Raw genomic sequence first — 57,671 nt, forward strand, 5'->3', positions numbered from 1 at the left:
GATAGGGATATTAGTGATACATATTTCAATAAAATGTGCCAAAGAATTAAAGCTATGAATTATTCAGGAGAATCAATAATAATTGTGACTGGACCATCGTTAATTAGAGAAATTTGCATGTTTGCGCCAAATTGGCCAGTTGCTACACCTAAACCTTGCATTTCAAGGGATTGATTAAAGGCTTCATAAAGTGGGATGGCCACTTCTGGTCGAGCCGCTTTAACAAAGCTTGGACGGTTGCCTTTTTTAGTATCCGCATATAAGGTAAATTGCGAGATACTTAAAATCTGACCATTAACAGCCGCAATATCTAGATTCATTTTTCCTTCGGTATCTTCAAAAACACGTAATTTTTCAATCTTGCGTGTTAGATAAGCCACATCTTCTAGCGTGTCATCTTCATGAATTCCTAGTAAAACCATGAAACCTTGCTGAATGGCCCCAACAATTTCATTATCGATTGCGACACTTGCTTCTTTGACTCTTTGAATTACTGCGCGCATAAAATAATTATCCTCTCGTTCGCTCAACGCTATAAACGTCTGGTATTTGTTTCAGCTTCGCGACAATCTGTTGCAAATGCTCTAAGTTTTGGATGGCTACCGTTAAACGAATTGTCGCATTCTTATCTTTATCCAAACGAGCCTCAACACTGGAAATTTTTCTAGTTTGTGTATTAACGACCTGTAAGACATCATTTAGTAATCCTGAACGATCAAAACCATAAATTTCTAAGTCCGCATCATATTCTTTTTTACTATTTCCCGCATCTTCCCACTCAACTTCAATTAAACGATCTTGATGTTCGGGTGAATTGACAATATTTGGACAGTCTGCTCGATGAATAGAGATTCCGCGCCCTTTTGTGATATAGCCGACAATTTTATCCCCTGGAACAGGGTTACAACAACGACTAATTCGAATTAACAAGTTTTGCACGCCTTGAATAACTACGCCACCTTCATGACGAATTTTCATTTTCTCCGATTTCTTTTCCACCGGTTGATTCATCATATCCTGAATCTTTTGTTTTTCTTTTTCTTGTTGGATTTCTTTTCGTTCGTTTTCAGTCATTCGATTAGCAAATGTCAGTGGGCTTAGTTCCCCATAACCAATTGCTGCATATAAATCTTCCTCTGACTGATAATTATAGCGGCTAATTACTTCTTGTAATCGGGTTTTAGTTAAGATTTCTTTCGGTACAAATCCCATATCTAGTAGGCACTTCACAACCGATTCGCGTCCTTTTTCGATATTCTCATCACGATCTTGCGTTTTAAAGAAACGACGAATTTTATTTTTGGCTTTACTTGTTGCCACTAGTTTTAACCAATCGCGACTTGGACCAAATGAATTGGCTGAAGTTAAAATTTCGACGATATCCCCATTTTTAAGTTTGTAATCCAATTGAACCATCTTGCCATTAATTTTGGCACCAACGGTTTTATTCCCGACATCGGTATGCACATTGTAAGCAAAATCAAGTGGACTTGAACCTTGTGGTAACTCAGTAACATCTCCTTTTGGTGTGAAGACATACACTTTGTCACTAAAGATATCACCTTTAACACCTTCCATGAATTCAGAGGCATCATAGCTTTCATCTTGTAATTCTAGTAATTCTTTAAACCAACCGACATGTTGGGTCATTTTATCCGGTTTTGCTTTCTCAATCACACCTTCTTTGTAGGCCCAATGAGCCGCGACCCCAAACTCGGCAATTTCATGCATTTCATGTGTCCGAATTTGGATTTCAACTGGGTTGCCTTGTGGCCCAATAACAGTCGTATGAAGTGACTGATACATGTTGGCTTTTGGCATAGCGATATAATCTTTAAAACGACCGGGCATTGGTTTCCATTTCGTATGAATCGTCCCCAAAACTGCGTAACAATCTTTAATAGATTCGACAATGACACGAATTGCTAAGAGGTCATAAATCTCATCAAATTGTTTTTTCTTATCAACCATTTTACGGTAAATTGAATAAATATGTTTCGGACGTCCATAAATTTCAGCATAAATGTCCAATTCTTCTGTAGCAATGCGAATTTCTTCAACGGCCTCTTCAACATACGCTTCACGTTCTTCACGCTTACTCTGCATTAGATGCACGATGCGATAATATTGATTTGGATGAAGGAAGCGTAAGGAACGGTCCTCTAGTTCCCATTTAATTCGACTAATCCCTAAACGATGAGCCAAGGGTGCATATATTTCCATTGTCTCTTGGGCAATTCGTCGTTGTTTGTCTTCACGTAAATGACCTAATGTCCTCAAATTGTGCAGTCGGTCAGCTAATTTCACCATGATTACGCGTAAATCTTGTGCCATTGCAATTAACATTTTACGGTGATTTTCAGCCAATTGTTCCTCATGTGATTTGTATTTAATTTTTCCTAATTTTGTTACGCCATCTACAAGCATCGCAACATTTTTACCAAATTCTGCTTCTAGATCTTCTAGAGTATAATCCGTATCTTCAACCACGTCATGTAAAAAACCAGTCGCCACTGTGTGAGGATCCATATGAAGTTCCGCTAAGATTCCTGCTACTTGAATCGGGTGAATAATGTACGGTTCCCCTGATTTGCGAAATTGGCCTTCGTGGGCTTTTGTCGCAAAATCTAGCGCTTTTTGAACAAAAGCCGTATGTTTTTCACTCATATAAAATGAAACGAGTTTGATGACATTTGGCCCCGTTAAAATAACTTCTTTTGCCATTTGGAACCCTCCTTAGTAAAAATGTCTGGGAAGCTCCCAGACACCATTTCATCTATTTTGTCTTGTTTACCGTTTAATTATACAAATTTTAGTCCACTTTTTCAAATTTGTTTTCTTATAAAAGTATTCGTCTATTGCAATTCAAGTTGATAACTAGCCGCTCCTAACAAATAGAGCGGTGCCGTTTCACAACGTAGGATTCTTGGTCCTAATCCACATAAAAAAGCCCCTGCTTGAGTAAAAATTTCAATTTCTTTCGGGGTAATCCCACCTTCAGGCCCAAAAATTGCTAAGACACGCTGACCAGGTTGGAGCGATTGGAAAGCTTGAACTAATTGACTTTTCTCGCCTTGTTTGGCTGATTCTTCATATGCTACAAGTATCTTATCGTAGGTCGCTAAATGTTGATAAAAATCAGCATTATTTGAAAACAAAGTCACTGCTGGTACTAATTGACGATGCGATTGTTCCGCTGCTTCTTCGACAATTTTTTCCAAGCGCTGTTGTTTTTTGTGTAACTTCTTGTCATCCCATTTAACGACTGAGCTAATCGCTGGAAAACCAATTAGGGTATGCGCGCCAAGTTCGGTTGCTTTTTGGAAAATTAAATCCAATTTATCCCCTTTTGGATAACCCGATGCAATCGTAATGTGGACTGGTAGTTCTTTGTCTTGTTGTTCCTTCGACAGCTCTTTTAGTTCCACATGACTTTCAAATATTGCAGTGATTTCAGCAATAATGGACACTTGGTTTTTAAAAGCTAAAAAAACTTGATCCCCCACAGCCATGCGCATGACACGAATCATATGGTGGTAGTCTTCACCTTCTGCTTGGTAGAGGGCTTTATTTTCATAATCCTCATTAATAAAATAGCGTTGCATTTATTCGTCCTCTGGTTTTCCTAGAATAATCGCATACCAATCTTTTTGTTGTAAAACTTCTTCAACGACAAAATCTTGTGCTTCCATCGCTTCGATTACTAAATCTTTTTTATCTGCAATAATCCCTGAGACAATTAATTTCCCTGTTTGTTTCAGTAAACGCCACGCATCAGGAATCATTAGTAAAATAATATCGGCTAAAATATTGGCGACAATAATATCGGCTTCGACTGTTACATCTTTCAATAAGTCATTGGCTGAAACGTGCACGTCTTTTGCTATCGTATTCAAATCCATATTTTCTTGCGCGGCACGAACGGCCACTTCATCTAAATCATAAGCATAAACATCTTTTGCACCTAAATATTTACTCGCAATACTTAAAACGCCTGAACCTGTCCCAACATCAAGTACCGTTTCGCCGCCACGTAGGCTAATTTCTAATGCTTGTAAAGTTAAATTAGTTGTTGGGTGCGTTCCTGTTCCAAAAGCCATTCCTGGATCAAGGGTAATAATTTTTTCGTTTTCATCTGTTGCCTGATAGTCTTCCCAGCTGGGTACAATCGTTAAATAACGTGTGACACGGACGGGATGGTAATATTTTTTCCAGGCAGTTGCCCAATTTTCATCTTGGACCTCACTCACCGTCACTTCATTTTTACCGATTGCTAAACCATACTCAGGTAATTTATCAATTTGACTCGTAATAAACGGTAAAATTTCCGGTAAGAAAATCGTTTCTGGGAAGTAAGCCATGACTAAAGCCCCTTCTTCTAAACCAGTATAAGATTTTTTGTCGAGTAATTCCCCGTAAGCATCACTTTTAAAATTTTCAATATCTAAAGTATCTTCAATGGCTACACCACTGGCACCTGATTCCATTAAAATATTAGCTATAGCTTCAACCGCTTCACTAGCTGTTTCTACTTTTACTTCATTCCACTTCATTTTTTGCTCTCCTTTTAATAACTTGGGTATGGGATAAATTGCTCTTGACCCGCATATTTCGCAACACACGCTTCATAACGTATTTTTTCAAAATTCAATTCAAATACTTCAGACTCTTCATCTTCTAAAAAGTCGAGTAAAGCGCTTTGGCCATCATCTAAAATTTCTTTAATGTAATCAACTAAACCAAGCAACTCTTGTTTTTTCATACCTTTTTTCCCTTCAAAAGGTAGGCAAGCTAAGTAATCTTCCGGATCAATCTTTGATTTACCTGGGTTATATAATAAAATACCATCCTCAAATTCAATCACTTCTTCAGAAGAGCCGATTCCTTCGGTATCATCGATTAACCATTGTTCTTTGTTTTCTGCAAATAGTAAAAATACTAATTCAATGGTATGATTTTTCGCATCCCAATCAATTGCAACATCGTAATCGGTTAATTTTTTATTTAATTGTTCATCTAGAAAAGTTAACATTGTTTCTTTCGCCATGACTTTTTCCTCTTTTCTTTATTTTATTGGCAATGTTGACTGTTTACTCGTTCCTATTTGTCACGAATTTATCCATCCATCCACTATTACTTTTATGATACACAATTCCTTGTCATTACGCTATGCCCAACGACTGACTTTCTCAAAAATTACAGTCGTTTAGCGCCATATGTTATACTCTTTTTAACGAATTAATTCGAAAGGTGGATTTCCATGCAAAAACCTCTGGCCTACCGAATGCGCCCGAAACATTTAGAAGAAGTTGTTGGCCAACAACACCTAGTCGCTCCCGGTAAGATTATTCATCGGATGATTGAGGCTAAAATGCTATCCTCAATGATTTTATACGGCCCTCCTGGAACGGGTAAAACGAGTATCGCAAGCGCGATTGCTGGTTCAACCCGCTATGCATTTCGTATATTAAATGCCGCAACTGACACGAAAAAAGATTTACAAGTTGTCGCTGAAGAAGGAAAAATGAGCGGAACGGTGATTTTGCTACTCGATGAGATTCATCGCCTCGACAAAACCAAGCAAGATTTTTTGCTACCTCATTTAGAAAGTGGTCGGATTATTTTAATTGGTGCCACAACAGAGAATCCTTATATTTCAATTAACCCCGCCATCCGTAGCCGAACACAAATTTTTGAAGTCAAGCCTTTGACAGAAGAAGACATTATTCAAGCCATTAACCATGCCTTAAAAGATAAAGAAAATGGATTAGGCAACGAATCGATTCTAATTGAAGACGATGCGCTCTTACACTTATCACGGGCGACAAACGGCGATTTACGTAGTGCACTAAACGGTTTAGAATTAGGCGTTCGTTCAACACCTAAAAATAAAAATGGCACAATCGTCATCACATTAAGCATTATTGAGGAATGCATTCAGCGTAAATCTTTGACCCATGATAAAGGTGGCGATGCCCATTATGATGTGATCTCTGCTTTCCAAAAATCAATCCGCGGTAGTGACGTTGATGCAGCCTTACATTATTTAGCACGTCTCGTTGAAGCTGGCGATTTACCCATCATTTGCCGTCGCTTACTCGTGATTGCCTACGAAGATATCGGCCTTGCTAATCCTGGAGCTGCATCAAGAACCGTCAACGCGGTCTTGGCCGCCGAAAAACTTGGATTCCCAGAAGCAAGGATTCCTTTAGCAGAAACGGTCATTGATTTATGTCTATCGCCAAAATCAAATACCGCCGTTATCAGCATTGATGCAGCTTTAGCCGATATTCGCAAAGGACATGCTGGTTTCGTACCAAGTCACCTGCAAGATAGTCATTATCAAGGTGCAAAAAATCTAGGACGTGGCATTGGTTACCAATATCCACACGATTTTGAGAATGCTTGGGTTAAGCAACAGTACTTACCTGATAAACTAAAACATGCTCGTTATTATTTACCAAAAGCTACCGGTAAGTATGAACAAGCACTCGCTTTTCGTCTAAATCAGATTAATGAATGGAAAAAGAAATAAACAAGTATAACGCTTCCAAAATCAGAGGGTCGCGGTTGCGTGTTTTTGTTTCCTATGATATTATGTAAGTGGGAAATCTGTAATGTGCGAGTTATCCCTCTTTAGTGTTGACCGAACATTTTTATTGATATATTGGGATCCGTCCGGTGTTCAAGTTAGTAACATGCCTTTTCACTTGGTAGTTCAATGCTTTGACCGTGGAACCCACCTGCTATAACTTGCGGGATCAATACTCCGGGACAAGAAACGGCATTGACGGAAAACCCATCTTTTTTCAAATGAACCTCTCATGAAAATGAGAGGTTTTTTATATTCCAAACGCTATTTAGATAGAAAAAAAAGAACGATAAGATGACTGCTTTTACGTCTTCCATCGTTCTTTTTTATAAAATCTGAGCATTTCAAAAACAACCTAGATTTTTCGGTGTTTGTGAAGCATGTTCTCGGAAATAAGCATAACCGAAAAAAATGAAAAAACCATTTTTTCGGTCATTTTACTTATTTCTCGAACCTGAGCGCTTCAAAAACAACCTAGATTTTTCGGTGTTTGTGAAGCATGTTCTCGGAAATAAGCATAACCGAGAAAAATGAAAAAACCATTTTTTCGGTCATCTTACTTATTTCTCGAACCTGAGCGCTTCAAAAACAACCTAGATTTTCTCGTCTTTTTCTGAATGGATCGAGGTGAATGAAGTCATTTTTTCGAACATGAATAATACTGCCACTAAAATTAAAATCGCAATTGATAAGTAAACTGTTTCAATTCCTCCGCCATGTTCTAATAGCAATTCTCTTAAAATAGCAGTCATACTAATTAATACAAGATAGCGCACTGGGATATGATGACCTTCTTTAATATAACGTAACAGCATTAAAATAATTTCTAAAAAGATAAAAATGGTCGTCATCTGCTCAATAACATAATTGGGGTCCCCTTTTAAATTAATCATTAGTACATGTTGTGTAATTTTAAAAACACCTTCGCCCATCGCAATTGAAACAGCTAATACCAAGATTCCAATCATTATATCAACAGATAATTTAATGATTTTTTCAAATTGTCCAAATACTTTCATTTCTTCACTTACCTTTCAATCATCCTTAATCATATTTTTAAAACATAGCTTTCAAAATGATTAGGAAATATTTGATTCCCATCCATTCATCTTCTATACTAAAGTTACTACATTTTGAAAGGAATATAAATAATGATTTTAGGAATTTTAATATTAATTGGTCTCGTTCTTTTAGTTTTTAGCTTTTTATTGTTTAAAAAACAAGTGATTTTTCTGACACTACTGGCAGATGACAGTCTTGCTAACAAACAATTTTTACAAGTATATAGTATGATTTTTCTCGGTTTAGGAATTACCGCATTTTTACTAATTCCTTTTGCTGACAAGGAAATGACACTTTATTTCTTAGCTGTCATGATGCTCGCTTCGGCGACTTTTAGTTACCAATTTTCAAAAAAAATAAAATAATTATTGTCTAGTTATTTGGCATTTCATCTGAAAAGGTTTACAATAAAGAAAAGGATGAAAAGGATGTGGTTCTTATGTTACAACAGTATAATCGAATTATGGTTGCCGTCGATGGTTCTCAAGAGGCGGAATTAGCTTTTAAAAAAGCATTAAACGTTGCAAAACGAAATCAGGCGGAGTTATTACTACTACATGTAATTGACGCCCGTGCCTTTCAAACAATGACCTCCTTTGATACAATGCTGGCTGAACAAGCAACAGACATGGCCAAAAACTCACTTAAGGAATACGAAGAAACGGCTCAAAAAGAAGGCGTTGATAAGATTAAAACCTTAATTGAATACGGATCTCCAAAAACGGTCATTGCAAAATACATTCCTGATGAATACAATATTGATTTAATCCTATTAGGTGCAACTGGTTTGAATGCCGTGGAACGCCTATTTATTGGTTCCGTTTCTGAATACGTCATTCGCCATGCTCCGTGCGATGTTTTAGTTGTTCGTACCGATCTTGACAATCATCTACCTAAAGAAGAAGAGTAATTAAAATAAAAAAGAAGAAGTCCAATTGGGCTTCTTCTTTTTGTATTAGACGTCGACACTATAATCTTCCATAATTCGTTTTAAACTAAAACCACGACCATTCACTTCACTCGCCTCTAAGCTAACAAAAAAGGCTGCTTCATCAATTGCTAAGATTGCTTCTTTGACTTGAACAAAATCACTTTCAGGAATGACTGCCATGATTAGTTTACCCGGTTCATTTGTATAACCGCCCTCAATTGGAACTAACGTAACCCCTTTATCCAATTCTTTGATGAATAGTTGATGAATGTCTTCGTATTTTTTTGAAATAATGAATAAATTTTTTGAACGGGACATTCCGACTTGAATCCGGTCGACTACTCGTCCAATAATAAACAGACTAATGACTGAAAATAAAACGGAATCTTTTGGAAAAGCAAATAATGCAGTTGCTATGATAATCCCGTCGACTACAAAAACAGCTACACCTAAAGACATATTGGTAAACTTATGGACAATTTGTGTAACAATCGCTGAACCACCCGTTGAAGCATTCCCACGAAAAACCAAACCTAAACCAACTCCGGTTAAAATTCCGCCATAAAGTGCTGCTAGAAAAATGTTATTTGTTAACGGTGGCACACTTGCTGTCATCCAAATAAAAAAAGGATTAACCAAACTACCATAAATCGTTTTTAAACCGACTTCTTTGCCCAGTAGTAAGAAACATAAAGCAAGTAGTGGCACGTTAATCGCGTAAAGCGTCATGGCCACATCCCAACCAAATAAATCATTTAAGACTATACTCAAGCCACTGGCACCACCGGCCACGATTTGGTTTGGTAAATAAACAATGTTAACGGCTAAAGCTAAAATAAACGCGCCAATCGTTACATAAATCGTATCTTGAATTCGTTGTTTCATTTGTTCCTTTTCCAATCAAACTCCTCCTTAAAGTATCCTTAACTGTTATACCATATTGTTTTTGATTAGGAAAGAAAAGGTTTATAATAGGTTAAAGGAGATGGTTGAAATGAAAAAGCTTTCATTATTACTTGTCTTATTCGTTTTTAGCGCTTGTTCCCGTCCCGCACCCACCCCACCAACTGAATCATCGACCGCTACTGAATCATCTTCCATGACTACTGAAACAACAACGACCAAGCCATCATCAACTTCAACTGTCGAAGAATCAACTACCAAACCAAGTTCTGAAAAACCGGAACCTCCTACTAGTAGTTCTGAAAAACCAATCTCTGTTGACAACCGTGCAAATCTTGTCGGAACATGGGAGCAAGACAATCAAACATTAACGATTGATCGCACTGGTAATTGGGAACTTGAAGGGGCAATTAACAGCTCTGGAACCTTTACTGTTGGTGCCGATTTTGATCAAACAAAAATGATTAAGCTTTATGGCTTTAACGAAAACATTGGTGGTATTGGCACTTACTTTATTGCAAACTTCAATGGCGATTCATCTAAAATGGGCTTTGGTTATTTAGGCCAATTCACTCGTGCAACTGATTTAACAAGTGTCGTTAATTCTGGTGCTTATCAGGAAGATTATCAAACAGACGCTGTTGATTTTTCTCGAAACGTTTTAGGTACTTGGACAATCACTGAAGGCACAGAATTCCATAACACCTGGAATTACAATCCTGATGGCACATTTGAACTCTTCTCTCAAGGTCTTGGCGAAGCTCGTACCGGTACCTATAGTGTCAAACCATTAAAAAATAATTGGGTAGATATCTCTTACGACTTTGATGATTCTGACGATACTTACATAACGGCTTACCATCTTTCTGATGGCGTAATGTGGGAAGAAGAATTTGAATTCATTCGAATCGTTCGTAACACCGATCCAGCTTTTCCATAAAGAACTCTCGATAAATAAATGAGGTGCTTCTTGGTTCATCCAAAAAGCACCTCGTTTTTATTTTTGATTGTATTTAACTAAGCGTAAACCATTAAAGATGACAATTAATATCGATGCCTCATGAACAAACATTCCAGAAGCCATATAGATGAATCCTGCGAATAAACCGATAAATAAAAAGGCTACGGTCGCTAAGGCAATTAAAATATTTTGGCGCATATTTCTAATTGTTGCTTTAGTTAAGCCGTAAGCATGGACCAACTCTTCAAAGCTTGAACGCATCAAAACAATATCGGATGTTTCTACAGCCACATCTGTTCCAGATCCCATCGCAATCCCGATGTCTGCTAAAGCAATCGATGGTGAATCATTAATACCATCACCAATAAAGGCTACGACATGACCTGTGTCTTTTAGCTTTTGAACTTCCCGAACTTTGTCTTCCGGTAATAATTCGGCATGAACTTCATCAATTCCTAATTGTTTTGCAACAGCTTGAGCAGTCACTGTATGATCCCCTGTCAGCATAACGAAGCGTTTAATTCCCATCTTACGAAGACGTGCCAAAGCTTCTTTTGCTTCTGGTCGTATTACATCTGAGACCCCAATAATAAACTGTAACTTGCCTTCTATTGCTACTAAAACAATTGAATTTCCTTGTGATTTAATCGCATCAATTTTTTTAGCTTCTGAATGAGAAATTGCAACCTCTTTTTCTTTTAATAATCGTTCATTTCCTATTAAAACTTCTTTTTTATCAACAATCCCTTGAATACCTCGACCTTCAACCGTCCGTGATTGCTCTACCATAAAGCTTTTTGTTTCTCCTAAATAACTAACAATCGCTTGTGCCAACGGATGATCGGATTCTTTCTCGATGGCGGCTAAATAAGCTTTCCCTAACGGATCTTCTTGTCCTACGACACTGAAAGTTGTCACAGCCATTTTTCCTTCGGTTAACGTGCCTGTTTTATCAAAGACCATCGTATCGACTTGATTCATTCGGTCTAGAACTTCGCCACCTTTGATTAAGACCCCATTTTTCGCGCCATTACCAATTCCTGTCACGTTAGAAACAGGGACACCAATCACAAGTGCTCCTGGACAACCAAGTACTAAGACGGTAATTGCTAAACGAATATCACGTGTAAATAAATAGGTTACGAGTGCAAAAATAATCACAGCCGGCGTATAGTATTTTGAGAATTTATTAATAAACTTTTCCATGACTGATTTGCTATCTTGTGCTTCTTCAACTAATTCAATAATTTTTCCAAAAGTCGTATCTTCGCCAACTTTTTCGGCTTCAATTTGTAATGTGCCATTGGTTAAAATCGTGCCGGCAAACACTTTATCACCAAGTTTTTTCTTCACCGGAAAAGATTCACCGGTCACGCTTGCTTCATCAATAAACCCTTCACCAAAAAGCACAAAACCATCGACTGGCACTTGGGCCCCCGTTTTAACAAGTAAGCGATCGCCTTCATCGACAAAGTCAATTTCAACTTCTTCTGCTTCTCCATTATCATCAAGGATTAGAGCTGTCGTAGGTGCCATCGCAATTAAATTTTTGACCGAATCACGCGTTTTTTGAATCGTTCTTCTTTCTAAATAAGCACCAAATAAAAATAAGAAAGTAACAATGGCTGATTCATGATATTCCTGAATAAAAAATGCACCAATGACAGCAATTGAGACGAGTAGCTCGATACTAATTACTTTATTTTTCAAACTTTGAAAGGCTTGAACCATAATCGGGAAAGCCCCGATAATCGAAGCGATAATCATTGTGCTTACAGCTACTAATTCTTGATGAAAAATATATTCACTTAACAATCCAATAGTGACTAACACACCACTTGCGATAATAATGCCATTTAAATACTTTTTAATAAAACGTTGAAGTTTCATTCTTAACCCCTTCTTTCCTTTTCTTATCTTTACTATAGTCGATACGAAAAGAATTGAACTTGATAGCCATCAAGAACAGCAAAAAGAGAACGATGACATTCGTCACCATTCTCTTTTTGCTCATATGAACTTTTTAATTGCTACACGGGAAGATAAAAATATTTTTTAATCTGGGCGAATAATAGTAAAGATCTCACCTAGTTTACTGTAATCATGTCCTGCTAAGCGGCTAACGGGTGCCAATTTACGGGGATTAATTTTACCTTCTTCATAGACTTCTTCATCAATCACATAATTCTCAATATTTAAAATGAAGAGATCCGCCGTAACCGTCTCGCCTTTTTTAATCTCAATTTGCTGATGAACCGTCACTTCATAACGAACCTTCGCTTCTTTTAAAGCGGGCGTTTTTACACTTTTTGAAGGGACCAAGGTAAAATCAGCTACCGTTAATTCACTCTCATGAGGTCCTAGTGTCACTGCTGTTTGATTGGCTTCGACGACATTGGCTTCATCTAAAATATGAATCACTCCTTCGCCTTTTTCACGTAAGTTTCTAGCAGTATCTTTTTCTTGTCCATTTTTACGTTGAAAAGAAATCGAAACCATCACCGGATCAGAACTAACAATGTTAAAGAAACTAAAAGGTGCAATATTTAAAGCCCCTTCTGAAGACTCGGAAGTAACAACAGCCACTGGACGAGGAATAATCGAACCAATTAATAATTTATAGTTTTCTTGTTGTGTTAATTGATTGGAAGAAATAACTTTCATCATTAAGCCTCACGTTTCGTATTGAAAGGTTTAACTTGGCTTTCAATGTATGCACGGTTTGGTTCTAAGAATGGTGGTAAAGCTAAACTCTCTCCTAATGTTTCATATGGTTCATCTGCCATAAATCCTGGAGCATCCGTTGCAAATTCAACTAAAACATGTCCAATTCTGACATACAATGATTCAAAGTAAAAACGCTCAACGTGGCCGGAATTGCCAAAACCAGCGCGATCTAACTGTTCTTTCCAAGCATAGATTGCTTCAGTATCTTTCAAACGAAGAGCAAAATGATGGACTTCACCATAGCCTTCACGACCATTTGGTGTTTCTTTATCTTCGACTAAAATGACTTGAGCACCATTTCCACCTTCACTAACTTCTAGCAAGTAACGATTACCTTCTTGTGCGATTTCTTTAAAAGTAAACAACGCTTCAAAAATTTCTTTAAAGTCCTTAAAGTAACTAATCGTAATTTCAACAGGACCTAACCCGTAAATAGCAAACTCAGTTGGTACCGGGCCTTTTTTCCACGGGATTCCCGGACGCATACCGTGATTATTTTCATCTGAAATTAATTGATAATTTTGATCATCAAAATCAGAAAAATGTAACACTTTTACTCCAAATTCTTCCGTAATTTCACCATGAGTCACACCAAACTCTTCAAAACGTTTTTTGTAATAGACTAAACTGGCATCATTTGGTACACGGAAACTGGTACGGGTAATCGCATTGTTTCCTTTAATCCCTTTTGGAATATTGGGAAAATCAAAGAACGTCATCGCTGTCCCTGGTGTGCCTTCGTCATCCCCGTAATAAGTATGGTACGTATGAATGTCGTCTTGATTGACACTTTTTTTAAGTAGCCGCATGCCTAAAATATTCGTAAAGAATTCATAGTTTTTTACAACATCACTTGTAATAGCTGTTACATGATGAATTCCTAATGGTAGTTGCTCTTGCTTCACATTATTCAATCTCCTTTTTTTCTTGGGTTACTTTTCTAAGTAAATTTTTTAGTTGAACTAATTCTTCTTCTGTTAAATTTTCAAAATTATTTTCGATACGACTCGCATGTTTTGGAAAAATATCACTCATTAGTTTCTTTCCTTCTTCTGTAATCTCAGCATAAGTCACACGCTTATCTGCCTGACAAAGCTCACGTTTTACATAACCTTTTTTTACTAATTGGTCAATTACATACGTCGTACTACTGCTTGCAATCAAAATTTTATTTTTAATTGTTTGGATTGTTTGACTCCCTTTGTGGTAAAGTAATTCTAGGACTGAAAACTCTGTTAAGTTCAAGTTATAGCAACTAACATCTTTACGAACCATATTCTCAAGTGCACCACTTGTTCGTAAGATAGCGATTAACGCCTGTAAACTCTTATCTTGTCGATTCATTTGATGATCGCTCCTTCGTTTATTTTATTTCGAATTCGAGATAATTGTACTGTATTTTTTTAACTTACTCAATAAAAATGCTCAAAAAGCCTAAAGAAAGAAAGTTCCTGTTTTTCTTTCTTTAGGCTTTATCTTTGTATTTAATTTTGCTTACCTTTAACCGTAAGCGTTTTCTTATTATCTATTTTACAGGATTTTTTTATAAATACTAGTCTTTTTGACATTTTTAAAGTTTTTTATTTTTAATTAATAGCATACTACTGAATATTAAAATAATTGAAAGCAACAAACTAATTAACATACTTGGGACCAAATCGACAAATACACTTCGATCAATTAAAATCGACATATTCTCCCCAACTAATGAGATTGGATTCCAATCCTTAACGACTTCAAATAAATTTGCCAAGTATCCTATAACAATTACGGCAATTAAAACAAGTAACGCTTCAAATTGATTTTTGGTTAACGTTGAAGAAAATACAATTAAACAGGTTAAAAAGCAGCCGAAAATTAGTAACGGTAGTAGTGCGAGCCATGGATAGGCACTCTTATCATCTGGAAAGTAATACAAAGTGTACCCATACGTAATTCCAAACGACAGAAAAACACTCATTAACCACTGTAAATAAATAATTATAGCCTTACTTAAAATAAGTATCGGCCGTTTCAGACCTTTTGTCACTAAGGGGATCAATGTTCCTTTGGAAATCTCTTGATTGACACTACCACTAAAAATAATCGCAAACAGATAAATACCCATTTGATTCATATTTTTATAAAATTGCATCCATGAATCGATTGAAGTTGGCTCTGTAATAGGAAACGAATCGCCAAAACTCATTTTTAGAATTTCAGGCGTGAGCTTTGCAACTAAAGGATTCATGATACCGAATATCGTAAAAATAATGAATAATAAAAATATTTTTTTCGTGCGCCAAGCTTCGAGTAACTCTTTTTTTAAATAAGCTGTAAAAATCCTCATTTCGTCACCTCCAAATAAATTTGTTCCAATGAAGGTGCAATATGTCGCAGACTTTTAGCTGTTAACTGCTGTTCATCTAGTTGTCGAATTAAGCGAGCAAAAGCAGCCTGATAAGAATCTTGATAACGTATAAAGACTTGTCCCTCATCTGAAGCTAGTACTGCATTCGACTCTTGACTAATAAAACGTTGCGCGGCTTCATTATTTTCAAAAATAATTTCAATTTGTGCTTGAGCGTATCGTTCTTTTAATTCTTCTAATGTGCCGATAACTTGTAACTGGCCATGATGTAAAATCCCAACTCGATCACAAATACGCTCAACATCACTTAAGATATGCGTTGAAAATAAAACCGTCACCCGACCTCGTAATGACGCCAATAAATCAAGAAATTCATTGCGTCCACTCGGATCAAGAGCCGACGTGGGCTCATCACAAATTAAAAATTCTGGTTCATTTAACAGCGCTTGGGCAATGCCGAGACGTTGCTTCATCCCGCGTGAATAACCTTTAATCCTCCGGTCATTATTTGCTAAACCAACTAATTCCAACATTTCCTCTACACGTGTTCGACGTTGCTTTTTATCAATCTTGGTAATTTCAGCACATAGCATTAAATATTCCGTGCTATTCATATAATCATAAAATTCTGGAACATCCGGTAAATAGCCGGTCATTTGATTCGTTTTTGTTTCGCCAAAATGCACTTGCTGTCCATTAATGTAAATTTCACCAGCAGTCAGGTTATCCAGACCTAAAATGAGTTTCATCAAAGTCGTCTTCCCCGCACCATTTTCTCCGACAAAGCCAAAAATAGAGCCTTTAGGAATCGAAAAAGAAAGCTGATTCAGGACTTTTTTAGTCCCGAACTGTTTTGAAACTTCTTTGATCTCCAAAACATTCACTCTGACTCACCTCGACCAATTACAAAATAAATAACTGGACCAATGATTTGGAACACAATCACAATAACTAACCAGAAGGCCTTGTTACCAAAGCGATAGTTCGGATGCTTTAAAACATGCCTAACTGCTGTAATCAACAGTGCCAGTTCTAAAATGATTAATGGAATAAATAAGGGTAAATTGTCTAGGAAAAATTGTGTGTTATTCATTTAAATGCTCCTTTAGTGTTTCAATTTTTTTGTAAAACGGTTCATTGTGGTAAGGAATAAAAACTGGATGCTCCAAAACAATTGCAAATAACTCTTCTTGAAGGTTCTCAGATTTTCTCGGAAGTTGTTGGCCTAGTTCGAGTTGTGCCAGCCATGATTCGATTTGATCAAAATATGCATCGCCATGTAGCTCTACCGGTAAGCTTAACTTCGCTACAACATGGGAAAAATCCGTTAGAATCTCCTCCACTTTGTCTCGCTGTTCAAATTGTGCAAAACCAACTGCTGCAGACAATTGGAAATTCACCCAAATAATCGGGTGAAGATGACTTAAATCAAACGTATCGGCTACAACTTTTCCACGATGATAGGTTGTTTTAAATTTTTCAAAGTCGTTTAATAACAGTTGTAAATAATTAGTAAAGCCGCTCATCATCACGTACAAATATTGAGCAATCGCACTTTGAAGTGTTGCAACACCCCTATCTAGCTCCCCCTTTTGTTGAAAAGCACTCGCTATTAAACTTTCAGTTGGAAAATAAGCCGGTACGTGTTGTCCCAGTAGCGTTAATACTTCATCTGGTCGTTTTAGAGCCAACAAAGTATACGCTTCGTAATTGGTTGCTTGATTAATTAAATACGCATCTTTTGTATTTTTCTTAACATGTAAAAATAAATGTCTCGCTTCATCAATATAGACATCTGCTTTTTCTTGGTCTGAAACACTTGGAAAATAATCATAATGATTCAAAATAAACAAACCCATTTGTAAAATAAATGGATAGCACGAGTAGTAACGACGAACAAACCGGCGAAGTTCATGCAAGACTTCCTCACCACTTTTATTCACTAAATTGTTTTGTAATAGCTGATAAATCCGCTTAATCTCATCTGCCGTCAATTGTGAATGGTAGTCCAATAACTGATCTAAAGTAATATCAAAAAAAGCCGCTAATAGTGGTAAAAGAGTAATATCCGGATAGGTTAAATCATTTTCCCATTTTGAAACCGATGCCTTAGAAACACCAATGAAATCAGCTAATTCTTGTTGAGTCATACCTCTTTCTTTACGCTTTTCGCTAACAATCCGACCAATTTTCATCTGCTCACATCCTATTTTTCTTCATTATAAAGTTTTTCACTTGAAACATCAAAGGAGTCTTTGTTAACTTTCAGTAGCAAAAGTTTCATTTTAAGATACAAAAAAGAAACCACTCGATACAGTGATTTCTCTCATAAAGCTATTTGATACTAAAAAATTTTTTCTTCTCGACTCTTTGATCAAGGTAAGTGACGCCAATTCCTGTAATCGCACTTAGCATCGAAAAGACTGGCGACAACAAACTAAAAAAGACAAATGGGAAATACGTTAGTGTCGGAACACCAAAAGTACTGGCAACAAAACTTCCGGCAATTCCCCAAGGGATTAAGTAATTAATGACCGTTCCCCCATCTTCCAACACACGACTTAAAACAACTAAATCAATTTTCTTTTCACGGTAAACTTCTTTAAATGCATTTCCCGGTAAAATCACCGATAAAAATTGCTCACCAATAAAAAAGTTAATCCCAATTGATGTTAATAAACTCGCGACAATTGTGCCAGAACCTGATTTAATTTTCGTGGCAACCACACCCATCACGGTCGAAATCAAGTTGGTTTCCATCAATAGGCCACCTAATGACAGGGTTAAAATAATTAAAGAAACAGTCGGCATCATACTAGCCAAGCCACCACGTGAAAGCAGTAAGTCAATTTGTTGATTACCTGTCGTTGAAACAAACCCGGATTCAACAAAAGTTGCGATTTGCGTAATGGGTGTTTCGGGTGATTGAACAATAATAAATAAAATCGCAATCCCAACGTTCAATAAAATCGTTAAGATAGCTGGGATCTTTTTCCAAGCACAGAAAAACATAAATAAAATTGGGATAAAGGCCCATAGAGAAACGCTAAAATTACTTTCTAACACGTGAACAACTTCATTGATTTCCGATAATGGCGCAGACGTTTCAGAGACGCCTAAAACTGAAAATAAAATTAGTGAAACAATAAAAGCTGGAATCGTAGACCACAACATATTTTGAATATGTTTAAATAAATCCACCTCGGCAATCGCTGCCGCTAGATTAGTTGATTCAGAAAGCGGCGACATCTTATCGCCGAAAATAGCTCCAGAAGCAATCGCTCCGACAAGTAAAGGGGGATGAATCCCAAGGGTCGTACCAATCCCAAAAAAGGCAATCCCGACGGTCGACATTACGGTAAAAGCACTTCCAACTGCACTCCCAACAATCGCGCAGACGATAAAGATTGAGGGTACAAACCATTTGACACTAATTAATTTAAAACCGTAAACCATCAAAGTTGGAATGATCCCCGCTTGAATCCAGACGGCAATCAACGCACCAATTAATAAAAATATAAAAATCGGAATAATTCCTGGTTTTATTCCTTGAACAATACCTCGATTGATTTGATCAAACGGCACCCTTTTAATCACTGCATAAACCATTACAATCGCAATTGACGCTAAAATCGCGATGCTTGGTGAGACTTTCATCACGATAACTCCTAAAGCAATACTCGCAATAATGACTGTTAAAACAAGACCCGCTTCTAACACACTTGGTTGATTTTTTTGTTTCATTTCTAATTCTCCTTTGGATTTTTATTCGTAATTTATAATAAATTCCAAAAGAAACGATAACGAATGACTCCCCCACAACTCACTACAGTTCTCTCCCTTTTTCTCCCAAAAATAATATCGAAATCTTCCTTAACCCTCGTATCAGAACGTTGTAAAAATAACCTTGATTGAGTCGTAAAAATAACCTAAATAAAAAAGTCCTTAGCTAGGGTTGCTAGCTAAGGACGAATATCATTTCGTGGTACCACCTTAATTTAAAAATAGTTTTCCTGTTTTCCTCAATGTTAATTGATTTAATTGTATACGATACTTTGTAATTCAGTCAGTAAATTGTGTTCGATTTTCAGCAACCATCGACTTTCTAGACAGGGAATTTAAGACTTACTGGAAGTAAAGCCATTTATATTAATGGACGTTTCTGCTACTATACCAAGTTCATTTCAAAAAAGCTAGCTTTTTTTATTTTGCCTTTTTATCTAATAATCGATAAACTAATGAAAAGGAGTGTAAGCATATGATTCCACAAACGATTTTAAACTATTGGTTTAAAGAAATACCTGAAGAAAATTGGTTTAAAAGTACGGAAGCATTAGACAATCAATTGCGTGAACGCTTCGCAGAAATTCATCAGCAAGCTGCACAAGGTGAACTCTATACGTGGCGTGAAAATATTCACGGTCGCTTAGCAGAAATTTTAATTCTCGATCAATTTTCGCGGAATATGTATCGCGATACTCCAGGCGCATTTGCTTGTGATAGTATGGCATTGGCTTTAGCACAAGAAGCCATTAAACAAGCTGATTTATCCGATTTGACGACTACTGAAAAAGGCTTTTTATATTTGCCATTTATGCATAGCGAATCACTCGTGATTCATCAAGAGGCTGTCCGCTTATTTAGCCAACCAGGCCTTGAAAACCAACTACATTTTGAAAAATTGCATCTCGTCATTTTAGAGCAATTCGGTCGTTATCCACATCGAAATAAAGCTTTAGGACGTGTATCGACACCAGAAGAATTAGCTTTCTTAGAAGGCGAAAACTCTTCATTTTAATCATCTAATAAAGACGCACAAAAACGATAAAAAATATCGACTTTGTGCGTCTTCTTTTGACTTACTATTTAAAAAAAGTCAGATAGATAAAATAAGCGGCAACTAAAAATACGATGATTCCAAGTGTCGTTTTCCAACTACCTTGGTAATAAGGATCACTTAAGTTTCCACGTTCAAAACGATCAACATCTTCAGCTAAAGTCACAATCGGTGGACTAGTCTCACCTTTAACCTTTTTCTTCATCTAGTCTCCCTCATTTCTCTATCCTTGACCATGAAACGAGCTATTTAGTACTTATGTTAAACAATTTCGAATGTTACTTCTACGTTGTTTCTTAACGCTTTAGAATATGGACAAACTTGATCGGCTTTTTTCGTAAGCTCTAATGCGCGCGCTTCGTCAACACCATCGATATGAACTTCTAAGACAACGCCAATATGGAATCCTTCTACATCGTCGGCATATAAACTAACGCGAGCAGTAATTGTACTTGGATGAACATCTTTTTCTTGATCCATTACAAGTTCCAACGCCCCATTAAAACAAGCACTATAGGCTGCTGCGAATAATTGTTCAGGGTTTGTTGCATTTTCAACTTTCTTGCCTGGAGAGGTTACCTTGTGCTCAAAACTATGATCTGGAGAATGAACTTCACCTTCACGGCCACCAGTATTGATGATTTTTGTTTCATAGACTTTCTTCATTGATAATTCCTCCTAGTTTCTCTTTTTTAGAAAAAGCGCTATCACCTCTTCTTACTCTACTGTACACAATATATTTTTAAAAAACAAAGATTTCGTCTTCATTTTTATCGGGCTTCTGCGATTAATTTTGAAAATACAGGTTCTTTGATGACTGTTTTTAACACATCGGCCAAACCGTTATCAAAATCATTATCGTTCGGGCGCAACGTTTCTGTTTTACACAAATAAAAACCCAATTTATGATATAAGACAATCGCTGGATAGCTCCACGTTTGGGTGTGTAACATCACATCTTTTTGCGGTTCATATTTTGGAAATAGCGACATCACTTTGGCTACGACACTCTTACCAAGTTGTAAACCTTGGTAATCAGGATGGACACTAACCCAATGTAAGATTGGTTGATATTCCCCAAATTTATTTGCCAACCAAGCCGTGGCTGTAGCGACAACTTCACCGTTCGGAGCTTCAATAAAGACTTGACGCTGATCCAAAATATTTTCAGCGATTGAAAATTTTTGGGCCAAAGCTTGATAGCGATCACCGCTTGGTAAAAACTCCGATTCAAATCGTTCGCGTGCTGCTTCAATCGTTGCAAATTCATCGACAAGTGTTTCTAATTTTGCCCAGTTTTCTTGATCCCCTTCTTGATAAAAACGATAAGAATAGCCGACTGGTAAGCTTGGTACTTGTATTTTTTCAATCTCAACTGCATCAATTTTCATATAAATACTTTTAAATGGTACTGATTTTTGTAGCATCTATACTCACTCCTTTGCTTGTAGCTTTTTATTCATTATATCAAAAAAACGAACGTCCGACAGATTGTCTACATTCGTTTTTGTTCTTATTTATCCAATTACCGTTAACGCTGCTGCAAAAAGAATCAATCCTAATCCAACAATCGTCACATGCATTTCCTTTTTGGTTTTTGGCTGTTTTAAAAAGGATATTCCAGTTAAAGTACCTACAACAACGCAGACTTGAGATAAAACAAAGCCCGTGGCTAATCCATTCATGTTTGGTTGCGCAGAAATTAGATAGGTTAATGCTGCAAAAGCAAAAAGAAAGCCCGAAACGATATTACCATATGAAACGCGCTCGGTAAAAACGCGACGTCCCTTTAACGAAACAACCGCACTATAAATCAATGCGACAAATAGCATGCCCATCGTTTGTGGTAAAAAAGCTGTCATACCATCAATATTTGTTGCTTGTGGTGCCGCTGAATACGTTAAATAACCAATCTCACCTAATGCTAAAATCAAAATTGCCTTCTTCATAATATTCGTGCTTTCTTGATTCCTTTTTTTCATCCAAACAGTTAAGGTTACACCAATAATTATTAGAATCAATGCCATTCCACCTAAAATTCGTTCACTAGTTGAAGGCCAGTTCCCTAAAAATAAAACATCCCATAATGAAGCGCCCATTAATTGAAAAGCAGTTGTCACTGGTAACGCTTTTGAAGAACCAACCAAAGCAAAGGATTGGAAAGTTAGTATTTGCGCCAGGGCCCAACCAATTCCTGAGACAATCGATAAGACTAAGTCACTGCCAGTTGGTATAGCCGTTTTAGTAGCTACCGCCACAATTAAAGCAAAAATAAACGCACCTAAAGTTGTTCCAAAAATTTGATGGACTGGTCGACCGCCAATCTTTGATGCGACAGTTGGAAAAAATCCCCAACCTATCACTGGACACAATCCTATCAGTAATTCCGTTGTATTCATTTTTATTCTCCTACGATAAATTCTTTTTTCTTCAAGGAAGAATCATAGCATAGGAAAGTTCACTTTTTAATCGATGGAAAAAACAGCCAGTCGGTTGAAATCCGTCTGGCTGTTTCACTATCATTATTTACTTTTTCCAAAATAATAAACTGGAATGCCTAATAAGGTCAGTCCAATCCCAGCTAAAACTAAATATGGCTGGGTAATCGTCGTCATAACCAAAATAAAGAGCCCACCAAAAATCGCAATTAAAGGTGTTAATGGGTATAGTGGCACTTTATAGGGGCGTTTTAATTCAGGATGTTTTTTTCTTAAAATAAAAACAGCTAAAAAGATTAGTAGACTAAAAAACCACATAACGAAAACAAGCATATCAGTTAGTAAGTCAAAACTACCAATCACAATCATCCCACAACCAATCCCCAGTTGAAGAAGTGTCGCAACTAGCGGCACATAAGTCCGACGTGTTAATTTGGTCAGCATTGCACTAAAGCGAAAGTCATTTTGTAAAGCTAAGGCATAAGGCACCCGAATTCCAGTCATTGTATACCCGTTTAATGCTCCATAAACGGAAATTAAAATACCGATTGTTACAATTTTCCCGCCAGCTTTACCAAATAACATTACTGCTACTTCTGAAGCAGCATTTAAGTTACCGGAAACCTGCTCTACAGGTAAAAATTTAAAGAATGCAAAATTAATCAACCAATAAATCAGCGTCACAAAACTTAACCCTAAAATAATTGCTCTTGGAAGATCTTTCACGGGATTTTTCATTTCCCCTGCAACGTTCCCAACATTCAACCAGCCGTCGTAGGCAAATAACGTTGCTAAAAGTGCTCCACTAAAACCGACTAACCATGATTGATTGTCCCCTGTTTTTAAATTGACCAACGAAACATTGACGTCACCTGCTGTAAATAAACCAAAGAGAACAATCGCAAAAATTGGTAACAACTTGATTACTAATGTCAGTGACTGCACTCGTGCGGCGACACGTGTACCTAACAAATTAATACTAGTCACACTAATCGCCGTTACAATCGCTGCTGGCACAAGTATATTTGCATCCAAATGAAACAAGTTAATCAGTTGCGTTGCAAATATAATACTCAGTGCCGCAATGTTGGCTGGAAAATAAATGATTGATTGTGCCCAACCGAGTAAAAAAGCGGGTAATTTACCGTAAGTTGCCTCAATATATTGAATCGCGCCACCTGTTTTAGGAATGGCAGTTGCCAGTTCCGCAACTGTTAATCCCCCACAAATCGTTAAGAAGCCGGCTAGTAACCAAGCAAATAATGCCAGTCCTGCTGACTGTGTATGTGACGCAACGGCAGCTGCTTTAAAGAAGACCCCCGCACCGATAACCGTTCCCATGACCGTCGATAAAGCACCACTCAAAGAGATTTCTCGTTTTAATTTTTTCGTTTCCAATTCATCACGCCACTTTCACTTCAAAATCGATTAGACAAAGTATACGCAAGTTTAATCAAAATTACCATTAGAAATCGATTTTTTTCAGCCAAAATATATCATTATCAAGTAAGCTCTCTACTGGTCCTTTTGATTGAATCGTCTTTGTTTGGCTTCTTTATCCAAACGTTTGTGGGCTTTTTTCGAACCCCGTAATAAATCTTTTTCTTGTTTTCTTTCGTGAAAATCGCTAAAAAGTTGTTCCAAATCATAATCTTGTGGATAGAGCACTTCTCGACCAGCAAGTAATCGTATGCGACGGCGCAATACTTCTTTTATTTCACCATCAACATAGATTTGGACATTTTCTTGTTCATCGTCTTGAAAAACGAGACCGACTTTTTTACTTTCTGTTAATTCAACCCGGTCTCCTTTTGTGTATAAAACAAGCGTTTCGTTGCTTGTATTCAACGGTTTTTGTGCCAATTTAAATGTTTGACGGGTTGTTTCAAACGGCGCTTTGTTGATGTAGCTTTGAGCTTTTTCTATGACATTAGCAGTTAAATTCATCTTTTGAGCAATCCACAGTGCCTGACTTTCTCCAACTTGGCCGACGATTAAACGATAGAGTGGTGACAATGTCTCTTGATCAAATGCCATCGCTGCTGGAACAAAATCCTCATGTTCTTGTGCAAAACGTTTCACTTCACCGTAGTGAGTCGTAGCAACGATAATCGCCCCTTTTTGATACATCTCACCCATGATTGCAATCGCAAGCGATGCCCCTTCATTTGGTTCTGTTCCACTACCGATTTCATCAAATAAGACAAACGTATGACGGTTGATTTTAGGTAGCATCTCGCCAATATTTTTTAAATGTCCCGAAAAAGTACTCAAGGCATTTTCTAAGTTTTGCTGATCACCAATATCAACAAAGATTTGATCGAAAACGGCCAATTCCGTTCCTTCTTTGGCTGGAACTTGTAAACCAACCATCGCCATTAGCGTTAAAAGACCAATCGTTTTTAAGACGACTGTTTTGCCGCCCGCATTAGCACCAGTAATGACTAATCCTCGGTAAGCTTCTCCAATCTCAAAATTTAATGGAATCGCATCGCTTGGTAAAAACGGATGGCGTCCACCAATCAAGTGGATGCGTTCTTCCTTATTGACTTTTGGCGTAACGCCGTTGATTTCTCGACTATATTTCCCTCTAGCAAAGATACAATCTAAAACGGTAATCGTTTCAATCGCTTGATCAATCACTGCTTCATTTTCAGCTAAATAACCCGTTAACTCCGCTAAAATTTGATATTCTTCCATCGTTTCTTCCATCATCAGTTGATTGAGTTGTTCATTTAATTTTGAAACCGCACTTGGTTCGATAAATGCGGTTTGCCCTTTGCTCGATTCCTCAATCAAAGTCCCTGCCACTTTGTTTTTATAACTGGCCTTGATCGGTACGGTATAATGTTCGCCTTTTTTGACAACCATACTCTCTTGAATCATTTCTTTATTTTTTCCATGGCGAATAAATTTCATTAACTTCTCTTGAATTTCTTTTTGGAGTTCAATCTTTTTGCGACGGATTTTTGCCAGTTGAGTCGTTGCGGTATCGACAATTTTTTGATTACTAATTTTCGCTTCAATTGCTGTTTCAATTTCCATTAAATCTGGTAAGTAGCGACTGTAAGCATAGAGCGTTGGTGTTTGGTATTGATTTTTCTCAAAAAATTTCATAATTAAACGGCTACTACGTAAAAAATCACCACACTCAACTAAATCTCCTGGGGTTAAAATTAAACCCTTTCGGACTTGATCCATTAAGACAACAATCCGACTTAATCCCATAAAAGGGACATGTTGATTACTGTCTAAAATTAAGCGCGCTTCTTTTGTTTCAATTTGACGTTTTTCAACTGTTGCTAAATGGCTTTGTGGTAACCATTCACCAATGATTGCTTTACTATGTTCGCCAATCGCTTTTTCTTGAATTTTTTCAATCACTTGATTGTATTGTAATTTCATTAATGTTGTTTGATTCATGGTTCTTTCTCCCCTTCATTATTAAAAGAGATACCTTCAATCCCGTTACGTCGTTTCTACTATGTCCAACCTAGAAAACACAAAAAAACGATAGACTGATGCTCTATCGCTTAGAATCCAATGGTCTTCGTTCATCGATAGGTATCATAAATAAGTACACCAAATAAACTGGACAAAATCCATTTTTTTGGCTATTCAACTTATAATTTAGATACCTGCTACACTCACAAAATTGTCCCCATTTACTAGGTTTTATTTTTTATTTCTCTCATAATTTAACAAGATTCCCTTTGATTGTCAAATTTCGGTTCCAACACTTTCATAATAAAATTAGACAAGGTATAATAAGACTATCAATTAAAAGTGAGGTTTTTAAATGTCTTTATTAACGATTAAAGATTTGTCTTATCAAGTTGATCAGCAACAAATCTTAAAAAATATCAACTTAACTGTTGAAGAAAATGCTTGGTTAACCATTACCGGTCCATCTGGGGGTGGCAAAAGTACGCTACTAAAAATCATCGCTTCCCTACTCACACCGACAAGTGGGTCAATTACTTATCAGAATAAAGATCAAGAAGCTTATGAAAAAACCACTTACCGCAAAGAAGTTTCTTATTGTTTTCAAAATCCGACTTTATTTGGTGAGACTGTCTATGATAATTTACTTTTCCCATTTACCATTCGTGATCTGCCTTATGATGCTTTAAAAGTTAAAAAAGCTTTACAACTCGTTGCTTTAACCGAGGGTTTTCTTAATAAAAAAATTACAGAAATTTCTGGTGGTGAACGCCAACGTGTCGCATTATTGCGTAATTTACTATTCTTACCAAAAATACTACTACTCGATGAAGTCACAGTTGATTTAGACAGTGAGAATAAGCAAATCGTCCATGAACTACTCGGAAAAATTCACGAAAGTGGTGTTACGCTGATTCAAATCACTCACGATGTCGAAGAATTAGCAAATGCTACTCATATGGTGACGATTCAAGAAGGAGGCGTTTTAAATGAATCAATTAGCGGTCAATAATATATCTTTACTGTTTTCATTTGCACTTGTGATGATTGCCGTTTTGATTAGTCAAAAAGAAAAACTTGAATTAAGTAAAGACATCCTCTTTAGTGTCTTACGGGCGGTCATTCAATTAACTATAGTTGGTTACGTCTTGAAATATTTATTCCAAGTCAATAACGTCGTTTTAACAGCTAGTATGAGTTTCTTTATTGTATTAAATGCTGCTTGGAATGCCCATAAGCGGAACCCGCATTTTATTAAAAACTATTGGGACTCCCTTTTAGCTATCGCTGTCAGTACTTATATTACGATGGGAATTTTAATTTTATCCGGAGCCATTCAATTTATTCCTTCGCAAGTGATTCCAATCAGTGGGATGATTGCTAGTAACTCCATGGTTGCCATTGGTTTGTGTTATCGAAATTTGTCCTCCAAATTCCATGATCAGCGCCAACAAGTACTTGAAAAATTAGCTTTAGGCGCGACAATCAAGCAAGCCTCTCAACCCATTTTACGAGAAAGTATTAAAGTCGCGATGCAACCTACAATCGACTCGGCTAAAACGGTTGGGCTTGTCAGTTTACCTGGGATGATGTCTGGTCTGATTTTCGCTGGTGTTGACCCAGTACACGCAATTAAATATCAAATTATGGTGACCTTTATGTTACTTTCAACAACTAGTTTAGGATCGATTATTGCTGGTTACCTCGGTTACAAAAAGTATTTTAACGAGCATTTACAATTTGTTGACGCCCATAAAAAGGAGTCTGAGGTATGAGAATTTTTCTAATTGAAGATGATTTCACACTAGCTACTCTAGTTCGTCAAACAATTGAAAAATATGGATTCGAAGTACACCTTGCTACAAATTTTCAACGCTTAGACCAAGAATTTACGTCTTTCAAACCCGATTTAATTTTAATGGATATCAACTTGCCCTATTTTGATGGCTTTTATTGGACGAAAAAAATTCGTCAGTTATCAAACCTACCAATTATATTCTTATCAGCTCGTGAACACCCGATGGACCAAGTTATGGCAATGGAGTATGGTGGCGATGATTACCTTGTTAAGCCCTTTAACAACGATATTTTAATTGCAAAAATTAAAAGTCATTTACGACGGGCTTATGGTGAATATGCGATGAGTAAAGAACGAACAGTCACTTTTCACGAACTAACATACTTTCCCGAGCGTTTAGAAATCCATTATCAAACGCAAATAGAGTTATTGACGAAAAAAGAAGGCGAGCTTTTAGAGCTACTAATTGAGGAATCGCCCAGAATCGTCCCGCGTGAAATGCTGCTAATGAAATTATGGGATGATATCCGCTTTGTTGATGATAATACACTCTCTGTGAATATGGGACGTTTACGAAAAAAACTTGAAGATTTAGGATTAGTCAATTGTATTGCAACAATTCGCGGCAAAGGTTATCAGCTGAATTGGCAGGTGGATTAAATGGCTTTTTACTTTAAAACTCATTGGCGTCCCTTTTTAGCATGCTTGGCCATCATTAGCTTTGTAGCGGTTATTATTGGATTAACCGATGCACTTGCTTGGAGTCTTGTCCTTTACTTTTTAGGTATTTCAAGCTTTTTATTCTTACTTTTGTTTGTCTATGATTATTATACCAAACGACATCTTTATCGTTTCCTATCCGGTGAAACACTGACGATGCTACCGGGTGATAGTAGTCCTATTAGTCAACAAATTCAAAGTCAGTTCGAAATTTTACGAAAAAAAGAAGAAAAGCAATTCACCCTGATGACTAAGCGACGCGAACAACAAATTACTTTTATGAATTTATGGGTCCATCAAATGAAGACCCCTTTAAGTGTCTTGGAAATGATGGCTCAAAATCACCAACTTTCACCAACCGCGGTTTTAACAGAAACACAGCGACTCAAAAATGGACTGAATATCGCTCTAAACGAAGCGCGTTTAAGTACCGGCTTTCAGGCGGATTTTCTTTTAAAACAATTATCTTTAAAAGAAGTGGTCACGTCTGCCATTAATACGCAAAAAAGTACGTTTATTCAACGGAATATTTATCCTGTTCTTACAATTTCTGATGATTTAATTGTCATTAGCGATGAAAAGTGGCTGGCTTTTATGATTGAACAAGTCTTGACTAACAGTCTAAAATACTCCCATTCCGGAGAGAAAATTGAAATAACTTCTAGTGAGACAAATGAAACCGTTGTGCTTTCCATCACTGATTATGGTCTCGGTATCCCACCTTCTGATTTACCAAGAATTAAACGGGCCTTTTTTACAGGTGAAAACGGCCGAAAATTTGGTGAGGCAACCGGTATGGGGCTCTACCTTGTCAATCAAGTTGCTGAAGGATTAGCGATTGATTTTCAAATTCAATCAACGCCATCATTGGGAACCAAGGTGACTTTCACTTTTCAAAAAATCAAAAAGTAGCGTGGTGAATGACTTACCACGCTACTTTTTCAATCTTACATCTTTGTAAGCTTGATGTTCGCCAAAACAATGGCTGAAAGCTTCGCGACTTGATAAACTTGGTTTAAGCATGATACAAGGAGGAGAAATATGTCATTACTATCTGTCAAACAACTTACAAAAAATTACACTGGTGAAGTTACCGTCGAGGTCTTAAAAGGTATTGATTTAACTGTTGAAAAAGGTGAAATGGTAGCGATTATGGGGCCTTCTGGTAGCGGAAAAACCACTTTGCTAAACTGCATTGCGACACTTGATCAACCGACGACTGGTGAAGTATTGCTTGCCAATGAAAATCCGCATCTCTATCAAAAAAATCGATTAGCTGATTTTAGACGTCATAATCTCGGTTTTGTTTTCCAACAATATAACTTACTAGCTCCTTTAACCGTGATTGAGAATATTGTCTTGCCACTAACTTTAGATGGAGAAAAACCCGCTTCAATGTTAAAAAAGGCCGAAGATTTACTCAACGAACTCGGAATTTCTGCTTTACGTGATAAAAGAATCTATCAATTATCTGGCGGAGAAATGCAGCGAGTCGCGATCTGTCGAGCCTTAATTCATAATCCTATGTTGATTCTAGCGGATGAACCAACTGGAAACCTTGATTCAAAATCGGCTGATGATGTGATGGGCTTACTCAGTCAGCTTAATTTTGAGCGTCAAGTCACGACCTTAATGGTGACACATGATGCTTTTGCGGCTAGCTATTGTCACCGTGTCGTTTTTATTAAGGATGGGCGCTTTTACAATGAAATCTATCTAGGAGAAAATCGGGATGAATTTTATCAAAAAATTCTAACAGTATTAAGTCACTTGGGAGGTCGTAGTCATGAGCTTCTTCAAGCTGATTATTAATAATGTTTTACGCTCTAAACGCATTTATGGTGGCTATTTTTTAAGTAGTAGCTTCTCGGTGTTTGTTTTCTTTTTATTTGCGATTTTAAACTTTCATCCGCAATTAAAATCGGGTTTAGGTGGTAGTAGTGATACCGTTACACACTTAGCAACGATTGGAATGACTGTCAGCCAAATCTTAATTGTCGCTTTATCATTTATCTTCTTATGGTATTCCTTTGGGATTTTCTCAAAATCACGAAAACGCGAATTAAGTATTTACGTCATGCTTGGAATTAAGCCACGTGATTTACGCTTGCTTCTTTTTGGCGAAAATATGGTGATTGGCACAGGCGCGATTTTTACAGGAATTACGCTTGGTGTTCTTTTTATGAAAGCTATTTTAATTGTGATCCAAAAAATTCTTAGTTTACCAAACGGTCTTGACTTTTATTTTCCTATTCTAGGAATATTCTTAACAATTGTTGTCTACTTTTTATTATTTTTATTGGTTAGTTTCTTATTAACGTTAAAAATTGAGACGGCAAATCTGACACAACTAGGTAAAAGTGATGAAATGCCTGAAAAAACACCAAAAGCAAATCCTTTTCTAGTGATTCTTGCTTTTTCTTGTTTAATTTTAGGTTACGGTTCTCTTATCTACTTTGTAAAATCGATTAATAACAGTAACCTCTTTGTTCTATTTTCTTGTGTCTTTTTTACCGTTGCAGCGACTTTTTTATTTTTTCATCAAGTCAGCGTCTACTATTATTTATGGAAACAAAAACAAACAAACTACTGGCAAGGCAAAAACTTATTATTAGCTGCAACGGGTGCTTATCGTGGAAAAGAGAACGCTAATTTATTTTCACTCATTACTTGTACGGCAGCTGTCGCACTTGTTGGTGTTTCAGTGACGGCCAGTTTAGGTAGCACCCAAGCAAATACACGGAACAATTTACCAGTTGCTTTTTTAATTCACCATCCTTCTGCTCAAGTTACTCTACCTGAAAACGAACAACCCATTATTAAAATGGGGAAAGAAATTTTTAACGATTTGCAATCAGCTGGCTATCAACCAACTTATGAAAAAATCGAGAGTTATTCTCTCGGGATTTTAGATGAGAATGAAAATATGCTTGACTACGTCTCTTTGATTTCTGCTTCTAGTTATAATCGAGTAGCGAAACAATTAGGTTTAGAAACCTTAAATCCTGAGGAAAATCAATTACTACAAACAGCAGCCAACTTAAATGAAGGTGCGCGCATTCGAAAACAAAGTCAAACAGAGACAGTCTTTTTAGAATTTAGCGATCAAGCTTTTTCCCTAAAAGAAGTTCCGACTAACTTTTCATTAATTTATTATCAAAATACCGTTATCGCACCGGATGCCGTTATAAAAGAAATGAAGAAAAATACAGATCCCCCTTTTTACCCCGATATTTATCAATTAATTGATTATCAGGATTGGGATGATCAAAGTGCGCTCAATAAGCAAATTGTCGCCAATTTAAATCAAAAGAAAGCTGAATTCGAAGCGAACTTTGATAAATATTACGATCAAGATCTTGACGAGAGTACCTGGAATAAGCTTTATCAAGATTTCTTTGAATTCGAGTCCCTTTACAATACTGTACTCAAAAAACGCCAAGCCAATGGTTTTATTTTAATGATTGGATTACTTATCGGTGGTGTTTTCTTTTTATTTGCTTCTTCCATTCTTTACTTCCGTTTATTCGGTGATTTAGATAAAGAAGGTCGTTTCCATCGAAGCCTTTATCAAATTGGACTACCACCAAGAATCCGACATCAAATTGTGACGAAACAATTAGTTACAATGTATTTCTTACCGATATTGATAGCAACTTGTCATTCAGCGGTTGCCTTTTGGGGAATCGTCCAACTAGTTCAAGTCAATATATGGTACTATTTTTCAATCATTATTACCGTTTACTTAACGTTACAACTGATTCTTTTTGGTATTTCTCGTTGGCGTTACCTCAAGCACCTTGATTTACGCGCGGAAAATCCACAAGCCTTCTAATTAAAACTAGAACAACCGAGAACAGACTTTTTAATTAGTCTGTTCTCGGTTGTTTTTAGTTTTGATAAACTCCGTCCAATGCTTGTAACATCTGATAGGTTTTTTGATACGCTTGGCAACCATCCGCAGGTACTTGATAGTCATTCGTCAATTTTCTTAATTGTCTGATTTCTGGTGCTAACGCTTCTTTCGTTGCCTCTTGTTGGACTTTTTCTTGCACCTTCAAAAATACTTCTCGTACTTCTAATAATTCTGGGTGATTTTTACCATGAACTTTCGCAATTGTTTTGGAGTATTTATCTAACTCTGCAAAATTTTCTACGACAAAATTTTTTAAATTTGTTGTCATTTTAATCCCTACTTTCTTCTTTCCTCTAGTCTACTGTCTGAGCAAATTTTATGAATTGATTTGTATCAAGTTACAAACTTTCTATTCTTTTAATTCCCTTATAAGCGTAAGTTTAGTACAATTCATAATACAAAGGAGGTTTTTTTGTGACCATAAAAAAAAGAATTTACTCTCGTTATGCATTCTTCTTACTACTTTTAATAATTATTTTTTACGCTTCTTGGCAGTGGTTTCAGGCTATCTCTACAAACTATTCTCTAGTATTCAAAGAGCAATACCCGCATTTATCTACTAGCTTAATACCAAAGACTCAATACAAAATTCCTGATTTAGAAAATACACTCACCATGGACGTCAAAACACATAAGCCTACGAACGCAGAGAACATGATTCCTCAAGGTTTGGCATTTTCGAACGATTTCCTTTTTATTTCAGCCTATAGCGCTGATAAAAAGTACAATTCCGTTATTTATGTCTTAGATAAACATTCTGGATCACATAAAAAGACAATTGTTCTTCCTGATTTGGCACATGCTGGGGGCCTTGCCTATGATCCGATCAGTAATAACTTGTGGTTAACAACCGAAACAGCCGATGAAAAAGCAAAAATCGCAGCATTTTCAGTCAAACAAATCAAAGAATATGATTTTGAGCATGCAAAACAGCCGCTTGCCTATCGTTATGAAATTCCGTTAAAAGATTTACCAAAAGCTTCTTTTTTAGCTTATCATGAAAGCAACTTGATTGTTGGTCATTTTAAAAAGGACAATGAAGGCACACTTGTTAGTTACCCATTAGATAATAGCGGACTTCCTCACCAGGCAAAACAAAATAATCCTGAAGAGACACGTGGTATTGATTCAAAAAAAGAAAAAGTAGAAATCGTTGAAAAGATTCAAGGCGTGACTTTTTTCAACAATCAAATTCTTTTCTCTCAATCATACGGCGAGTCGGACTCACAACTTTTTTTCTTGAAAAATAATCTTGAGAAAGACCCCATTTCTTATAAAGAAGAAGATTTCTCCTCATCAATAGACTTTCCACCTTATATGGAACAAATTGTAGTAGAAAATGAGAAGCTTTTCGTTTTATTTGAATCAGGTGCAAGCGAGTATCGAAATCAATCAGATGTCATACCCATTGATGAAGTAATTGTATTTGACCTAACGAAACTAAAAAGATAGGACTACGGCATTAGCCGCATTCCTATCTTTTTAGTTTGTTACACGTAATAAACTTGTTAATCAACGATTGCTTACATTCAATCAATTTCTCAGGCTAAAACAACTTTTCTACACTCGTTTTTAAGATGCCATCAACTTCACTAAAATGGCTTTTTGCGCGTGTAACCGATTTTCAGCTTCATCAAAAATCACGTGGGCATACTTTTCAAAGATTTCTGTTGTAATTTCTTCCTCGCGATGGGCCGGTAAGCAATGTAAAACAATCGCATCCGCACTGGCTACATCCATCACCAACTGGTTGATTTGATAGTTGGCAAAAGCTTTTTTACGCTCTTCGACTTCTGCTTCGTCTCCCATTGATGCCCAAACATCGGTAATTACGACATCCGCTGCTTTAGCTGCTTCTAAGACATCGGTTGTTTGTTCAAAATGAGGATTCCCCGCAACAAAATCCGCAATTTCTGGATGCAATTCATAACCTGTGGGTGAAGCTAATGAAAAACGCATGCCTAATTTTAAAGCTCCGACGATTAACGAGTTTGCCATATTATTTGGATCCCCAATAAAACAAACTTTTAAACCTTCAAACGAACCTTTGTATTCACGAATCGTTAATAAATCAGCGAAAATTTGGCAAGGATGTGAAAAATCAGTTAAGCCATTGATCACTGGAACACTGCTATATTCGGCTAATTCTTCGACAATCGCATGGCCAAATGTCCGGATCATAATACCATCGCAATAACGCGAAAGTACACGTGCGGTATCTTGAATCGGTTCCCCACGTCCCATTTGTAAATCATTTGAGCTTAAAAATAAAGGATGTCCGCCTAATTGATACATACCCACTTCAAAAGAGACGCGTGTTCTCGTTGATGATTTTTCAAAAATCATCGCTAACGTTTTACCCGCCAAATGAGGATGTGGAATGTTATTGGCTTTTTCATATTTTAATTGATCCGCTAAATTTAATAACTCAATAATTTCTTCTTTTGATAAATCGAGCATTTTTAGTAAATGGTTCATCGACTCACTCCTTCATTAATCTGCTAAAACTTTGGCTAAAATCGCTAATCCTTGTTTAAGTTCCTCAGCACTAATTGTTAGTGGAGGTAATAAACGAATTTTTTCTTTGGCTGAAAGTACGATTAAACCTTCTTCCAAGCAAGCATCGATTACTTCTGCTGCCGTTTTACTTTCCAACTGAATCCCCAACATCAAACCAATGCCATCGATTTTTTTTACTTCTGGCATTTTTTCTAGATGTTGTCGTATTAGCTGTTCTTTTTGTTGAACGCTTTCTAGTACTTGTAGTGTTAGTTTATCTAAAACCACTTGCGCACCTGCACAAACCACTGGATTACCACCAAAGGTTGTGGCATGATCCCCTGGCTGAAAGACATCGGCTAATTTCTCATTACATAATACCGCACCAATTGGAAGGCCGCCACCTAATCCTTTAGCTAAAGTGCTAATATCTGGTTGGACTTGATAATGTTCGCTGGCCAACAGTCTGCCTGTTCGGCCAATTCCTGTTTGAACTTCATCTGCAATCACTAAGATATCTTTGGCTGCACAAAGCTCAAATAACGTTTGAACATACACTTTGTCTAGTAAATGAATGCCACCTTCACCTTGAACGAATTCAATCATCACCGCACAAACTTGATCATCAAGTTTACTTGTTAAATCAGCTAAATCATTGGCTACCACATAATCAAAACCAGGTGTGAAAGGATCAAAAGATTGATGGAAAACATCTTGACCGGTTGCTGATAAAGTCGTAACCGTCCGACCGTGAAATGAGTCTTTCAAGGTTAAAATTTTATAACGTTGGGCGGATTTCCCATAACGGTCAAAACTATATTTACGAGCCAATTTAATTGCACCTTCATTGGCTTCTGCACCAGAATTTCCAAAGAAAACTTTTGCATAATTGGTTCTCTGACATAATATTTCAGCTAATTGTGCCATCGGTTGTGTATAGTATAAATTGGACGTATGTTGCAAAGTCTGACTTTGTTTAGCAATTGCCAAACTCCACTCCGGATCACTATAACCAAGTGAATTGACTCCAATTCCACTACTAAAATCAAAGTATTGTTTGCCGGATTCATCATAAACAATTGCTCCTTGACCTTTAACTAAGGTGACTGGTTTTCGAGCATAAGTATGCATCACGTATTGTTGTGTTTGCGTTTGTACGGACATTGACTCCCTCCTTTTTAAGAAAACATTGTTCCAATTCCTTCTTTTGATAACAACTCAATTAATATCGAATGCGGTGTGCGTCCATCAATAATAATTGAACGTTTGACTCCTCGACGAATCGCTTCGACACAACATTCAATTTTCGGTATCATACCACCACTAATAATCCCTTGCTTGACTAGACTCGGTACTTCACTAACTTGAACGAGTGGAATTAAGGTATTCTCATCGGTTTGATCACGTAGAACGCCTTTAATATCCGACATTAAAATTAAATTTTCTGCTTGGAGTGTAGCTGCAATTTTAGCAGCCGCCGTATCGGCATTAATATTATACGTCTGTTTATCTTCACCAATTCCAATCGTTGAAACAACTGGAATATAGCCGTGATCAAGGGCATTGATAATCGGAGTCGCATCAACATTTGTTATCGTTCCAACAAAACCGAGATCAACACTGCTAATTTTTTTCTCAGCTTGAATCATTGAACCATCAATCCCACAAAGACCAATCGCCTTTCCGCCACTTTTTTCCAAATGTGCAACCAAATTTTTATTAACCTTACCCGCTAAGATCATTTGAACGACATCCATCGTCTCTTGATCGGTGTAGCGTAGCCCATCCACAAAATGACTCTCTTTGCCAATTTTTTGAAGCTGTTCATTAATTTCTGGCCCCCCACCGTGAACCAATACGACTTTAATCCCAATTAAAGAAAGTAAGACAATATCTGCCATAACGGCATCTTTCAATGCTTCACTCGTCATCGCATTGCCCCCATATTTGACGACCACAATTTTATTGTTATATTTTTGAATATAAGGTAACGCGTCCATTAAGATTTCAGCGCGTAATTTATCTGATATCATTTCCTGCACCTCGCTTATTTCCTATGTATGATAGTCGGCATTAATTTTGACATAATCATAAGTTAGATCACAGCCCCAAGCCGTTGCTTTGGCTTGTCCTTGACCTAAATCAACATAGATGAATATTTCATCTTCAGTCAAAATTTCCTCCAGTTGAGCAACATCAAAAGCTATGTGTGAACCATTCAAACAAACGGTCGCACGCCCTTTAACGGAAGCTAAATCGACTTGAACATTTTCAATCGAAAAATCACCTTCGCTGTAACCAATCGCACATAAAATTCTGCCCCAGTTCGGATCTTGCCCAAACATTGCACTTTTAACGAGGCTTGAAGTAATGACACTTTTAGCAATCAGACGAGCTGTTGCTTTATCTTTTGCACCAGTCACTTGGCATTCCAATAGTTTTGAGGCACCTTCACCATCTTGGGCAATTTTACGTGAGAGTTCTCTTAAAACAACATACAAACCTTGAATAAACAATTGATATTCAGCGGACTGACTATCTGTAATCAGTGGATTTTCGGCTAAACCAGAGGCCAGAACCGTCACCATATCATTGGTTGAAGTATCACCATCAACCGAAACCATATTAAATGTTTCATCCGTTACCGCTCTTAAAGCTTCTTGTAGTAAGGCTGCCTCAATTGCGACATCGGTTGTCACAAAACAAAGCATGGTAGCCATGTTTGGATGAATCATCCCACTCCCTTTTGAAATTCCACCAATTCGAACCGTTTTTCCAGCAATTTCTATTGATAGGGCGTATTCCTTTTGACACGTATCCGTTGTTAAAATCGCCGCTGCCGCTTGATCGTTGCCCTCACGGCTTAATTGATTTTTTAATTCTGATGCCGCTTCACTAATTAAATCAATCGGTAATGGTTGACCGATAATTCCTGTTGAAGCAACGACCACATCACTTTCCTCAATATCTAACTGTGCGGCAATCGTTTGACACATTGTTTTCGCATCTTTTTCCCCATTGGCGTTACACGTATTGGCATTGCCGCTATTGACAATAATCGCTTGTGCTTGGTGATTTTTTAAATGCTTTTGGGTCACATATATCGGTGCCCCTTTGACTTTATTTTGCGTATAAACTGCCGCCGCTTGGCAAAGATTCTCACTATAAATCAAAGCTAAATCTGGTTTGTTTTTATTTTTGCGTAATCCACAATGAACCCCTGACGCCAAAAAACCTTCGGCCGCACAAACCCCATTGGGAACAACTTTATAATTAAACTCTTTTGTTAACAACCTTTGTTTCCCCCTTTATCACTTCCTAAATCAGTGATGTTGTTTCATCAATTCCCATCATCAAGTTCAAACATTGAACAGCCGCACCAGAAGCTCCTTTGCCTAAATTATCTAGACGAGCAACGAGTAAAATTTGTTCCTCATGTCCGGAAATAAAAATTTCTAGCTCATTCGATGCTACCACACCATTTGCAGCCAAAAATCCAGTCGCTAGCGGCGGTTGTACTTTAATAAAAACTTGATCTTGATAGTAATTTTCAAAAAAATCTTGTAGCTCTTGCACACTTTTCTTTTCTGAAAGTAATCGTGTATGCAAGGGAATCGCGACAGTCATTCCTTGATAATAATCGGCAATTATCGGATTAAAAATCGGTGGATAAGCTAACCGTGAAATAGCTTGCATTTCTTTTAAATGTTTATGCTTTTGTTCCAAAGCATATAACCTTGGCGCATCATACTCGATCGACCGATTGGCCTCTTCATAAGTTTGAATCGTTTGTTTGCCACCACCACTGTAACCACTCGTTGCGTGACAAACAATCGGATAGTCATTGGGCATAATCCCTGCCGTAACCAACGGATAAACAAGTGCTGCGAAACCACTCGCATAGCACCCGGGAACTGCCACTCGTTTCGATGTTTGAATGTTTTGTCGATGACTATTCGATAATTCTGGAAAACCATAGGCCCAATCGACATGCGTCCGATGAGCCGTTGAAGCATCGATCACTTTAACCGCTGGATTTTCAATTAAAGCGACCGCTTCAATCGCTGCTAGATCCGGTAAACAAAGAAACGTGTAATCCGATTGATTCATCAGTCGTTGACGTTCTTTGGGATCTTTGCGTAATGCTGAATCTATTTTTAAAAGTTCCAAGTCGGATCTTTTTTCTAGACGTTCAACAATTTCAAGGCCCGTTGTCCCTTCTTGCCCATCAATATAAACCTTTATTTTCATTTACTTCTGGCCCCTTTTTAAATTTTTTCCAGTGCCACTTTGATTTGTTGCTCGACAGCAGTCTTTGCAGGTCCGCCATCAACTTTTCGTTCATTCACACAAGTAATTAAGTCGATTGCTTGATAAATGTCTTCCGTAAATAACGGACTAAGCGCTTGATAACTTGCCAAATTTAATTTTTCTAAAGTAGTATTTTCATCAATACATTGAGCAACTAACTGACCGGTTATTTGATAGGCGTCACGAAAAGCCATGCCTTTTTTAACAAGATAATCGGCACAATCGGTCGCATTAATGAAACCTTTCGCGGCTGCTTGACGCATATTTTCTTTTAGAACCGTCATTGTTTCAACCATTGGTGCTAATGTCGTTAAGCAAAGTTTAGCTGTATCAAGAGCATCAAAGACCGCTTCTTTATCTTCTTGCATATCTTTGTTGTACGCCAGTGGTAAACCTTTCATCATCGTTAGTAATGTCACTAGATCACCAATCACGCGACCTGTTTTACCACGAATTAACTCAGCAATATCTGGATTTTTCTTTTGTGGCATAATGCTTGAGCCCGTTGCATACGCATCATCTAGCTCAATAAATTTAAATTCCCATGAACACCACAAAATAATTTCTTCGCAAAAACGGGATAAATGCATCATTAAGATCGCCAAATCACTCGTCAATTCAATCGCAAAGTCACGATCAGAAACAGCATCTAAACTATTTTGGGTCACATCTGCAAAGCCTAAAAGTTCTGCGACTTTTTGGCGATGGATATCATAAGTCGTTCCCGCTAAAGCACCGCTTCCTAAAGGCATGCTATCCATCCGTTTTTGACTTTCTGCAAGACGTTCAGTATCTCGTAAGAACATTTGCACATAAGCCATCAAATGATGAGCAAAGGTAATTGGTTGGGCTCTTTGTAAATGAGTGTAGCCCGTCATGACGGTTTCAGTGTGCTCTTTAGCTAAATTACAAAAAACTTGAATCAGATTTTTCGTTAATTCGATGACTGTCGTTGTTTCATCTTTTAAATAAAAACGTAAATCAAGCGCAACTTGATCGTTACGACTGCGAGCCGTATGTAGTCGCTTGCCACTTTCTCCGAGTTTCTCAGTCAAAGTCGCCTCAACAAACATATGAATATCTTCGGCTGTTGGATCGATAGCTAGTTTGCCCGTTTCTAATGCAACTAAAATTTCTTCTAAGCCTGTGATGATTTTTTTTGCTTCTTCTTGTGGAATAATCCCTTGCTCACCCAGCATCGTGGCATGAGCGATACTGCCAAAAATATCGTGCTTGTACATCTGCTGATCAAAACGAATCGAAGAGTTAAAATCATTGACGCGTTCATCAATTTCTTTTTTAAAACGTCCGGCCCACATTTTCGCCATCTTACTCACCAACCTTGTTTAATAACGCTTGAACCGTGATTGGTAGACCGAATAAATTGATGAAACCTGCTGCATCGGCTTGGTTATAGACTTCATCTTCACCAAACGAAGCGAACTCTTCGTTATAAAGCGAATAAGGTGAGGTCAAGCTCACATTGCTGATATTTCCTTTATACAATTTCAATTTCACTTCTCCAGTGACCGTTTGTTGCGTTTGATCAACAAAGGCACTTAATGATTCGCGTAATGGCGTAAACCATAAACCGTTATAGACAAGTTCAGCAAATTTATTTGAAACACCTTGTTTAAAATGTTGGGTTTCTTTGTCTAAACACAACGTTTCTAAAGCTTGGTGCGCATGGTATAAAATCGTACCACCTGGTGTCTCATAGACTCCACGGGATTTCATACCGACTAAACGGTTTTCAACAATATCAATAATACCGATCCCGTTGGCTCCACCAATTTTGTTCAAAGCTTTGATTAATTCAACACCCGCCATTTTTTTGCCATCTAAAGCTACGGGAATTCCCTTTTCAAACGACAGTGTTACATAAGTAGGGCGATCGGGTGCATTCTCTGGTGAAACACTCAATTCTAAAATTTGATCGTATTTTGGTTCATTCGCTGGATCTTCTAAATCTAAACCTTCATGCGATAAATGCCATAAGTTCATGTCTTTTGAATAATTTGTTTCTCTTGTAATTTTTAAAGGAATTTGATGTTTTTCCGCGTATTCAATCTCATCTTCACGTGATTTTAATTCCCAAGTCCGCCATGGTGCAATAATTTTCATTTTAGGCGCAAAAGCTTTAACTGCCAGTTCAAAACGAACTTGGTCATTGCCTTTTCCAGTACAACCATGACAAATCGCATCGGCGCCTTCCGCTAAAGCAATTTCTACTAAACGTTTGCCAATAATTGGACGGGCAAACGAGGTACCTAGTAAATAACTATTTTCATAAACGGCACCAGCTTTTAATGAAGGGAAAATATAATCTTCAACAAATTCTTGTTGTAAATCTTCAATGTATAATTTTGATGCGCCTGTTTTTAACGCTTTTTCTTCCAAGCCATCAAGTTCTGCATCTTGTCCGACATTTCCTGTAACGGCAATCACTTCACAATTATTATAATTTTCTTTCAACCATGTAATCATAATTGATGTATCCAAACCACCAGAATAAGCAAGAACCACTTTCTTAATCTCAGTATTACTAATAACCATTTTTCATTCCTCCTGTTATCTTTGTTAATCTATACTATACGTATATTTTTACTAAAATCAAGGATAAAATGCATATTTATTCATATTTGTTTCGTTATTGTTTGTTTTTACGTATATTAAATACTCTATATTCATTTGAAAAATGATTTTTAAACAAAAAAAGCGCTAAATACCGTTGATAAAACAACTATTCCACGCTTTTCAATATATTTGATAATTAAAACACTCTTCACTTCTCATCCCTCATTTTGATAACTACTTTTACCTAGAATAGAATCATTTGACTAGTCGTTAAAAAAGCTCCTGCAAACATAAAAAAAGAAGTCCGACACTCATCAGACTTCTTTCTTTTTTATCGATTTAATTGTTCAAAGGTTCCCCAAACTTTGACTGCTTTTTCTTCAATCATCACTTGGCCTTTAGCAATCACGGTACGAATATCTAACGTCTCTTTATCTAACAAGCAAAGATCGGCATCTTTTCCGACAGCTAAAGAACCCTTATGCTCAAGTTTTAAAACGCGAGCTGGATTGCATGTCACTGCACGTAACACAATTTCTAAGGGAATGTTTTCTTTAAAAACAGCTTCTTTAATCCCAACAAGTAGTGATTTTGAACTGCCGACTCCCATACCAATAAACTCATTTTGTTCATTAAAATAAGGCAAACTTCCTTGTCCATCAGAAGTCATTGTAAAATTATCTAAACTTATCCCTTCCTCTAACACACGTTTTAAAGCTTTACTAAAACGAACTTCACCATCGGTCTTTTCCCAAAAATCAGGATTTTCACTGCCAGTAAAATCAATCACGCCACCTTGCTTAGCAAAAGTTAGACAAGCTTCAAAGACCTCTTGTGTTCGGTTAGCATGGGTTGGCCAAAATTGACTAATCGGAATATCGGTCTCTTCAATCGTTTGATGGATAAGCTTTAATCGATCTTTGCCATCGCCTAAATGAATATTGGCAATCCCAGCTTTTCCGGATAACATGCCGCCAACCCGTGCATCAGCTACGGTACGAGTAAACTCATTCAAAGTTGGTTGTGACGAACGATGATCGGCAATCGCTAATTCGCCCACACCGATAATTTTATCAATCGTCAAGAAATCTTTAATGATTGAATCGGTCACCGGTTCAATTGGCAAACGATACGATCCATCATACACATAGGTCGAAATCCCTTCTGCCTCTAACCCACGTGCTTTACTAATTAAGGCCGTCATATCACGACCCACACCATCGGTACCAAGACATCCAACAACCGTTGTTACACCAGCTGTTGTTAATTGGCTTAATGTCACTTCCGGTGTACGATTATGATATCCATTTTCACCACCACCACCTAAAATATGGAAGTGTCCATCAATGAACCCGGGTGTTAAAATTTGACCTCGGCCATCAATTTCTTCAATCGCTAACTCCTCAAATCCACCAGTTAATTCATCTTCCATTGCAACAATTTTATCATTAACAATTAAAACATCCATCGTCCCCAAAAAATCGGGTGCATAAACTTCAACTTGACGAATAATCAACATAAAAACCACTCCATTTCTGTATATTAGAGGCTATTTATAGAGCGCTTTGGCACGAGAAATAAGCAAAGCTTACGAAAAAATCGTTCTTGGATTTTTATCGGAAGATGACTTATTTCCGAGTGACAGCTCTAGAAATGCCGTTTGAATTAGAGGCTATGATTGAAGTGCTCAGCTAGGAGAAATAAGCGCGCATCTGGAAAGAAAATGGCTCTTTCATTTTTTTACAGATCGACTTATTTCCGACTAGCTACTTCAAACATGCCGTTTAAGTTAGAGGCTATTTCTAGAGCGTTTTGGCACGAGATATAAGCAAAGCTTACGAAAAAATCGTTCTTGGATTTTTATCGAAAGATAGCTTATTTCCGAGTGACAGCTCTAGAAATGCCGTTTGAATTAGAGGCTATGATTGAAGTGCTCAGCTAGGAGAAATAAGCGCGCATCTGGAAAGAAAATGGCTCTTTCATTTTTTTACAGATCGACTTATTTCCGACTAGCTACTTCAAACATGCCGTTTAAGTTAGGGGCTATTTATAGAGCGTTTTGGCACGAGATATAAGCAAAGCTTACGAAAAAATCGTTCTTGGATTTTTATCGAAAGATAGCTTATTTCCGAGTGACAGCTCTAGAAATGCCGTTTGAATTAAAGACTATTTACAGAGCGCTAGCACCATCCTCAAAAAAAAAGCTGAGATGGCGTTGACCATCCCAGCACCTCTTTTAATTTTACTGCAAGCCAATTGCAATGGCAATCATAATGAAGATTGAACCTAATACGAATAAGAATCCTTGCATTTTAATTTGGAATCTTGCCCATTTAATCCATTCAATACGAGCGACACCAAGCACACCAATCAAACTAGCTGAAACCGGTGTGAAGGCATCCATAAAGCCTGAACCTAATTGGTAAGCTAAAACGGCGATTTGGCGAGGTACTCCAACAATATCCGCTAATGGCGCCATAATCGGCATCGTCAAAGCAGCTTGTCCAGAGTTTGATGTCACAACTAAGTTGAATAAACTTTGGAAAATATACATTACCCAAGCACCAAACCAAGCTGGTACTCCGACTAAGACCGTTCCAATACTATGTAAAACAGTATTTAAAGCAGAGGCCACGTTTGCATCTGAGCCCCCTAATACAAGTAAAATTCCTTTTGCCATCCCAACAACAATCGCTGTTCCGGCTAAATCAGCGGCACCTGATTGGAAAGCCGCGGCCACGTCATTAATACTCATACCTTCTAAATTAAAGATTACCGCAATAATCCCTGCAGCTAATCCCATCACAAAGAATTGTGAAGCAATTTCCGGAATGTAGTAACCTTTTTGAGTGACACCCCAGATAATCCAAACTAGAACGATTAACATTTCAATAAGGACTAATTTGTGACCTAATAAGAAAGGCTTGTTCTCTTCGTTTGTTTTTTGAATATGCTCACGGAAGTAATTATCCGTTTTGTAACTTAATGATTTCTCAGGTTTTTTACGAATTTTTTCTGCATAAACCATTAGATAGGCTGCTGATAAACTAGTGATAACCACCCACATAATTAAACGGAAAGTCGCACCAGAAAGTACTGGCACACCAGCAATTCCTTGGGCCACAGCCACACTAAAAGGACTCATCCAAGAAGTTCCGTTACCGATTTGTGAGGCCACGTAGGTGACGGTGACGGCTACGATTGAATCATAACCAAGTGCAATCACGAACGGTACCATAATCATCGCAAATGGGATCACTTCTTCTGCCATCCCAAAAGTCGCGCCGCCAAAAGAAAAGGCAAAGAATAATAGTGGTAACGCTAAACGTTCCAACCCTTTTGTTTTACTAATAAAGGCAAAAATACCAGCTTCAATTGCGCCTGTACGCATAATAATTCCAAAAGCACCACCAACAACTAAAATCAATGCGGCGATACCAACGGCTGAACCGTATTTGTCCCCAGAAGTTAACCCTTCAAAAACAAAGTTTAAAAATCCAAAACCACCAGTGTCATCGGTTCCCCAAACACGAGCTGTACGATGAAGTTTTTTACTTGTGTCATAGATTTCCATGCCATATAAATCGTACAAGGTATCATCGGTTAAAGCAATCTCATCCAAAGCTTCTTGTGTTAAATCAGCTTCGCCACTTGCTAAAACGGCTTCCAATCCTTCTTCTGGAATGGCTAATTCTTCCATTTTATCCGGATTGTTTTGTAACTCTTCTAATTGATCAAAGGCAAACTCTTGATTTAATGGATAGGCGTATCGGAAAGAATCTTGTTTCAGAACCGTTCTGGTACTAACGCCTCCTTGTCCATCGTCGTATTCAATTTCTTCTGTACTGAATTTCCCGGCTGGAACTAGAAATGTTAAAAGCCAAGAAAAAAGAACCACTCCAAAAATAATGACATAAATATGGGGGGTCTTCATTTTTGTAAAATCTTTTTTGACCCTTACTTCTTTATTTTTCTTCAAAATATTCTTCCTTTCATTAATAATTATAAGTAAAACACGCTTCAATTTGAATATTATACATTATTTTCTATAAAAGGGCATTGGTAAAAAATGAGAAATAGTAAAAAAAACTAAAAAAATAACGAGGGCGATGATGAATATCATCCTCCTCGTTATTATAGATACTTATCTTCGTCCGCGATTTTGACGCGCTATACGACGGCGACGTTTATTTTGAATACTAGATACAACGATTAAAATAATTAACAGAACTAAAACCCCTATTCCTAGAGCAATTCCTAGTCCCAATTTGGAACCGAAGAAATCAAGATTCAATACGCTCCCGACTTTTTCAGTTACTTCTTGTACCACAACTTCTGGTGTCTTCACTTTTGTCACCGTTTGGGTTACTTGTGGAATATTATCTGAAATAGTTGATAGTCCATTGGCCAAATGAATCTGATCACCTTCAACTATCATTGACAAATCTTGTTCGTTTCGAACAGTATCAAACAGGCTTTCTTCTAAAATAATTTTTTCATCTTGAACCGTATGTTCTCCTGGACTTAAAATTTCACGATATGAAAACTGAGTAAAACCATATTCAAAGGCTGCATTTGCAAAAGGTTGACGGTAATACTCTCCATTTTGATCAACCCAGTCACCGACACCCAAAACAATCGTAATCAAACGCATCTCTCCACGTTGACCAGTCATCGCGATATTGAAACCACCTGATTGACTTGATCCCGTTTTTAGACCATCGACGCCTTCATAAGCGTGTTTCAAGCCAGGTAATGAGTGATTATAACTATCGAAAGTTTCTTCATACGGTGTTCCTTGCATCGTTGTCACTTGTGCTTGGTTCGTATATTGGACAACATCAGGATTCAATTTCAATAAATGATAAACTAAAATCGCTAAATCTCTAGCAGTCGTTTCATTATCTGCTTGAGTTTGTAACGTACTACCATCAATCCCCTCAGGTAGATAGAGTCCATCAAAAGCAAAAATAGCGGCACCAGTAGCATTGTAAATTTTCGTATGATTCATGCCTAACTCAGCTGCTTTGGCATTCATCATTTCTAAAAAGATAACCGGATTTGGTTCAACCAACTCAGCTAACATCAGTGTCGCAACATTCGAAGATGGTACCAATAACATCGGAATTAACTCACGAACAGGGTATTCAACACCCGTAATGATTGGTGCGTTACTTAATGCATAGATTTGTGACATTTGTTGATAACGATCGTTGCCAACAATGGTTGTGTCTAAGCTAAATTTCCCTTGCTCCATCGCCTCGTAAACTAAATATAAAGTCATTAATTTCATAATACTCGCTGGATTATGGGCTAAATCTGGATTTTCGCCCCATAAATATTTCCCCGTATTCGCATCAATCAAGACGATTGATTTTGGTCGATGCATTTCATCGACGGTATAACCTGCGGCTTGAATCAAATCCATCATTGTCGGCTCTTCTTCTGCCAACACAGTCATCGATGTACCAAACATTGGTAAAATCAAACCAATCAAACAAATCCACTTAACTACTCTTTTTCTCACTGCCAAAAATTCCCCTTTTCATTTCCTTAACCAATCAAGCCCGCAAAAGCTGGATCCATTAATAATTGTTGTTTAAAATCTTCCAATTTCTGTAATCCAATCATATTTTTATTAATTTTGGCATAGGCCCTTGTATCATAGTACAAATCAATAATTTCTTGTGGTTCCTTTTTTTGAACCAAGGCATTTTTAGCTAATTGAAAAGTCATTCTAGCCAAATAATACGTTACGTGGTTATCTGAACAAATCGCCACACCATGCGTCAGTAATGCATCGCTCGTTTCATAATCCCCACTATTAGCATAAAAGGAGCCACAATAATATAAAATATTCAGTAAGCGCCAAATATCATGGGTCTCTTTAATTGGGTATTGATAAACATCGGTAATCGCTTTATTAAAGAAGTATTCAGCTTTTTCTCTTTCGTTCAAGTTTTCATACAAAAGCCCCATTCCTGTATAAGCCAACAAGGTTAATATATCAGTTTCTTCTGCTGGAGCCTCGGCAATAATTCGATTAAAGTAAAAGAAAGCATCCGATGTCGGACCATTTTGTAAAGCAATTAAATAACCTTTTAAGTAATCATAATACCAATGTTGACGTTCCTCTTGTAGCGCTTCTACTTGAATTTGATCTAAGATTTCTTCGGCTTTTTCATATTCGCGTAAAATAAAATTAAACTCTGCTTTTCCTAGTTTTCGGTTAATATCTGTTTCTTTGACTCCGACTTCTGGGAAAAGTTCTCCTAGGCTAATATTTAAACGATGGCACAATTGAATCAAAATTTTAACTGTCGGGATTTGTCCGTTATTTTCAAAACGACTCAAAGTTGCTTGTGTGCAAATACCATCACTCAACTCTTTTTGTGATAGCCCCATGGCTTTTCGTGCGGCAATAAAACGTTGAATATCCATTTCGATCTCCATTCTTTCATAATAATCCCATTGTAACATATCTCATATAATCTGCTTTTCTTTTTTTAACCTTTCACGTTTTTTTCCGCTTCAATGCTTTCCACAAATATTTTAACTGCTGGTGATAAAGAAACATTTTTCAAGTAACAAATCCCAATTGCCCGACTAGGAATCGGTTCTTCTAGTCGGATTTCAAAAACAACTTTTTTATCTAAATGATATTGTGAAAATTCGCGAATCACGCATGCCACGCCTAAATTAATCCGAGCAAAGTCTAAGACTAAATCCGAAGAACCAAGTTCAAAGTCTGGTGCTAATTGATAACCTTTTTGCGTGAAATAATTTTCAACGTAACGTCTAGCATTTGATTTATTTTCTAAAAAAATTAAAGGTTGCGTCAATAATTCTTCAATTGAAAGGGTTCGTTCACTCAAATCACGAAAGGCCTCACCAGCGATGAATGTATCATGTACTTTTAACGTTTGGGTAACATGAATTTGTTCATCTTCGATTGGTAAATTACAGATACCAACATCCACTTGCCCCGAACGAAGATAGCGGACAATTTCCGTAGTGGTTCCATTTAAAATTGTAAGTTTGACCCCTGGATACTTCTCATGAAATTCTTCTAAATAGGGTAGTAAATAGTAGCGAGAAATCGTATCCCCAACACCGATTCGTAAATGGCCAGTCTCTAAGGTTTTTAATGCCGAAAGTTTTTCTTCTCCGACTTGAATCATTCCAATTGCCGAATGAATATGTTCGTATAACATTTTTCCTTCATTTGTTAAAACCGCCCCTTTTGAAGTTCGATAAAAAAGCTGCTGGTCTAACTCTTTTTCTAAACGCATAATTGCCTGACTGACCGCTGATTGTGTCATATAAAGTTCTTGTGCGGCTTGCGAAAAGCTACTATTTTTACTGACGACATTAAAAATACGATATAAATCAAGATTTCCTATCATATAAGCACCCCTTATCCCCGATATTACTAACATTAATTTTATTTATACCATGACTTTATGGTATAGTAAACCAGTAATAAGAGTGATATCAAAAATATGTATTAATCAGAGGAGAGATTCAATTGACAAGAGCTGTAGGAACCGTTGTACGTGGCCTAAGAGGACCAATCATTAACCAAGGTGATGATATCGTAGGAATTACTGTTGACACTGTCATTAACGCAGCACAATCAGAAGGTTATGCTATCGAGGATAAAGATATTATCGCAATTACAGAATCAATCGTTGCTCGTGCGCAAGGAAACTATGCGACAATTGATGATATCGCCGCCGACATTCAAGAAAAATATCCAAATGGAAAAATTGGTCTTATTTTCCCAATTTTAAGCCGTAACCGCTTCTCAAACCTATTACGTGGAATTGCACGTGGGGCAAAAGAAGTTGTCTTAATGTTAAGCTACCCATCTGATGAAGTTGGTAACCACTTAGTCGCTTTAGAAGATTTAGACAGCAAAGGAATCAATCCTTGGACAGACGTTTTATCAGAATCAGACTTCCGTAAACATTTTGGTATAATTACTCACCCATTCACTGGTGTGGATTACATTGAATTTTATAAATCATTAATCGAAGGTGAAGGCGCAACTTGCGAAGTTATCTTCTCTAATAATGCCAAAACAATTTTAGAATACACAACTGATGTGTTAACTTGTGACATCCATTCTCGTTTCCGTTCAAAACGCATCTTAAAAGAAAATGGCGCAAACAGTGTTTATGGTTTAGATGATATTTTATCGCAATCACATAACGGTAGTGGCTTTAATGAAGCTTACGGTCTATTAGGTTCAAACAAAGCGACTGAAGATAGTATCAAACTATTCCCTAACAATGCTCAACCAATTGTTGACGCGATTCAAGAGCAATTAAAAGAAAAAACTGGTAAAAACATCGAAGTGATGATCTATGGTGATGGTGCTTTCAAAGATCCAGTTGGACAAATTTGGGAACTAGCTGATCCAGTTGTTTCTCCAGCTTACACTTCTGGCTTAGACGGTCTACCAAATGAGATCAAATTGAAATACTTAGCAGATAACAACTTTGCTCACCTAAAAGGCGAAGAATTAAAAGCAGCAATTTCTGAACACATTAAAAACAAACAAGCAGATTTAGTTGGTAACATGGAAGCACAAGGAACAACACCTCGCCAATTAACGGACTTAATTGGTTCATTGTCTGATTTAACTTCAGGTAGTGGCGATAAAGGAACACCAATGGTTTACATCCAAGGTTACTTCGATAACTTTACAGACTAATTTTTTTAAAAAGGACTGCGACTGATGTCGTAGTTCTTTTTTCTATTTTAAAAACAAAAAAAGACTGATCGAAGTCTCCTTCTTTCAGTCTGATCATTCATTGATTCAAGTTAGCGTTCCTCACTAAAGACACCTTTAGTCAGTGTTTTTTTCTTTGGGTGAAATTTCAAATACCATGTCAAACCAATCACATGGGCTAAATAAATGGCAAATAAAAACCCTTTGAGAAAAATAGAGGACACGATGACAATCGGCAAGGCAAAAACAACGCCCATTAAAAGAAACATGCGGATGAGACCTCGTGTCGAAATGTTCTTCCGAATGAATAGATCAACGACATAACTTTGATAATATTTCGATTGAACGAATTGATTGTAGCGCTTTTCAGAACTCCGCAGTAAGCAAAAGCTTGTCAGTACGTAAAAGCCTGTCGTTGGGATAAATGGTACAAACACTCCAATCGTCCCTAAGGCAAATGCAACTCCTGCGATGCTTAAATAAAATATTTTCTTCAATCCCCATCCGTCCTTTCTATCGCCCTCTAGCATACCATGTTTTCAATGAAGCAGATAGCATTTTTGCTCACAATCCTGATTCTTTCGATTTATCAAGCTTTTTCTGAAGCCCCTGAAACACCATCAACTGTTTCTTCTCCCTCTTTTACAGAAGCACTTGATACTCCGTCGACATTTTTTCCACCTACGAGTTCTTGACCCGTTTGCTCTAAGTACCATTCAATCACTGGTTTTAAATCTTGAATGTATTCGTTAATACCCACGTAATTGCCATTTTCATCGTGCATGGCTTGGTAATTATGAACAATGTATTTTTCAGGAACATTTTTTGGTACATGAACACGAACACAATCTGTTGCACCAGAACGTAGTTGTTGAATCACCCACTCCGCACTCTTTAGTGCAGATTCAGGATGACAATCCGCTAAAGAGTTGCCGACTTGATCTGGTGTGCGTGCCGCTAACATTTCGCCAGCTTCCATCGTTTTGTTATAGTACAAGAATTGATTATTATGATCGGCGTACGTTAATTCCATAGGCATGGAAGCTAAGAAATAATTTAATTGATCGACTGTTAGTAATCCACGATTCAATTCAACGTAATCACTGCCTTTTGCAGCCTTTGTTTTAGCAGAAGCTTGCTCTAACCAATCACCTGCACTCATATCAATGCCTTCAACCGTTGTTTCAACGGTACCTGTTGCATGTAAATCTTCTTTTGGTAATGCTGGTTTTGGACCTTGCATCACTGACACAACATCGACAAATTTTTTGAAGTTTTTCAAACACATTGTTAAAAAATCCATCGTGCGTTGTTCTTTTAAATTGTTATTTTCATCAAAAGCTTCTTTGACATTGCCTAATAAAAATTCATTTCCTGGCATCACCATTGCATTCACACCTGGTGCATCGAGAATTTGACGTAAATGCAATTGGGCACGTGAAGAACCTTGTGTATAATATGACGCTCCAACAATCATGACTGGCTTATTTTCTAATGGATGAATATTAAATGATAACCATTCTAACGCACTTTTTAATGCCGCTGGAATCGTATGATTGTGTTCTGGTGTCGCAATAATTACACCATCAGCCATTTTAATTTTTTGATTAATGTATTGTACTGCTGGGCTGTCTGTTTGATCATCACTTTGATTAAACAGCGGTAAATCTTTAATTTCTAAAACTTCCATCGTGAAGAGATTTTTATATTTTTTAGCGATGTATTGTAATAATACACGGTTATATGAAGATGCAGCATTTGAGCCGACGATTCCGACAATTTTCATTTTGATTTCCCCTATCTTTCGTTATTTTCCCAAGAAAAGTTTTCAGCAGCTTTTAAATTTTCAGCATGCGCGTGATTTAATTGCTTCATAATTTCTACGAATGTCATAAAATCAGCAAATAAACCTTCTAATTGCTTAATCGATTCTTCGTCTTTTAAGCGGCCTTCACTATCAAACGCTTGTAAAGAATGACCTAATAAGAATTCTGAACTTGGCATAATGCGCGCTTTTAATTCTGGTGCATCTAAAATTTGACGTAAATGAGCCTGCGCTCTAGAAGAACCTAATGTGCCATATGAAGCACCTGTGATCATCACGGGTTTATCAACAAAGGGATAAATTCCATAAGACAACCAACTTAAAGCATTCATTAATGATGCAGTCACTGCATGGTCGTATTCTGGCGTACTAATAATCACACCATCGGCCTCGTCAATTTTAGCTGCCATCGCTTGAACAATTTCAGGAACTTCCATTTTTTCAGGTTTATCAAACATCGGTAACTCTTTAATTTCAAGCACTTCAATCTCTGCTTGTTCACCAAAGTGTTTAGCAATAAATTGTAAAAGTGTGCGGTTAGTTGATTGATCAGAATTTGTTCCGACTAATCCAATAATTTTTTTCATATAATTCTTCCTCTCATGATAAATCTTTTTTTATTTTTCAAGAAACAATGACTTGTTCCAATGCTTTTGAATATAAAATTTGGCCATCATCAGTAATGATAATCGCTTCTATTTTTGGCAAGTGACTGATCGTTGCTAAGATTTCAGTTGGTGTTTTTCCAAATAAACAAGTTGTCCAAATTTCACCATCACAAGATGATTTTGAGACAATCGTTAAACTAACAACCTGTGTTTCTACAGGATAACCTGTTTTTGGATTAAAAATATGATGATACGTTTGTTGATTACTCGTAAGTTTCCGCTCATAAATTCCAGAAGTTACAACCGATTGATTCGTTGTTTTTAAAACAATCATTGACTGATTGCGTTCCTTGGTAGGATTTTGAACACCTACACGCCACTGTTGGTCGGCTTGTTTAGGATTTGCACCAAAAGTGACTAGATTTCCACCTAAATTAATTAAAGCCGCAGTCACACCCTCACTTTTTAAATAATCAATGATGCGATCAGCGATATATCCCTTTGCTAAGCAACCTAAATCGATTTTCATTCCTTTAACAGCTAAATAAACACTGCGATTCGTCGCATCTAAATGAATTTGTTCTGGATTTGTTAACAGCATTAATTCATCGATTTGAGCGTGACTTGGAACTTTCGCATCATCAAACCCAATTCGCCAAGTTTGAATCAATGGCCCAATCGCAATATTTAGATGACTATCTGGCAGGCAACTATAGTTCTTGCCAATTTGTATTAGTTCAAATAATTCCGGATGAACGACAACTGGTGAAATTCCAGCCTTTTTATTAATCGCCATTAACTCTGAATGATCGTCATTGGCACTAAAACGTTGCTCATACATTTTTAAACGAGCAATGGCTTCATCTAAAATCGGTCGTGGGTTCACATGATAAATTTGTAAATCAATGATGGTTCCCATCAACTTTACTTGCTCTCTTAATTGTGTCACATTTCACCACTTCCTTTTTTAAAAAGCTTCAAACCCGTTTGTTCATTCATTCACTTTCGAAATCAAAAAAATATAACTTTCTAAAATGATAAAAAAACATTGATATATAAAGTTTTATATTTATTAATTACCAAAATGATGTTATTTCTATTTAAATGACTGTTCCATCACCTTTTGTGTTAATTTTCACAGTTATTTACAAATTGATTATACATCGATAAATCAAAAGCGTCAACAAAATATATAAAAAAATATATATTTTGTTGACGCTTTTTAATATGTAAAAGATTTATCCGATATTTTTCAATAAAATAAAATCGATTTGTTCATCATCACCCATAACAAAAGAGTGCTCCCCTATGCGATTAAACCCCATTTTTTTATAAAAGGATTGCGCATTAAAATTGTATTCCCAGACACCTAACCAAAGCGTCGTTTTTCCAAAATCATTTGCTTTCTCTTGGGCAAATTGCAGTAATTGCTTGCCATAGCCTTTTCTAAAATGAGCTTTACGAATATAGATTCGTTCGACTTCTAAACTATTTTCAGCAATTTTTTCTGTTTGTGCTTGCTCAATATTCAATTTGATATAGCCTAAAATTTCTCCTTGATCTTTTAAGAAGTAAAAGAAACTATCTTTATTTCTTAGCTCTTCTAGCAATTTTTCATCTGCATACGCACGCTCCAAATATTGTTGCATATTTTCAACCGTATTTTGCGCCGCGAATGTATCATTAAACGTTTCAATTCCAACCATTTTTAGAATCTCTAAATCCTCAGGTTGACACGCAGTAATTTCCAATTGTTGCATTGGACCAACTCCTTTATCTTTGTCATTTTCTAATCGTATCTATCTGTCGTTCAAAAGTCAAAGAAAAAAACATTTAAAATGTCGAAAACGACGCTTTAAATGTCTTGCTCTTATTTGTATTTTTCTTCTAGCGCACTCATCCATTTACCTAATAAAGCACCGGCAATAATCATAACCACACACAAAGCGTATTGTGCCCAACCAAATCCGCTATAGTTTGTCGGGATAATCATGATGGTTGAAGCAAAAACGATTCCTAAAATAAAATGGAATAGTTTTGAAAAATGACTTTGGAAAATGGCATCCATGATTTTTGATAAAGTAATAATGACCACTAAGCCACCTATCGCAATTGGTAATAAAATACCAAAATCGAGTGTTTTAATCCCATCCGACATCGCTTTATACATACCCATGTAAACTAAAAAATTTGAAGGACTTAATCCTGGGACAATAATACCTAATGCAATCAGTCCACCAGCAATCATCCAGGTAAAGAAGTTTTGATCCACTGTTGCAAATAAATTTTGACCGAAGAATAAGAATAAAATTCCTAAAATAAAAGTCACCACTAAAATTGTTAAGTCATTTGTATCACGGCCTTCTTTACCTGCCTCTTTCCAGAGCGCTGGTGCCGTACCGACAATACAGCCGACGAAGAACCACAAAATAATTGTTTCATAATTGCCTAATAAAAAACTCACTCCAAAAGATAAGAGGTAAATTCCAAAAATCCCTCCCAATCCAACCGGAATAAAATAGCGCACATTTTCTTTAAAGTTTCGCGTTAAATGGGCCAAAAATGAAATAATTCGTTCATAGATTCCAAAAATCGCAGCTAAGGCGCCACCACTGACCCCTGGTAAAATAAATCCTGAACCAATAAACATCCCTTTGACGAAACGCAAAAACCAATCTTTCATCGCATTTGACATGATTTTCTCCTTATATCTATCATTATAAAATTCTATACCTTAATGATGATACCGAAGTTTCTAGTATTTGAAAACCAATTTCGGGAAAAAAAGAGAGAACTTTTACTTTTATTAATGAAATTTAGGCTATAATGATAACAATCTTTGTTGTATTATCTCTGTATTTTTCTCAAGTGTAGCTTTCCCATCGATTTTAAGCACTGGGATGTTGGTTCTTTCCATCCATGAAAAAATAACGTTCGGTGTTCTAGATTGAACAAAAGTTAGAAAATCTTGCCGTTCATTATAAAGAGACGTTCCTTTTTCCAAGGATCCATATCGTTCCTTATCTCTTTGAATGACTCGTTGAATTCGGAGCTCTTTTTCAACATCGACATAGACAATCAGTGAGAGTTTCAATACTAACTCTTTTGAAAGACTGGAAATATTTCCACCAATAATAAATCCATTTGTAGATTGTGTGATTGCATCCATCATTAACCGGCTCGCTTTTGAAGATGTTCGTGGATTTCGGTAATCATGTTGTTTTTCAAACCAATAGTCCTCAACTTCAAGTGCATCGAATCCCAATTTTTTGCCAGCGTATTTTGCGAGTGTTGATTTGCCCGAACCATTTAAACCAACAAGGACAATACCCGTTTTATTTTTCACTACGTTCATCTCCTTCAAACATCATTTTAAGTATTAAAAATATCACAGATTTAAAAATAATTATACGATTTTTACTATACCAAAAAGAAAAGAGGACTCCTTTTGAATATTTATCCATTGATTTATTTCTACATACTAACAATTAATTTCTTTGCTTTCTTTTTAATGTCAAATGACAAATCCCGTGCAAAAAAACGTGAACGTCGCACCCCTGAAAAAATACTTTTCATTACAGCTTGGTTAGGTGGTTCTGTAGGAATGTTACTAGGTATGCGTATTTTTCGCCACAAGACCAAACATCGCGCGTTCACGCTAGGTATTCCAATGATTCTTTTACTACAAATTGGGTTGGTGATTTATTGGTACTATTTCATTTAATATCTCAAAAATTACTCATCAAAATAAATACGAATAGGCTCAAGTGGAATGGTGTCATTTGGATCCCTATCAATTAGTGCCACAGATGGAAAAATATCGATATAGGATGTTTTATCCTGAATCTTATCGAGTATGATTCCGCGATTTTTAGAAATAATCAAATTACCATCAATTTTATCTTCTCCTCTTGAAATCCCTGTCGATATAGATGATATCTCGTTTCCTTGCTCATCATAAATTTGAAAGCGAATTTGATTATTTTTTTCACTCGCTAAAAAAGTTGTTTGATAGTCAAAGGCAACCGACGCTTCTCCCACTATATACGATTCAAACGACAAGACAATATTTTCTTCTGATAATTCTCTCGTAATTTGTAAATCTGTTTCTACATACGGTAAATTTTGAATTGGAACATTAAATTTCCAAGTTCCTTCTTTTTTACCCACACTTAAAAATTCAAGTGGGACACTTTCTATGTCTTCTAGTTGGTCAACATTCGAAGCAATAGAGATAACACCTGATAAACCAGTAGCCGTTTCACTCAAATAAATGAGTTCTTTGGTTTCAGCTATATTCGGGTCGCCATTAAAAATTTGATAAAAGGCACTTCGATTATTATCGTCAAAATCAAATAGCCCATTCATTTCAAATGCTACACCAATAACTCCACCATCATAGTAAGCTTCCGTTATTGCAATCTGAATTCCCTGA

57 protein-coding genes and 1 other RNA gene (1 of these 58 running past the window's edge) are annotated in these 57,671 nt (G+C 36.9%); 15 read left to right on the forward strand and 43 right to left on the reverse strand.

Going from position 1 to position 57,671, the window contains the following annotated elements; genetic code table 11:
* Window positions 1-59: 59 nt before the first annotated feature.
* The 5 genes from dtd to ACFO3L_RS01125 all read right to left on the reverse strand — a co-directional run bounded on the left by dtd (window position 60) and on the right by ACFO3L_RS01125 (window position 5,047).
* Complete coding sequence (gene dtd, locus ACFO3L_RS01105) at window positions 60-503, reverse strand: D-aminoacyl-tRNA deacylase (RefSeq protein ID WP_379962987.1); 444 nt, start codon at window positions 501-503, stop codon at window positions 60-62.
* 7 nt (window positions 504-510) lie between these two features.
* The gene (locus tag ACFO3L_RS01110; protein WP_379962991.1) at window positions 511-2,724 is read right to left on the reverse strand and encodes a RelA/SpoT family protein; all 2,214 of its coding nucleotides are present in this window, start codon (window positions 2,722-2,724) and stop codon (window positions 511-513) included.
* Between the two features lie 131 nt (window positions 2,725-2,855).
* On the reverse strand, window positions 2,856-3,605 hold the full coding sequence (locus ACFO3L_RS01115) for a 16S rRNA (uracil(1498)-N(3))-methyltransferase (protein WP_379962993.1): 750 nt from the start codon (window positions 3,603-3,605) through the stop codon (window positions 2,856-2,858).
* Window positions 3,606-4,553, reverse strand: a complete 948-nt coding sequence (gene prmA, locus ACFO3L_RS01120; protein ID WP_379962995.1) for a 50S ribosomal protein L11 methyltransferase — start codon at window positions 4,551-4,553, stop codon at window positions 3,606-3,608.
* Between the two features lie 14 nt (window positions 4,554-4,567).
* The gene (locus ACFO3L_RS01125; protein ID WP_379962997.1) at window positions 4,568-5,047 is read right to left on the reverse strand and encodes a DUF3013 family protein; all 480 of its coding nucleotides are present in this window, start codon (window positions 5,045-5,047) and stop codon (window positions 4,568-4,570) included.
* Window positions 5,048-5,260: 213 nt separating this feature from the next.
* Here ACFO3L_RS01125 and ACFO3L_RS01130 point away from each other — a divergent pair, with 213 nt between their 5' ends.
* Together ACFO3L_RS01130 and ssrS are read left to right on the forward strand one after the other, a co-directional pair.
* Entirely contained in the window at window positions 5,261-6,535 is a 1,275-nt protein-coding gene (locus ACFO3L_RS01130; RefSeq protein ID WP_379962999.1) for a replication-associated recombination protein A, read from the forward strand.
* A 71-nt stretch (window positions 6,536-6,606) separates the two neighbouring features.
* A non-coding RNA gene (gene ssrS, locus ACFO3L_RS01135) (6S RNA) lies at window positions 6,607-6,801 on the forward strand.
* A gap of 384 nt (window positions 6,802-7,185) precedes the next feature.
* On the opposite strand, the gene ACFO3L_RS01140 is transcribed toward ssrS, so the two are convergent.
* Window positions 7,186-7,611, reverse strand: a complete 426-nt coding sequence (locus ACFO3L_RS01140; RefSeq protein WP_379963001.1) for a phosphate-starvation-inducible PsiE family protein — start codon at window positions 7,609-7,611, stop codon at window positions 7,186-7,188.
* Between the two features lie 132 nt (window positions 7,612-7,743).
* Here ACFO3L_RS01140 and ACFO3L_RS01145 point away from each other — a divergent pair, with 132 nt between their 5' ends.
* Both ACFO3L_RS01145 and ACFO3L_RS01150 read left to right on the forward strand, forming a co-directional pair.
* Complete coding sequence (locus ACFO3L_RS01145) at window positions 7,744-8,019, forward strand: hypothetical protein (RefSeq protein WP_379963003.1); 276 nt, start codon at window positions 7,744-7,746, stop codon at window positions 8,017-8,019.
* A gap of 74 nt (window positions 8,020-8,093) precedes the next feature.
* Entirely contained in the window at window positions 8,094-8,564 is a 471-nt protein-coding gene (locus ACFO3L_RS01150) for a universal stress protein (RefSeq protein WP_379963005.1), read from the forward strand.
* Between the two features lie 45 nt (window positions 8,565-8,609).
* On the opposite strand, the gene ACFO3L_RS01155 is transcribed toward ACFO3L_RS01150, so the two are convergent.
* Window positions 8,610-9,485 carry a YitT family protein gene (locus ACFO3L_RS01155; protein WP_379963007.1) on the reverse strand — a complete coding sequence of 292 codons (876 nt, stop codon included), beginning with the start codon at window positions 9,483-9,485 and terminating at the stop codon, window positions 8,610-8,612.
* A gap of 94 nt (window positions 9,486-9,579) precedes the next feature.
* Here ACFO3L_RS01155 and ACFO3L_RS01160 point away from each other — a divergent pair, with 94 nt between their 5' ends.
* Window positions 9,580-10,428 carry a hypothetical protein gene (locus tag ACFO3L_RS01160; protein WP_379963009.1) on the forward strand — a complete coding sequence of 283 codons (849 nt, stop codon included), beginning with the start codon at window positions 9,580-9,582 and terminating at the stop codon, window positions 10,426-10,428.
* A gap of 57 nt (window positions 10,429-10,485) precedes the next feature.
* Here ACFO3L_RS01160 and ACFO3L_RS01165 read toward each other — a convergent pair whose 3' ends face one another.
* The 9 genes from ACFO3L_RS01165 to nhaC form a co-directional block, all read right to left on the reverse strand.
* A complete protein-coding gene (locus ACFO3L_RS01165) occupies window positions 10,486-12,339 on the reverse strand; it encodes a heavy metal translocating P-type ATPase (protein WP_379963011.1) in 1,854 nt (617 codons plus the stop codon).
* Window positions 12,340-12,504: 165 nt separating this feature from the next.
* Window positions 12,505-13,113 (reverse strand): flavin reductase family protein, encoded by a 609-nt coding sequence (locus ACFO3L_RS01170; protein ID WP_379963013.1) that lies wholly within the window; start codon window positions 13,111-13,113, stop codon window positions 12,505-12,507.
* Window positions 13,114-13,115: 2 nt separating this feature from the next.
* The gene (locus ACFO3L_RS01175; protein WP_379963015.1) at window positions 13,116-14,090 is read right to left on the reverse strand and encodes a ring-cleaving dioxygenase; all 975 of its coding nucleotides are present in this window, start codon (window positions 14,088-14,090) and stop codon (window positions 13,116-13,118) included.
* Window positions 14,083-14,520 (reverse strand): MarR family winged helix-turn-helix transcriptional regulator, encoded by a 438-nt coding sequence (locus tag ACFO3L_RS01180; protein WP_379963017.1) that lies wholly within the window; start codon window positions 14,518-14,520, stop codon window positions 14,083-14,085. Before ACFO3L_RS01180 ends, ACFO3L_RS01175 begins: the two co-directional genes overlap by 8 nt.
* A 226-nt stretch (window positions 14,521-14,746) precedes the next feature.
* Complete coding sequence (locus ACFO3L_RS01185; RefSeq protein ID WP_379963019.1) at window positions 14,747-15,505, reverse strand: ABC transporter permease; 759 nt, start codon at window positions 15,503-15,505, stop codon at window positions 14,747-14,749.
* The gene (locus ACFO3L_RS01190; RefSeq protein ID WP_379963021.1) at window positions 15,502-16,410 is read right to left on the reverse strand and encodes an ABC transporter ATP-binding protein; all 909 of its coding nucleotides are present in this window, start codon (window positions 16,408-16,410) and stop codon (window positions 15,502-15,504) included. Before ACFO3L_RS01190 ends, ACFO3L_RS01185 begins: the two co-directional genes overlap by 4 nt.
* Window positions 16,407-16,619, reverse strand: a complete 213-nt coding sequence (locus ACFO3L_RS01195; RefSeq protein WP_379963023.1) for a PLD nuclease N-terminal domain-containing protein — start codon at window positions 16,617-16,619, stop codon at window positions 16,407-16,409. Before ACFO3L_RS01195 ends, ACFO3L_RS01190 begins: the two co-directional genes overlap by 4 nt.
* Entirely contained in the window at window positions 16,612-17,721 is a 1,110-nt protein-coding gene (locus ACFO3L_RS01200; protein WP_379963025.1) for a helix-turn-helix domain-containing protein, read from the reverse strand. The genes ACFO3L_RS01195 and ACFO3L_RS01200 overlap by 8 nt, the downstream gene beginning before the upstream one ends.
* Before the next feature lie 139 nt (window positions 17,722-17,860).
* Window positions 17,861-19,270, reverse strand: a complete 1,410-nt coding sequence (nhaC, locus tag ACFO3L_RS01205; protein ID WP_379963027.1) for a Na+/H+ antiporter NhaC — start codon at window positions 19,268-19,270, stop codon at window positions 17,861-17,863.
* 514 nt (window positions 19,271-19,784) lie between these two features.
* On the opposite strand from nhaC, the gene ACFO3L_RS01210 reads away from it, so the two are divergent.
* Complete coding sequence (locus tag ACFO3L_RS01210) at window positions 19,785-20,324, forward strand: DUF924 family protein (protein WP_379963029.1); 540 nt, start codon at window positions 19,785-19,787, stop codon at window positions 20,322-20,324.
* A 64-nt stretch (window positions 20,325-20,388) separates the two neighbouring features.
* Here ACFO3L_RS01210 and ACFO3L_RS01215 read toward each other — a convergent pair whose 3' ends face one another.
* The 6 genes from ACFO3L_RS01215 to ACFO3L_RS01240 all read right to left on the reverse strand — a co-directional run bounded on the left by ACFO3L_RS01215 (window position 20,389) and on the right by ACFO3L_RS01240 (window position 26,224).
* Window positions 20,389-20,568 carry a hypothetical protein gene (locus ACFO3L_RS01215; protein WP_379963031.1) on the reverse strand — a complete coding sequence of 60 codons (180 nt, stop codon included), beginning with the start codon at window positions 20,566-20,568 and terminating at the stop codon, window positions 20,389-20,391.
* Window positions 20,569-20,624: 56 nt separating this feature from the next.
* On the reverse strand, window positions 20,625-21,029 hold the full coding sequence (locus ACFO3L_RS01220; RefSeq protein ID WP_379963033.1) for an organic hydroperoxide resistance protein: 405 nt from the start codon (window positions 21,027-21,029) through the stop codon (window positions 20,625-20,627).
* Between the two features lie 104 nt (window positions 21,030-21,133).
* Entirely contained in the window at window positions 21,134-21,790 is a 657-nt protein-coding gene (locus tag ACFO3L_RS01225; RefSeq protein ID WP_379963035.1) for a GNAT family N-acetyltransferase, read from the reverse strand.
* Window positions 21,791-21,880: 90 nt separating this feature from the next.
* A complete protein-coding gene (rbsU, locus tag ACFO3L_RS01230; protein ID WP_379963037.1) occupies window positions 21,881-22,762 on the reverse strand; it encodes a ribose/proton symporter RbsU in 882 nt (293 codons plus the stop codon).
* A gap of 123 nt (window positions 22,763-22,885) precedes the next feature.
* Window positions 22,886-24,142 carry an APC family permease gene (locus tag ACFO3L_RS01235; RefSeq protein WP_379963245.1) on the reverse strand — a complete coding sequence of 419 codons (1,257 nt, stop codon included), beginning with the start codon at window positions 24,140-24,142 and terminating at the stop codon, window positions 22,886-22,888.
* A 174-nt stretch (window positions 24,143-24,316) separates the two neighbouring features.
* Entirely contained in the window at window positions 24,317-26,224 is a 1,908-nt protein-coding gene (locus tag ACFO3L_RS01240; RefSeq protein ID WP_379963039.1) for an endonuclease MutS2, read from the reverse strand.
* A gap of 376 nt (window positions 26,225-26,600) precedes the next feature.
* Between ACFO3L_RS01240 and ACFO3L_RS01245 the strand changes: the two genes are divergently transcribed.
* From ACFO3L_RS01245 to ACFO3L_RS01270, 6 genes are all read left to right on the forward strand, one after another.
* On the forward strand, window positions 26,601-27,257 hold the full coding sequence (locus ACFO3L_RS01245; RefSeq protein ID WP_379963041.1) for an ABC transporter ATP-binding protein: 657 nt from the start codon (window positions 26,601-26,603) through the stop codon (window positions 27,255-27,257).
* Window positions 27,235-28,020, forward strand: a complete 786-nt coding sequence (locus ACFO3L_RS01250) for an ABC transporter permease (protein WP_379963043.1) — start codon at window positions 27,235-27,237, stop codon at window positions 28,018-28,020. The genes ACFO3L_RS01245 and ACFO3L_RS01250 overlap by 23 nt, the downstream gene beginning before the upstream one ends.
* Window positions 28,017-28,703, forward strand: a complete 687-nt coding sequence (locus ACFO3L_RS01255) for a response regulator (protein WP_379963045.1) — start codon at window positions 28,017-28,019, stop codon at window positions 28,701-28,703. The genes ACFO3L_RS01250 and ACFO3L_RS01255 overlap by 4 nt, the downstream gene beginning before the upstream one ends.
* On the forward strand, window positions 28,704-29,675 hold the full coding sequence (locus tag ACFO3L_RS01260; RefSeq protein WP_379963047.1) for a sensor histidine kinase: 972 nt from the start codon (window positions 28,704-28,706) through the stop codon (window positions 29,673-29,675).
* 129 nt (window positions 29,676-29,804) lie between these two features.
* Window positions 29,805-30,575 (forward strand): ABC transporter ATP-binding protein, encoded by a 771-nt coding sequence (locus ACFO3L_RS01265; protein WP_379963049.1) that lies wholly within the window; start codon window positions 29,805-29,807, stop codon window positions 30,573-30,575.
* Entirely contained in the window at window positions 30,550-32,598 is a 2,049-nt protein-coding gene (locus tag ACFO3L_RS01270; RefSeq protein ID WP_379963051.1) for an ABC transporter permease, read from the forward strand. Before ACFO3L_RS01265 ends, ACFO3L_RS01270 begins: the two co-directional genes overlap by 26 nt.
* Before the next feature lie 55 nt (window positions 32,599-32,653).
* Here the strand turns inward: ACFO3L_RS01270 and ACFO3L_RS01275 are convergent, their stop codons facing one another.
* Complete coding sequence (locus ACFO3L_RS01275) at window positions 32,654-32,947, reverse strand: hypothetical protein (protein WP_379963053.1); 294 nt, start codon at window positions 32,945-32,947, stop codon at window positions 32,654-32,656.
* A 146-nt stretch (window positions 32,948-33,093) separates the two neighbouring features.
* On the opposite strand from ACFO3L_RS01275, the gene ACFO3L_RS01280 reads away from it, so the two are divergent.
* Window positions 33,094-34,131: a YncE family protein gene (locus ACFO3L_RS01280; protein ID WP_379963055.1), complete on the forward strand. Its 1,038-nt coding sequence runs from the start codon at window positions 33,094-33,096 to the stop codon at window positions 34,129-34,131.
* 120 nt (window positions 34,132-34,251) lie between these two features.
* Here the strand turns inward: ACFO3L_RS01280 and argF are convergent, their stop codons facing one another.
* The 12 genes from argF to ACFO3L_RS01340 form a co-directional block, all read right to left on the reverse strand.
* Window positions 34,252-35,157 (reverse strand): ornithine carbamoyltransferase, encoded by a 906-nt coding sequence (gene argF, locus ACFO3L_RS01285; protein WP_379963057.1) that lies wholly within the window; start codon window positions 35,155-35,157, stop codon window positions 34,252-34,254.
* Window positions 35,158-35,172: 15 nt separating this feature from the next.
* Window positions 35,173-36,342 (reverse strand): aspartate aminotransferase family protein, encoded by a 1,170-nt coding sequence (locus ACFO3L_RS01290; RefSeq protein ID WP_379963059.1) that lies wholly within the window; start codon window positions 36,340-36,342, stop codon window positions 35,173-35,175.
* Between the two features lie 14 nt (window positions 36,343-36,356).
* The gene (argB, locus tag ACFO3L_RS01295) at window positions 36,357-37,211 is read right to left on the reverse strand and encodes an acetylglutamate kinase (protein ID WP_379963061.1); all 855 of its coding nucleotides are present in this window, start codon (window positions 37,209-37,211) and stop codon (window positions 36,357-36,359) included.
* Window positions 37,212-37,232: 21 nt separating this feature from the next.
* Window positions 37,233-38,471, reverse strand: coding sequence for a bifunctional glutamate N-acetyltransferase/amino-acid acetyltransferase ArgJ (gene argJ, locus ACFO3L_RS01300; protein WP_379963063.1), 1,239 nt, complete (start codon window positions 38,469-38,471; stop codon window positions 37,233-37,235).
* A 25-nt stretch (window positions 38,472-38,496) separates the two neighbouring features.
* Window positions 38,497-39,429 carry an N-acetyl-gamma-glutamyl-phosphate reductase gene (argC, locus tag ACFO3L_RS01305; protein ID WP_379963065.1) on the reverse strand — a complete coding sequence of 311 codons (933 nt, stop codon included), beginning with the start codon at window positions 39,427-39,429 and terminating at the stop codon, window positions 38,497-38,499.
* Between the two features lie 17 nt (window positions 39,430-39,446).
* The gene (gene argH / locus ACFO3L_RS01310; RefSeq protein ID WP_379963067.1) at window positions 39,447-40,817 is read right to left on the reverse strand and encodes an argininosuccinate lyase; all 1,371 of its coding nucleotides are present in this window, start codon (window positions 40,815-40,817) and stop codon (window positions 39,447-39,449) included.
* Window position 40,818: 1 nt separating this feature from the next.
* Window positions 40,819-42,045: an argininosuccinate synthase gene (locus tag ACFO3L_RS01315; RefSeq protein WP_379963069.1), complete on the reverse strand. Its 1,227-nt coding sequence runs from the start codon at window positions 42,043-42,045 to the stop codon at window positions 40,819-40,821.
* Between the two features lie 352 nt (window positions 42,046-42,397).
* A complete protein-coding gene (gene iadA, locus ACFO3L_RS01320; protein ID WP_379963071.1) occupies window positions 42,398-43,585 on the reverse strand; it encodes a beta-aspartyl-peptidase in 1,188 nt (395 codons plus the stop codon).
* 723 nt (window positions 43,586-44,308) lie between these two features.
* Window positions 44,309-46,000 carry a putative basic amino acid antiporter YfcC gene (gene yfcC / locus ACFO3L_RS01325; RefSeq protein WP_379963247.1) on the reverse strand — a complete coding sequence of 564 codons (1,692 nt, stop codon included), beginning with the start codon at window positions 45,998-46,000 and terminating at the stop codon, window positions 44,309-44,311.
* Window positions 46,001-46,210: 210 nt separating this feature from the next.
* Window positions 46,211-47,593 carry a serine hydrolase gene (locus tag ACFO3L_RS01330; protein WP_379963073.1) on the reverse strand — a complete coding sequence of 461 codons (1,383 nt, stop codon included), beginning with the start codon at window positions 47,591-47,593 and terminating at the stop codon, window positions 46,211-46,213.
* A 26-nt stretch (window positions 47,594-47,619) separates the two neighbouring features.
* Window positions 47,620-48,507: a helix-turn-helix domain-containing protein gene (locus tag ACFO3L_RS01335; RefSeq protein ID WP_379963075.1), complete on the reverse strand. Its 888-nt coding sequence runs from the start codon at window positions 48,505-48,507 to the stop codon at window positions 47,620-47,622.
* Window positions 48,508-48,572: 65 nt separating this feature from the next.
* Window positions 48,573-49,472 (reverse strand): LysR family transcriptional regulator, encoded by a 900-nt coding sequence (locus ACFO3L_RS01340; protein ID WP_379963077.1) that lies wholly within the window; start codon window positions 49,470-49,472, stop codon window positions 48,573-48,575.
* 122 nt (window positions 49,473-49,594) lie between these two features.
* Here ACFO3L_RS01340 and ACFO3L_RS01345 point away from each other — a divergent pair, with 122 nt between their 5' ends.
* Window positions 49,595-50,785 (forward strand): coenzyme F420-0:L-glutamate ligase, encoded by a 1,191-nt coding sequence (locus ACFO3L_RS01345; RefSeq protein WP_379963079.1) that lies wholly within the window; start codon window positions 49,595-49,597, stop codon window positions 50,783-50,785.
* 110 nt (window positions 50,786-50,895) lie between these two features.
* Here ACFO3L_RS01345 and ACFO3L_RS01350 read toward each other — a convergent pair whose 3' ends face one another.
* The 7 genes from ACFO3L_RS01350 to ACFO3L_RS01380 all read right to left on the reverse strand — a co-directional run bounded on the left by ACFO3L_RS01350 (window position 50,896) and on the right by ACFO3L_RS01380 (window position 56,582).
* On the reverse strand, window positions 50,896-51,300 hold the full coding sequence (locus tag ACFO3L_RS01350) for a YbaN family protein (RefSeq protein WP_379963081.1): 405 nt from the start codon (window positions 51,298-51,300) through the stop codon (window positions 50,896-50,898).
* A gap of 92 nt (window positions 51,301-51,392) precedes the next feature.
* Window positions 51,393-52,589: an NAD(P)H-dependent oxidoreductase gene (locus tag ACFO3L_RS01355; protein ID WP_379963083.1), complete on the reverse strand. Its 1,197-nt coding sequence runs from the start codon at window positions 52,587-52,589 to the stop codon at window positions 51,393-51,395.
* Between the two features lie 11 nt (window positions 52,590-52,600).
* A complete protein-coding gene (locus ACFO3L_RS01360; protein WP_379963085.1) occupies window positions 52,601-53,215 on the reverse strand; it encodes an NADPH-dependent FMN reductase in 615 nt (204 codons plus the stop codon).
* 37 nt (window positions 53,216-53,252) lie between these two features.
* The gene (locus tag ACFO3L_RS01365; RefSeq protein ID WP_379963249.1) at window positions 53,253-54,155 is read right to left on the reverse strand and encodes an FAD:protein FMN transferase; all 903 of its coding nucleotides are present in this window, start codon (window positions 54,153-54,155) and stop codon (window positions 53,253-53,255) included.
* A gap of 319 nt (window positions 54,156-54,474) precedes the next feature.
* Window positions 54,475-54,987, reverse strand: coding sequence for a GNAT family N-acetyltransferase (locus ACFO3L_RS01370; RefSeq protein WP_379963251.1), 513 nt, complete (start codon window positions 54,985-54,987; stop codon window positions 54,475-54,477).
* Window positions 54,988-55,106: 119 nt separating this feature from the next.
* Window positions 55,107-55,931, reverse strand: coding sequence for a DUF368 domain-containing protein (locus tag ACFO3L_RS01375; RefSeq protein ID WP_379963087.1), 825 nt, complete (start codon window positions 55,929-55,931; stop codon window positions 55,107-55,109).
* A gap of 126 nt (window positions 55,932-56,057) precedes the next feature.
* Entirely contained in the window at window positions 56,058-56,582 is a 525-nt protein-coding gene (locus ACFO3L_RS01380; RefSeq protein ID WP_379963089.1) for an AAA family ATPase, read from the reverse strand.
* A 102-nt stretch (window positions 56,583-56,684) separates the two neighbouring features.
* On the opposite strand from ACFO3L_RS01380, the gene ACFO3L_RS01385 reads away from it, so the two are divergent.
* Window positions 56,685-56,960: a DUF1294 domain-containing protein gene (locus tag ACFO3L_RS01385; protein WP_379963091.1), complete on the forward strand. Its 276-nt coding sequence runs from the start codon at window positions 56,685-56,687 to the stop codon at window positions 56,958-56,960.
* Between the two features lie 11 nt (window positions 56,961-56,971).
* On the opposite strand, the gene ACFO3L_RS01390 is transcribed toward ACFO3L_RS01385, so the two are convergent.
* Window positions 56,972-57,671, reverse strand: partial view of a DUF4179 domain-containing protein gene (locus ACFO3L_RS01390; protein WP_379963093.1) — the 3' portion only. Its footprint extends 317 nt past the window's final position; the window shows 700 of its 1,017 coding nt (coding positions 318-1,017); its start codon lies off the right edge, out of view; it ends in the stop codon at window positions 56,972-56,974.

Source organism: Enterococcus eurekensis, from assembly GCF_042654605.1.
Classification (GTDB): Bacteria; Bacillota; Bacilli; order Lactobacillales; family Enterococcaceae; genus Enterococcus_I; species Enterococcus_I eurekensis.

Excerpts from the sequence above, each read along its gene's own strand:
- ACFO3L_RS01375 (WP_379963087.1), bottom strand. The coding sequence starts at position 55,931 with ATGTCAAATGCGATGAAAGATTGGTTTTTGCGTTTCGTCAAAGGGATG.
- ACFO3L_RS01200 (WP_379963025.1), bottom strand. The coding sequence starts at position 17,721 with ATGAAAATTGGTCGGATTGTTAGCGAAAAGCGTAAAGAAAGAGGTATG.
- ACFO3L_RS01250 (WP_379963043.1), top strand. The coding sequence starts at position 27,235 with ATGAATCAATTAGCGGTCAATAATATATCTTTACTGTTTTCATTTGCA.
- yfcC (WP_379963247.1), bottom strand. The coding sequence starts at position 46,000 with ATGAAGACCCCCCATATTTATGTCATTATTTTTGGAGTGGTTCTTTTT.
- ACFO3L_RS01240 (WP_379963039.1), bottom strand. The coding sequence starts at position 26,224 with ATGAATCAAACAACATTAATGAAATTACAATACAATCAAGTGATTGAA.
- ACFO3L_RS01340 (WP_379963077.1), bottom strand. The coding sequence starts at position 49,472 with ATGATAGGAAATCTTGATTTATATCGTATTTTTAATGTCGTCAGTAAA.
- ACFO3L_RS01140 (WP_379963001.1), bottom strand. The coding sequence starts at position 7,611 with ATGAAAGTATTTGGACAATTTGAAAAAATCATTAAATTATCTGTTGAT.
- ACFO3L_RS01365 (WP_379963249.1), bottom strand. The coding sequence starts at position 54,155 with ATGGGAACCATCATTGATTTACAAATTTATCATGTGAACCCACGACCG.
- ACFO3L_RS01165 (WP_379963011.1), bottom strand. The coding sequence starts at position 12,339 with ATGAAACTTCAACGTTTTATTAAAAAGTATTTAAATGGCATTATTATC.
- ACFO3L_RS01235 (WP_379963245.1), bottom strand. The coding sequence starts at position 24,142 with ATGGGAACGGTTATCGGTGCGGGGGTCTTCTTTAAAGCAGCTGCCGTT.
- ACFO3L_RS01355 (WP_379963083.1), bottom strand. The coding sequence starts at position 52,589 with ATGAAAATTGTCGGAATCGTCGGCTCAAATGCTGCATCTTCATATAAC.
- ACFO3L_RS01290 (WP_379963059.1), bottom strand. The coding sequence starts at position 36,342 with ATGTCCGTACAAACGCAAACACAACAATACGTGATGCATACTTATGCT.
- dtd (WP_379962987.1), bottom strand. The coding sequence starts at position 503 with ATGCGCGCAGTAATTCAAAGAGTCAAAGAAGCAAGTGTCGCAATCGAT.
- ACFO3L_RS01270 (WP_379963051.1), top strand. The coding sequence starts at position 30,550 with ATGAGCTTCTTCAAGCTGATTATTAATAATGTTTTACGCTCTAAACGC.
- argB (WP_379963061.1), bottom strand. The coding sequence starts at position 37,211 with ATGATATCAGATAAATTACGCGCTGAAATCTTAATGGACGCGTTACCT.
- argF (WP_379963057.1), bottom strand. The coding sequence starts at position 35,157 with ATGAACCATTTACTAAAAATGCTCGATTTATCAAAAGAAGAAATTATT.
- ACFO3L_RS01160 (WP_379963009.1), top strand. The coding sequence starts at position 9,580 with ATGAAAAAGCTTTCATTATTACTTGTCTTATTCGTTTTTAGCGCTTGT.
- ACFO3L_RS01255 (WP_379963045.1), top strand. The coding sequence starts at position 28,017 with ATGAGAATTTTTCTAATTGAAGATGATTTCACACTAGCTACTCTAGTT.
- ACFO3L_RS01180 (WP_379963017.1), bottom strand. The coding sequence starts at position 14,520 with ATGAATCGACAAGATAAGAGTTTACAGGCGTTAATCGCTATCTTACGA.
- ACFO3L_RS01115 (WP_379962993.1), bottom strand. The coding sequence starts at position 3,605 with ATGCAACGCTATTTTATTAATGAGGATTATGAAAATAAAGCCCTCTAC.
- ACFO3L_RS01245 (WP_379963041.1), top strand. The coding sequence starts at position 26,601 with ATGTCTTTATTAACGATTAAAGATTTGTCTTATCAAGTTGATCAGCAA.
- ACFO3L_RS01265 (WP_379963049.1), top strand. The coding sequence starts at position 29,805 with ATGTCATTACTATCTGTCAAACAACTTACAAAAAATTACACTGGTGAA.
- ACFO3L_RS01360 (WP_379963085.1), bottom strand. The coding sequence starts at position 53,215 with ATGAAAAAAATTATTGGATTAGTCGGAACAAATTCTGATCAATCAACT.
- ACFO3L_RS01170 (WP_379963013.1), bottom strand. The coding sequence starts at position 13,113 with ATGAAAGTTATTTCTTCCAATCAATTAACACAACAAGAAAACTATAAA.
- ACFO3L_RS01225 (WP_379963035.1), bottom strand. The coding sequence starts at position 21,790 with ATGCTACAAAAATCAGTACCATTTAAAAGTATTTATATGAAAATTGAT.
- ACFO3L_RS01125 (WP_379962997.1), bottom strand. The coding sequence starts at position 5,047 with ATGGCGAAAGAAACAATGTTAACTTTTCTAGATGAACAATTAAATAAA.
- nhaC (WP_379963027.1), bottom strand. The coding sequence starts at position 19,270 with ATGAAACAAAAAAATCAACCAAGTGTGTTAGAAGCGGGTCTTGTTTTA.
- ACFO3L_RS01215 (WP_379963031.1), bottom strand. The coding sequence starts at position 20,568 with ATGAAGAAAAAGGTTAAAGGTGAGACTAGTCCACCGATTGTGACTTTA.
- iadA (WP_379963071.1), bottom strand. The coding sequence starts at position 43,585 with ATGTTGATTATTCGTCAAGTTGAAGTTTATGCACCCGATTTTTTGGGG.
- prmA (WP_379962995.1), bottom strand. The coding sequence starts at position 4,553 with ATGAAGTGGAATGAAGTAAAAGTAGAAACAGCTAGTGAAGCGGTTGAA.
- ACFO3L_RS01315 (WP_379963069.1), bottom strand. The coding sequence starts at position 42,045 with ATGGTTATTAGTAATACTGAGATTAAGAAAGTGGTTCTTGCTTATTCT.
- ACFO3L_RS01220 (WP_379963033.1), bottom strand. The coding sequence starts at position 21,029 with ATGAAGAAAGTCTATGAAACAAAAATCATCAATACTGGTGGCCGTGAA.
- ACFO3L_RS01335 (WP_379963075.1), bottom strand. The coding sequence starts at position 48,507 with ATGGATATTCAACGTTTTATTGCCGCACGAAAAGCCATGGGGCTATCA.
- ACFO3L_RS01275 (WP_379963053.1), bottom strand. The coding sequence starts at position 32,947 with ATGACAACAAATTTAAAAAATTTTGTCGTAGAAAATTTTGCAGAGTTA.
- ACFO3L_RS01130 (WP_379962999.1), top strand. The coding sequence starts at position 5,261 with ATGCAAAAACCTCTGGCCTACCGAATGCGCCCGAAACATTTAGAAGAA.
- rbsU (WP_379963037.1), bottom strand. The coding sequence starts at position 22,762 with ATGAATACAACGGAATTACTGATAGGATTGTGTCCAGTGATAGGTTGG.
- argC (WP_379963065.1), bottom strand. The coding sequence starts at position 39,429 with ATGAAAATAAAGGTTTATATTGATGGGCAAGAAGGGACAACGGGCCTT.
- ACFO3L_RS01195 (WP_379963023.1), bottom strand. The coding sequence starts at position 16,619 with ATGAATAACACACAATTTTTCCTAGACAATTTACCCTTATTTATTCCA.
- ACFO3L_RS01150 (WP_379963005.1), top strand. The coding sequence starts at position 8,094 with ATGTTACAACAGTATAATCGAATTATGGTTGCCGTCGATGGTTCTCAA.
- ACFO3L_RS01260 (WP_379963047.1), top strand. The coding sequence starts at position 28,704 with ATGGCTTTTTACTTTAAAACTCATTGGCGTCCCTTTTTAGCATGCTTG.
- ACFO3L_RS01145 (WP_379963003.1), top strand. The coding sequence starts at position 7,744 with ATGATTTTAGGAATTTTAATATTAATTGGTCTCGTTCTTTTAGTTTTT.
- argH (WP_379963067.1), bottom strand. The coding sequence starts at position 40,817 with ATGGCGAAAATGTGGGCCGGACGTTTTAAAAAAGAAATTGATGAACGC.
- ACFO3L_RS01110 (WP_379962991.1), bottom strand. The coding sequence starts at position 2,724 with ATGGCAAAAGAAGTTATTTTAACGGGGCCAAATGTCATCAAACTCGTT.
- ACFO3L_RS01210 (WP_379963029.1), top strand. The coding sequence starts at position 19,785 with ATGATTCCACAAACGATTTTAAACTATTGGTTTAAAGAAATACCTGAA.
- ACFO3L_RS01185 (WP_379963019.1), bottom strand. The coding sequence starts at position 15,505 with ATGAGGATTTTTACAGCTTATTTAAAAAAAGAGTTACTCGAAGCTTGG.